We start from the raw sequence: 53,366 nt of genomic DNA on the forward strand, positions 1-53,366 counted from the left end.
AGTTAGTGCCGTGGCGGCGGGCTCTCCCGCCAGGCATCTCCCGTTGGTCATCTCTCGCCGGACATCTGCCGCCAGGCATCTCCCGTGGGACATCTCTCGCCAGACATCTCTCGCCGGGCGTCTCTCGCCAGACATCTCTCGCCGGGCGTCTCTCGCCAGAAATCTGCCGCCGGGCGTCTCACGCCGGACATCTCCTGCTCGGACGTCTCCGCGGGCCCTGCTGCCCAGCCCCGCCGTCCCCTCAACCCCACCCGCCGGCTGACACCCCCCACCCGTCCCGGGGGGCGAGCCCCGCTCCAGCCTATCGCCGCACGCCAGCGCGCCACCAGACAACAACGCTCCGCTGTGGACAACTCGGCGGCCTGTGGATAACCAGCCTCACGAACGGGTGCCGTTCGAACACGAAGGTGGGGAAGCGGAACACGGAGGAGGGAAAGCTCTTGCCTTCGCTGGACAACCGCTAGTGGCTCGCGCCGTCGCTTTGCCCGACGAGGCCGGGCAAAGCGACGCGCACGCGTTTCGTCAGAGGGAGACCTGGATCCGGTACTTCTCCTTCGGCGTGTGGATGTCCCACGCCTGGAGGTAGCCCCGCGCGTGCTGGTACGCGCCGGTCCCGCCGGTGATCGCCATCTGCATCGGGGAGGTGCCGTCGTTCCACAGGCCCTGCGCGGTGAGCTGGCCCTCGGGGAGACGGATCGTCAGCACGCAGTTCGAGACCGACCGCGCGCCCTCGATGTGCGTCACGACGCACGAGCCGCCGTCCATGCCGACCTCCTTCCCGTCCCTGATCATCTTGTCCGAGTACACGGTCATGTCGCCGAGGCTGCGGCCGGGCGCGCCGAGGTCGGGTTCGGCGAACTGGTCGTTGTCGACCTGGAGGTCCAGCGTCACCGTGCGCGACGCCCCCGGGGACGCCGGGGACGCCGGCGCGGCCGCTCCCTCGGCCGAGGGCTCCGCCGACGCGGTGCCGCCGAGGGCCGACACCCCGGCCACGCCGAGCACCCCGGTCAGCGCGAGGGCTCCGGTCAGCGCGAGGGCTCCGGCGACGACGAGTGTCCTGCTCATCTTCCTCACTCCCTTCGTGGGAAAACCGACGAAGGCGATCGTGGGAGTTCGATCGCGCTGGAGGTCAAGGGAACAGAATTCGGATCGTTCTCACACCTACACCCGAGTCTCGAAACGTGTGACGATGAGGAGTTTTCCCGCAGCGACCCTCCGTGCTGCTCCGACAGTGTTCTCCCAGCTCAGCGGCATGATGGAGCGACGGGGGCAGGGATCGCCACGAATGCTCGAAAACGGCTGTCCACTGCCCCGGAAACACCTTCCGGAAAGGTTCTCCCGCTCCGTGACGGCGTGTGCGGAGGCAGCGGGCGAACCGTTCTTCGCGTGGCCCCTCCGCGATTCACGGGAGGGTCAGGACCCGCTGGGCGCCAGAGCGTGGGCGAGCAGCGGGCGCAGGTGTTCGGCGTTGGCCGTGTAGTGCACGAAGGTGCCCTCGCGGCGGCCGGACACCAGGCCGGCCAGCCGGAGCTTCGCCAGGTGCTGGCTCACGGCGGTGGGCGAGGCGCCCACCAGCTCGGCCAGGCACGCGACCGACGACTCGCCCTGCAACAACGCCCACAGGATCTTGATCCGGGTCGGGTCGGCGAGCAGCCGGAACGCCTCCGCGGCCAGGGTGACCTGGTCCTCGGTCGGCATCTGGAAATCCGGAATGCCCGTGTGCACGAGGTGATCCTACCTTCTGCACACCTGTTCACCTGCGTATTTGTTTACCTGCATGACTGCGCAGGTAGTATCCCGGCCATGCGGGTGGCCAACGGGCGGTGGCGCGGGGCGTGGCGGTTGAGCGAGGTGCGGTGGGCGGTCGCGGCCACGGCGCTGTTCGTCCTGGCGGTCGGCGCGGACCTGGCGTCCCTGCCCGGTCCGCTGGTGGGGGCGCTCTGTCTCCTCTGCTACGCCGCCGGAGGCTGGGAGCCGGCCCTCGCGGGACTGCGGGCCCTGGCCGCGCGCACGCTCGACGTCGACCTGCTGATGGTCGTGGCGGCGGTCGCGGCCGCCGCCACCGGGCAGTGGCTGGACGGCGGCCTGCTGATCGTCATCTTCGCCACCTCGGGTGCGTTGGAGGCGGTGATGACCGCGCGCACCGAGGACAGCGTGCGCGCCCTGCTCGACTTCGCGCCGGAGACCGCCGTGCTGGTCACCGGGGAGGGGGAGCGCGTCGTGCCCGCCGGCGAGGTGCGCAGGGGGGACGAGGTGCTGGTCCGGCCGGGCGAGCGGGTGCCGGCCGACGGGGTGGTGGTCGGCGGCGAGAGCGAGGTGGACCAGTCCACGCTCACCGGTGAGCCGTTGCCCGTGCGGCGCGCGCCGGGCGACCGCGTGCTCGCCGGCACGGTCAACGGGACGGGCTCCCTGCGGGTCGCGGTCGACCGCGCGGCGGGGGAGACGGCGCTGGCGCGGGTCGCCGAGCAGGTGGAGCAGGCCGCGGCGACCAAGGCCCGGCGCCAGCTCGCCGTGGAACGCCTGGAGCAGCGCTACTCGCTGTTCGTCGTCGTGGCGACGTCCCTGCTGCTGGTGGTGCCGCTCGCCTTCGGGGCGGACTTCTCCGCGACCCTGTCCAGGGCGATGACCTTCATGATCGTGGCCTCGCCGTGCGCCGTCGTGCTGGCCACCATGCCGCCGTTGCTGGCGGCGATCGCCACGGCCGGCCGGCACGGCGTCCTGGTCAAGGACGCGAGGGTGGTGGAGGCTCTGTCCGAAGTGGACACCGTCGCGCTGGACAAGACCGGCACGCTGACGCGGGGCGCGCCCCGTCTGGTCGCGGTGCGCCCGCTGGGAGGCGCGGGCGAGGCGGAGGTGCTGCGCCTGGCGGCGTCGGTGGAGCGGGACAGCGAACACCCCATCGCCCGGTGCGTGGTCGCCGAGGCCGACCGGCGCGGCGTCGACCTCCTCCCGACGCGCGGGTTCCGCGCGGAGCCGGGCCGGGGTGTGCGGGCCACCACCGACCGCGGGGAGATCGTGGTCGGCGACCCGGTCCTGCTGGCCGGATCGGAGTCCACTGAGGACGGTTCCTCCGCCTCGGGGCTCGTCGCCGCCGCCCAGGCCGAGGGACACACCGCCGTCGTGGTCCTGCGGGACGGCCGGCCGCTCGGCGTGCTCGCGGTCGCCGACGAGCCGAGGGACGACGCCCCCGCCGCCGTCATCGCCCTCGCCGAGATCTCGGGCCATCCCCCGGTCCTGCTCACCGGGGACGCCCCGGCCCCGGCCTCGGCGGTGGCCGCGAGCGTGGGCATCGCCGACGTCCGCGCCGGCCTGCTGCCGGCGGACAAGACCGCCGCCGTGCGGGGCTGGCAGGCCGACGGCCGGCGGGTCCTGCTGGTGGGCGACGGGATCAACGACGCGCCCGCGCTCGCCGCGGCCGACGTCGGCGTCGCCATGGGCGGCGGCAGCGCCCTCAGCCTCACCGCCGCCGACGCGGTCGTCGTCGGCGACCGGCTGGGCGCGGTCGCCTCGCTCGTCCTGCTGGCGCGGCGCGCCCGCCGCGTGGCCGGGGCCAACCTCGCCCTCGCCGTGGCGGTGATCGTCGTCCTCGTGGCGTGGGACCTCTTCGGGGAACTGCCGTTGCCGCTCGGGGTCGCGGGACACGAGTTGTCCACGGTCCTGGTGTGCCTCAACGGACTGCGGCTGCTGTCCCGCGACTCCTGGCCGGCCACGCCCGCGCCCACGTCCGCGTCCGTTCCGCCCCGACCCGTGCCCGCCGTGTCGGACAGCCGCGCGTCGTAACGGGATTGGCGATCTTCCTGACCCCGCCTAGGGTCGAGGGGCATGAGGGATGAGGGACGGCACGACCCGGATCTCCTGCGGTACTACGGCGAGGGCAGGGAGGGCGAGCGCCTCCGGTCCGGCTCCGGGCTGCTGGAGTTGGTCCGCACCCAGGACCTCCTCCGCCGCTTCCTCCCTGAGCCGCCGGCCTCGGTGCTCGACGTCGGCGGCGCGACCGGCGTCCACGCGGAGTGGCTCGTCACGGACGGCTACCAGGTCGACCTCGTCGACGCCGTGCCCGCGCACGTCGAGCAGGCCGCGACGCTGCCGGGCGTGCGGGCGAGGGTCGGCGACGCCAGGGACCTCGACGCGGCGGACGCCGCCTACGACGCCGTGCTCCTGCTCGGCCCGCTCTACCACCTCGTTGAGCGCGAGGACCGGCTCCTGGCCTGGCGCGAGGCCGCCAGGGTGGTCCGGCCGGGAGGGCTCGTCGCGGCGGCGACCATCAGCCGGTTCGCGTCGCTGCACGACGGCCTCCGGACGGGGATGATCGTCGACGAGGAGTTCCGGGAGATGGTGGCCAGGGACCTGGCCGACGGGCAGCACCGCCCTCCGCCGGGCAAGCCGTGGACTTGGTTCACCACCACGTACCTCCACCTGCCGGGCGAGGCCGCCGACGAGGCCGTGGCCGCCGGCCTGGAGTCGCCCGAGGTGTTCGGGGTCGAGTGCTCGGCGGGCCTGCTGCCCGAGGCGGAGATCGAGACCTGGCTGTCCGACCCTGACCGCAGGGGCCGCCTGCTGTGGGGCCTGCGCCGGATCGAGCGGGAACCGTCGGTCCTCGGGGCCTCCGGCCACCTGCTCACCCTCGCCCGCCGGCCGGGGTGAGCGCGGGCCGCCGCGCGGGAGTGGACGGCAGGACGCCGGTCCTCGGGAGGCGCGTCCCGAGGACCGGCGCCCGGTTTCCGGGCGGGCGCGTCAGCCCGCGTAGGACTTGAAGATGTTGGTGAACTCGTAGTCGGACTGGCCGATGCCGCTACAGGTGGGGGAGACGCCACCGCCAGAACAGCGGCCGTTGTCCCTGCCCACGGACCAGAACCCGATGAAGCCGATGCGGTTGGACTGGGCGAAGGACAGCAGCTTGCGGGCGTGGGCCTGCGTCGTGACCATCCCGGTGTCGTTACGGCCGATCATCGGCGTGACCCCCAGCATCGCCTTCAGCTCGGCGTCGGACTTGCCCGGCCACACCCCCTTCATCTGGCGCAGCGTGGCGTTGGCCGCCGCGACCATCGCGTCGCCCCAGTCGCCGCTGTAGCCGAAGTTCATCAGCATCGGGTTGACCACGACGTTGACGCCGTGCCGCGCGGCGCTCTGGAGGATCTGCACGGAGAACGGGTCCACGCCGTAGTCCTGGCCCTGCACCCGCAGGGTGTAGCTGACCGAGGTCCCGCGCTCCCGCTGGACGGTGGCCAGCGCCTGGTTCACCGTGTCCGCCGGGATCGACGCCTCCACGTCGACGTCGAGGTGGTTGCTGCCGGTGGCGTCGAGCACCTTCCGGTAGGCGCCGGCGAGCGCGCTCGCGCTCCCGCAGACGTGCTCCAGGTACGGCCCGAGCGCGCCGCCGGTCGCGATGATCACGTCACCGCCCATCGACCGGAGTTCCCTGACCTGGTTGATGATCCGGGGCTCGTTCAGGTCGATCACCCCGCCCCACTTGGGGTCGCAGCCCGTGCTGCTGCCCAGCGCGAAGGCCAGGGTGAAGTACTTCTGCCCGGTGGCGCGGGCGACCTCGGGCAGGGTCGGCTTCGCCATCGTGATGTCGATGTAGGGCGCGACCTTCGGAACGACCGCGAGCGGCCGGGGCGCGGCGGGCTCCGCGCCCGCCGCCGGTCCCGACAGCAGTCCGGTCAGGCACAGGGACACCGCCGTCGTGACGAGCGCGGCGATCCTCGACCTCGTGATCCTCATGACGGCCTCCCTCACCGGTACTGGGCGACGATCTTCGTGAAGTCGTAGGGCTGCTGGGTGACGCCGCTACAGTCGTCCCGCGAGCCCGGGGTCTGGTTCGGGCACTGCCGGTCGCGGTTCACCGCCCAGAACGTGAAGCGCCCCAGGTTCTTCTGCCGGGCGTAGGCCAACATGTCCTGGAAGTCCGACTGGTAGCCGTACTCCCCGTTGTCCGTGCGGCCGTTCATCGACGAGATGCCCTGCATCCGGTACACCTCCGCGTCCGACCGGCCCGGGTACAGCGCCTTGAGCTGGCCGTGCTGCGCCTCCATCGAGCGGATGGTGGCGTCGCCGAGGTCGGTGGCCCCGAAGTTGAACGGCATCAGGGTCCACGCGTCGATCTCGACGCCCACGGACACGGCCTTCTTCACCAGGTCCGTGCCCCACCGGTTCATGCCGCTCTGGAGGGCGGGGATGGTGACGTAGATCTTGATGCCGGGGTTCTTCTGCCGGACGATCCGGAGCGCGTTCATGATCCGGTCCTGTGCGGCGGGGTTCTCGAACTCGGTGTTCTCGATGTCGAGGTCGATCGCCTTCAGCGAGTACTTGTCGATGACCTGCTGGTAGGCGTTGGCCAGCGACTGCGCGTCGGAGCAGGCCTCGCCGAGCTTGCTGCCGGCCCACCCGCCGATCGACGGCATGACGTCGCCGCCCGCCGCGCGCACCTGCCGGATCAGCGCCGCGTAGCGCGTGTCCGTGGAGACGGGCTGGTGGCCGTCCCACGCCGGGGTGCAGCCGCCGCCGGCGAGGATGAACGCCAGCGTGAACGTCTTGACGCCGGTGGCCTTCATGACGTCGTTGATGGGCTGCGGATTGCCCCAGCCGTAGTAGTAGTACGGCGCGGCGGCGTAGCTGCTCGGCCCAGGACCGGGACCGGGGTCCTGCGAGGTCGTGGTGGTGACCGTCGTCGTGGGCGTGCCCCCGCCACCACCGCAGGGTTGCCCGTTGAGCGTGCAGTTCAGTGGCGTGCCGGTTCCGGTGCCGTTGAAGCCGAAGCTCGTGCTGGCGCCGGGTTGGACGGTCCGGTTGTAGTCGCGGGGAGTGAACCGGTAGTGGTCGCCGTCGCGGGTCATCGCCGCGTCCCACGCGCTGGTGACGCCGCTGCCCGACGGCAGGTCGAACTCCAGGGTCCAGTTGTCCAAAGTGGACGAACCAGCCGTGATGGTGTACCGGCCGGTGTAGCCGCTGTCCCACGCCGACGTCGTGGCGAAGGTCGCGGTGGGGCCGTTCTCCGCGCCGGCGGGCGCGCCGGCCAGGAGCAGCCCCGTGACGGGGAGGAGTGCGGCGGCCGCGACGGCGGCCCACCGGTGTTTGCCGAACCTCATGGTGTCTCCACAGGTGTTCGCAGGGGGTGCGGAGAGTGGGGCGACACGGGCGGCGGTCAGGTGGCGTCGGGGCTCCGGGGCGTCGCGCTCCGGAACCGCCGCCGAGGGGGCGGGCGGACGGAGGCGATCGCGGGGTCCGGTGGCGTGGACACGGGTGGCCGCCTTTCGTGTGGAGGCCGGGCGCGGGGCGCGGCTGCTGCCGGCGCGCCCCGCGCCCGAAGCCTGTCGCCGCGGGGGCGACGTCGGGAGGCGGCGGGGGCCGGCGACCGGGTGTGTGGGTTGCCGGTCACCGGCTGCCGACGACGGTATGTGGCCTGGACCACCTCGTCAATGGGTCTAGACCTTTTCTGTCCGGCGGCGGACCGGAGGTGCCCACGCGGCGGCGGGGTCCCGGGGTGGTAGTGATGGGGCGTGAGCAACACACCGTGGCCAGCCGGCACGGCGACCGGCATCGGCTCGCTGCCCGGCACCGACCCCCTGGAGGCGGCCCGCGTCGTCGTCGGCGAGCTGCCCGCGCTGCCGCACCTTCCCGAGCTGCCCGCCAGGGGCGTCGGGGCCGACGTGATCGGCAGGACCGCGGGCGTGCTGGTGGACCTCGCCGTGGAGGTGATCCCCTCCGGGTACCGGGTCACCGCGAAGCCCGGCGTCGACCACCGCCGCGCCGTCGACCTGCTCCGCCGCGACCTCGACGCGTTCGACGAGGCCCTCCAGGCCGCCGGGGCGCGACCGACCGTGGTCAAGGCACAGCTCGCCGGGCCGTGGACGCTGACGGCCGGGATCGAGCTGGTGCGCGGCCACCGCGTGCTGACCGACCACGGCGCGCTGCGCGAGTTCTCCGAGTCGCTCGCGGAGGGGCTCGCCGCGCACGTCCGCGAGCTGGCCGCGCGCACCGGGGCCCAGGTCGTGGTGCAGTTCGACGAGCCGACGCTGCCCGCGGTGCTGGCCGGCTCCCTGCCCACACCCTCCGGCTACGGCACGGTCCGGGCGGTCGAGGAGTCCACGGCCGTGACGGTCCTGGAGCGCCTCGTGACCGCGGCGCGGGACGCGACGGGCCAGCCCGTGGTCGTGCACTGCTGCGCGCCCCGGCCACCGTTGCGCCTGCTCCGCCGGGCCGGCGCGGACGCCCTCGCCCTCGACGTCTCCCTGCTCTGGGGCGCGTCCGCCGAGACCTGGGACGAACTGGGCGAGGTGTGGGACGCCGGCGCGGTGCTGTTCCTCGGCCTGCTGCCCGGGGTGGCGCCCGAGCGCGCCCCGAGCCCGCGGGAGGCCGCGCGGCCGGCGCTGGAACTGGTCGACCGGCTCGGCTTCGCCCGGTCCTGGCTCGCCGAGCGGGCCGTCGTCACACCGAGCTGCGGGCTGGCCGGCGCGACGCCGGAGTGGGCGCGCCGCGCGCTGACCCTGGTCCGCGACCTCGGCCGGGCGTTCGTCGAGCCGCCGGAGTCCTGGTGACCGCGCGGTTCGAGCTGACGACCCGGGTGCCGGCGCGGATCGGGGAGGTCTTCGACGCGTCCCTCGACGTCGACGTCCACCTCGGCTCGATGCGGCGCTCCGGCGAGCGGGTCGTCGGCGGAGTCCGCAGTGGACGGATGGGGCTCGGCGACACGGTGACCTGGCGGGCGCGGCACTTCGGCGTGCCGTGGCGGATGACCTCGGTCATCAGCGCCCACGACCGGCCGCGCCGGTTCGTGGACGAGCAGGTGCGCGGCCCGTTCCGGCGGTGGTGGCACGAGCACGTCTTCGAGGTCGACCCGCGCGATCCGACGCACACGACGATGCGGGACGTGGTCGAGTTCGCCGCGCCGGCCGGGCCGCTCGGCCGCCTGGTGACGGCGGCCGGGCTCCGGCGCTACCTGAAGCGCCTGATCATCGCGCGGAACGCGTACATCGTCGAGGTGCTGGCCGGCGTGCGTTCCGAGTGATCAGGGAGGTGTCGGCCGGCTCGTGTTCCGCGTGATCAGGGAGGTGCCAGCCGGCTCGCGTTCCGCGTGATCAGAGGAGGTGCTGGCCGGCCGGCGTTCCGAGTGATCAGAGGTTGAGGGCCAGTCCCGCCCAGGAGACGGCGACGGCCATGCGCGCGCCTACAGGCCTGTAGTTGGGGGACCCCCCACTTCAAACGTCTCATGGGGGTCTGACAGAAACCGCTGGTCCGAGGTCCCCCGGAGGAAGGAGAAGCGGGCCGAACCCCACGAACGAGTGGTGTTGGGCCGCCTCGCGCCGACCGAGACGATCGCCTTTCCCGGACAGCCGTCAGCCGACACGCCTCCCCCGGGACGTTCGTGAACCGACACGCCCCCTGGACGTCCGTGAGCCGACACGCCTCCTCCGGGACGTTCGTGAGCCGATACGCCCGTCAGCCGGGCCACCCCTGTGCGGGGGCGGACCGGCTGACAGGCCATCAAACCCTCGTCGTGAGTCCACAGTGGACGGAAGTCGTGGACGTGGTCGGCTACGGCGTGGATGGCGGACACGCAATGGGATCTCGTGGCGGAGAACTCCGTCACCAGCGCGGGCGACCGGCCGCGACCGCTCCCCGGCGAGCCCGTCGCCCGGCCGTTCGCCCGCGACCTGGCCGAGGGCTCCGGCTGGTCACAGGACCAGGCTCAGGCCGGCCCAGGAGACGGCCACGACCAGGAGCGTCGAGAACAGGCCCAGCAGGAGGGCCTTCGGCCCGGTGCGGACCAGGGCGGCGATCCGCACCGCGCTGCCCAGCCCGAACAACGCGCCGGCCAGCAGGAGCGTGGTGACGAACTTCGTCGCGTCCAGCACCGGGGCGGGCAGCACGTCGACGCTGCGCACGACGACCATCGCCAGGAAGCCGAGCACGAACAGCGGCACCAGCGGCGGGCGCCTGCCCTCGGCCGAGGGGCGCCGACGCCGCTCCGCGACGCTGATCGCCGCCACCAGGGGCGCGAGCAACACCACGCGGCTCAGCTTCACCACGACGGCGGTGGCCACGGCCAGCGCGCCCGCCGGGGACGCCGCCGCCACGACCTGCGCGACCTCGTGCACGCTCGCCCCGGCCCAGCGGCCGAAGTCCTCGCCCTCCAGCCCGGCGGGGCCGGCCAGCAGCGGCAGCGCCGCGATCGCCAGGCTGCCGTAGAGGGTGACCAGGGCGACCGCCGTGGCCACGTCCTCCTCCTCGCGCTCGACCACGCCCTCCACCGCGGCCACGGCGGAGGCGCCGCAGATCGAGAACCCGGTCCCGACGAGCACCGACAGCCCGCGCGGCAGGCCGAGCGCCCGTCCGAGCAGCACCGTGCCGACGAAGGTGACCGCCACGGTCGCCAGCACCACGAGCAGCGTGCCGGCGCCCAGCCCCAGCACCTGCGGCACGGCGAGCTGGAGGCCGAGCAGGACCACGCCGGCCCGCAGCAGCCGCCGGGTGGCCCAGGTGAGCCCGGGGCGGGCGGCGGCGGGCAGGACCGGCAGGTTGCCGGCGAGCACCCCGAGCACGACCGCGATGGTCAGGGCGCTGACCGCGGGGACCACCTGGTTCACCAGCACGGCCACCGCCACGGCCACGGCGACGGCGAGCAGCCCCGGGAGCAGGGGCCGGAGCCAGGAGGCGGAACGGGAGGTCCGAGAGTCGGGTGAAGGGGGCGAGGCGGTCGACGTCACGCTGACCACGCTCCGTCACGAAACCCGGCCTCGGTAGCCCGATCTTGGTGTCATGCTCATAACCTGGAGGAATGAGCACCGTGCCGGATCTGGAGTCGCTCCGGTTGCTCGTGCTCGTCGGCGAGCTGGGCAGCCTCGGCAGGGCGGCCGGCGAGCTGGGGATCACCCAGCCCGCCGCGAGCAAGCGCCTGTCCGCCCTGGAACGGCAGCTCCGGCTCGTCCTGGTGGACCGGACGCGCCGGGGCTCGCGGCTCACCCCGGCCGGCCACGTCGTCTCCGACTGGGCGCGGCGGGTGCTCGACGAGGTCGACGGCCTGCTGACCGGGGCCGCCGCCCTGCGCGCGCACCGCGACGCGGAGCTGAGGGTCGCCGCGAGCATGACCGTCGCCGAGCACCTGGCCCCCGGCTGGATCGGGGAGCTGCGGCGCGCCGAGCCCGCGCTCTACGTCGGCCTCCAGGTGACCAACTCCACCTCCGTCGTGGAGCTGGTCCGCTCCGGCGAGGTCGACATGGGGTTCATCGAGTCGCCGTCCATCCCGACCGACCTCGCCTACCGGCGCGTGGCCGTCGACCGGCTCGCGGTCGTGGTCGCCCCCACCCACCCGTGGACGCGACGACGCCGGCCGGTCAGCCCGGAGGAGCTGGCCGCCACCCCGCTCGTCGTGCGGGAGTCCGGCTCCGGCACCAGGGAGACCCTCGAACGGGCGTTGGCGGCGGCGCGGTGCGGCCCCGCCCAACCGCTGCTCGAACTCGGCTCCACCACGGCCGTGCGCAGCGCGGTGATCGCCGGAGCCGGACCCGCGGTGCTCAGCGTGCTCGCCGTCGCCACCGACCTGTCCGAGGGGCGACTCGTCGAGGTCGGCGTCGAGGGCATCGACCTGCGGCGGGCGCTCTGCGCGGTGTGGCCGTCCGGGCGACGCCTGGTGGGCCCGGCCGCCGCGCTGCTCGCGATCGCCGGACGAGCCGGCCCCTGACGCCCCCGCCGCCGTGGCGACGGGGCGACGGGGCGACGGGACCGGGCGTTGGGCCGGCGGCTGGACCGCGGGTCGGACCGCGGGTCGGACCGCGGGTCGGACCGCGGGTCGGACCGGGGGGCGGACCGGGGGGCGGACCGGAAGGCGCGATCCGCACCTGCCGGCCGCCGCGATGACGGAGAATCGGCCACCATGTGGAACTTCCTGCGTCGCCGGCGGCCCGAGCCCGAGCCGGAGCCGGAGCCGGCGGTCGACCCCGCGGCGGCCGCCGCCCGCTTCTGGCAGCGCTGGGACGCGTTGCTGCCGATGATCAGCTCCGCCCTCGGCGACGGGGAGCCGCACCGGGTCGAGAACGAGCTGTGCGAGCTGGTCGCCGACCTCCACCCCGACCTGCACTTCGCCCTCGAACGCGGTCAGCGCTCCGTCTACGCGTTCGTGGTGAGCGGCCAGGGCGACCCCGCGCTGCGGCCGTTCACCGACGCCTGGATCGCCGCCGCCCCGCCACCCGACCCGACGTGGGAGTTCCACGACGCCGTCCCGCCGGTGCCGGACCCGGCCGAGGTCACGGTGAACATCGGCGCGCACCGGCTGCCGCTGGCCGAGGTGCGGGTGGCCGCGCTGGTCGACGAGCGCGCCGAGCTGGTCGACGTCGCCGTGCACCACCCCGGCCTGGCCGCGCTGGAGGACAGGGCGAGGGAGGCGATGACCTTCCTGCCCCTGGACGCCGCGCTCGGCGAGCGGCTGGCCGCCGACCGGCTGGGGCGGGTGGAGACGGCCACCGCCGAGCCGGCGAACGCCATCACCCTCGGTGAGCTGCGGACGCTCGTCCGTGAGCTGGACGAGCGGTGGAGGGCGGCTGCGGGGACCGGGAGCGGCGACGGGGCGGAGGAGGACGGGTCCGGGCACCCGTCCGCGCCGGCACCATGAGCCGCGACTGTCGGGGGTCCTGACTAGTCTCAGGGGCGTGACCAGCAACGACGACAGCGGCGAGCTGCCGGGCGCCCAGGGCGGCGACGTCGCGGGCGCCCCGGACGCCGAGGGTCTTGAGGACGTTCCCGCCGACATCAGGGAGCGGCACGCGGCGCTGGCCGAGGAGATCCGCGGCCACCAGTTCCGTTACTACGTGCTCGACGCGCCGACCATCTCCGACGGCGAGTTCGACGCGCTGCTGCGCGAGCTCCAACGGATGGAGGACGAGCACCGCGGCCTGGTCACGCCCGACTCGCCGACGCAGACCGTCGGCGGCGCGTTCTCCACCGAGTTCCGGCCGGTGGACCACCTGGAGCGGATGCTCAGCCTGGACAACGCCTTCGACCCCGACGAGCTGCGGGCGTGGGCGGACCGGGTGGAGAAGGAGGTCGGCTCGGCCGCGCACTACCTGTGCGAGCTGAAGATCGACGGGATCGCGATCAACCTGCTCTACGAGAACGGCCGCCTGGTCCGCGCGGCCACCAGGGGCGACGGCAGGACCGGCGAGGACGTCACGCTCAACATCCGCACCCTCGGCGACGTGCCGGAGCGGCTCACGGGCACCGACGAGTACCCCGTCCCCGACCTGGTCGAGGTCCGCGGCGAGGTGTTCTTCGTCGTCTCCGAGTTCGCGGAGCTGAACGCCAAGCTCGTCGCGGACGGCAAGTCCCCGTTCGCCAACCCGCGCAACGCCGCGGCCGGCTCGGTCCGGCAGAAGGACCCGAAGGTCACCGCGTCCCGGCCGCTGCGGCTGATCTGCCACGGGCTGGGCCGGCGCACCGGGTTCGAGCCGGCGAGGCAGTCCGAGTCCTACGCCGCGCTGCGCGCGTGGGGCCTCCCGGTCTCCGCGCACACCACGGTGCTGTCCACAGTGGACGAGGTGCTGGCGCACATCGCCCACTGGGGCGAGCACCGGCACGACGCCGAGCACGAGATCGACGGCGTGGTGGTCAAGGTCGACGAGGTCCCGCTCCAGCGCCGTCTCGGCTCGACCTCCCGCGCCCCCCGGTGGGCGATCGCCTACAAGTACCCGCCGGAGGAGGCCACCACCACGCTGCTGGACATCCGGGTCAACGTCGGGCGCACCGGGCGGGTCACCCCGTACGCGGTGATGGAGCCGGTGAAGGTCGCGGGGTCCACCGTCGCGATGGCCACGCTGCACAACGCCAACGAGGTGCGGCGCAAGGGCGTGCTGATCGGCGACCGCGTGGTGATCCGCAAGGCCGGCGACGTCATCCCCGAGGTGCTCGGCCCCGTGGTCGACGCCAGGGACGGCGACGAGCGCGAGTTCGCGATGCCCACCCACTGCCCGGAGTGCGGCGCCGAGCTGGGGCCGGAGAAGGAGGGCGACGTCGACATCCGCTGCCCCAACGCCTTCTCCTGCATGGGGCAGCGCAGGGAGCGCCTGTACTACATGGCGGGGCGCAGCGCGTTCGACATCGAGGTCCTCGGGTACGAGGCGGCCACCGCGCTGCTCACCTCCGGCGTCGTGTTCAACGAGGGCGACCTGTTCGACCTGGACGCGGAGCGGCTGCTGGAGGTCGAGCTGTTCCGCACGATCGCCGGCGAGCTGTCCGCGAACGGTCAGAAGCTGCTGGCGAACCTGGAGGAGGTCAAGGAACGTCCACTGTGGAGAGTCCTGGTGGGGCTGTCCATCCGGCACGTCGGGCCGACGGCGGCGCGCGCGCTGGCCAGGGAGTTCGGCTCGGTCGACCGGATCGCCGAGGCGAGCGAGGAGGAGCTGGCCGCCGTCGACGGCGTCGGGCCGAGGATCGCCGCCGCGGTCCGCGAGTGGTTCGCCGTCGACTGGCACCGGGAGATCGTCGAGAGGTGGCGCGCCGCGGGGGTGCGCATGGCCGAGGAGCGGGACGAGTCGGTCCCCCGCACCCTGGAGGGGCTGTCGATCGTCGTGACCGGCACCCTCGACGGGTTCTCCAGGGACGAGGCCAAGGAGGCGATCATGGCCAGGGGCGGCAAGGCGGTCGGCTCGGTGTCCAAGAAGACCGCCTTCGTCGTCGTGGGCGACGCCCCGGGGTCCAAGTACGACAAGGCCGTCCAGCTCAAGGTGCCGATCCTCGACGAGGCCGGGTTCCGGGTGCTGCTGGACAGCGGACCGGAGGCCGCCACCGAGGTCGCCCGCGCGGACTGAGCCGAACCGGGTAACTCGCCCGGCGTAATCCCGGGAGTAGCACGGGACTACGGGCCGTCCCCCGCGCCATGATCGGAAGACCCCGGCACCGGGTGCCGGGCGCCGGTCAGCACGGCTGCGACGACTGGGGGACGCCAGTGGACAAGGTCGAGGAGGCGAGCCCGGCCCTGGCGGCCGGAACCGTCGTGATCCGCCCGGCCGAGCCGGCCGAGCACGCGGAGGTCGGCGAGCTGACCGTGACGGCCTTCCGGGCCGACGGCCAGCTCGCCGACGACGACCGGGGGGAGCAGGAGCTGCGGGACGCCGCGGGCAGGGCCGGTCGCGGCGAGTTGCTGGTGGCCGTGGACCGCGACAGCGGTGCCCTGCTCGGCACCGTCACCGTGCTGGCGCCCGGGTCGGGCTGGTCCGCGATCGGCAGGGACGGGGAGTGGGAGTTCCGGGCCCTGGCGGTGCGCCCCACCGCCCAGGGCCGCGGCGTCGGCCGGCGGCTGGTGCGCGCGGTGCTCGACAGGGCCCGCGCCGACCACGCGCGCCGGGTGGTGCTGCTGACCAGGGACGTGATCAGCGCGGCGCGCCAGCTCTTCGAGGCGCTGGGCTTCACCCGGATGCCCGAGCGGGACTGGGAGCCGGTCCCCGGCGCCCGGCTGCTCGCGTACGGCTTCGAGCTGGTGCGGGAGCGGCCGGTGCGCCAGGCCAGGGTCCGGTCGGCGGAGCCGGCCGAGTACCACGAGATCGGGGAGCTGACCGTCACGGCCTACCGGGCGGACGGGCTGCTGGAGGGCGACGCGGGCTACGCCGGGGTGCTGCGGGACGCGGCGAGCCGCGCCGCCATGGCCGACCTGTTGGTCGCGGTCGACACCTCCGGCGTGCTGGGCACGGTCACGGTCTGTCGGCCCGGCTCGCCCTGGGTGGAGGTGGCGCGCGGCGCCGAGTGGGAGTTCCGCGCGTTGGCCGTGCACCCGAGGGCCAGGGGGCGCGGCGTCGGGCGCCTGCTCGTGCGCGCGGTGCTGGACCGCGCGGCCCGGCACGGCGTGCGTCGGGTGGTCCTCAGCTCGCAACACCGGATGCGGTCGGCGCAGCACCTGTTCGAGGCGCTGGGCTTCACCCGCATGCCGGACAGGGACCGGGAGTCGGTCGCGGGCATCCGCCTGCTCGGCTACGGCAGGGAGGTCGAGCCGCTGCCCATGCCGGCCCGCGCGGGGCGGCTCCGGATCCGGCGGGTCGTCGACGACGACCACGCCGCCGTGGGCGACCTCATGGCCAGGGTCTACGTGGGGGAGGGCTACGCAGGAGAGGCGGTCGTCCCGTTGCTCGCCGACACCGCGCGCCGGGCCCGGCAGGCCGAGCTGTTCGTGGCGGTGGAGGGCCACGGCGAGCGGGAGCGCCTGCTCGGCTCCATGACGTTGTGCCGGTCGGACAGCCCGTACGCGCAGCTCGCCCGGCCGGGCGAGCTGGAGCTCCGGCTGCTGGCGGTCGAGCCGACCGCCAGGGGCAGGGGCGTCGGCGAGGCGCTGGTCAGGGCGGGCCTGGACCGCGCGAGGGAGGTCGGAGGGCGGCGGCTCGTGCTCTCGGCGCAGCCGACCATGTACGCCGCGCAGCGGCTGTACACCCGGACGGGGTTCGTCCGTGACCGGGAACGGGACTGGCACACGTCCTTCGGACTGCACATGCTGGCTTACGTCCATCCCCTGCGGAGGTAGTCGTGTTGCAGCTCTGTCCGAACGGGGCGCGGCGGTTGGACGAGCACAACGCCGTCCCGGTGACGCCGGAACAGGTCGCGGCGGACGTGCGCGCGGTGGTTCCCCTCGGCGTCGGCTCCGTCCACCTGCACCCCAGGGTCGCCGGCGGCCCGGAGACCATGGAGCCGGAGGAGGTGGCGGCGGCGGTCGCCGCCGTGCGCGCCGTGGCGCCCGGCATCGAGGTGGGGGTCACCACGGCCGCGTGGGTCGAGCCGGACCCCACCCGACGGGTCGCGCACGTGCTGCGCTGGGCCGCCCTCGGCCAGGACCGGCCGGACGTCGCCTCGGTCAACGTGCACGAGGACGGCTGGCGGGAGGTCGTGCAGGCGCTCCGGATGGCCGGCATCGGGGTGGAGCTGGGCGTCTGGACGGCGGCGGACGCGGCGCAGGTGCGGGAGGCGGGGCTCGTCGACGGCGCGGTCCGCGTCCTGGTCGAGGTGGTCGACCCCGACCCGAACGACGCGCTGGCCGAGGCGCGGCGGATCATCGACGAGCTGGGCGACACCGAGGCGCCGCTGCTGCTGCACGGCGAGGACTCCGGCTGCTGGGCGGTCCTGGCCGAGGCCGGTCGGCGTCAGCTCGCCACCAGGATCGGCCTGGAGGACACCCTCCTGCTGCCCGACGGGCGGGTCGCCACGAGCAACGCCGAGCTGGTGGCCACGGCCCGTCGGCTCCTGGGCGGCAACCACACCACGCACGCGAACTGACGCCACGCGCGTGGTGGGGCGGCTCGGCGACGGGGTGGGGTGGGGCGGGCCGTTCGTCGCACCCGGAGAGCGAACGGCCCGGTCCCCCTGGTCACCTGATTCCCGCGGTCGCCCGTGCTCCTGGTCGCCCGTGCCTCTGGTCGCACGGTGTCCCAGGTAGCCGGTGTCCCAGGTTGCCGGTGCCCCAGGTCGCCGGTGTCCCTGGTCGCCGGTGTCCCTGGTCGCCGTACCCCCCGGTCAGCCGTCGAGGACGACGGAGACGATGCCGGCGAGATGGGCGAGCCGGGCGACCTCGGCGGCCCGGAACATCGGCCCGCCCGGCCGGCCCACGAGCAGGACGCGGTGCGGGTTGCCCAGCGGCGTGGCGGCCAGCTCGGTCCCCAGCTCCCGCCAGGTCGGCGGCACCCACTCCTCCTCGCCGTCCAGGACCGTGGCCCGCTCCAGGGGCAGCCACGGCAGGTCCACCGCCCTGGTCTCGGGGGCCGCGCCGCTGGCGGCCAGGCGCTCCACGCCGTCGCCGTCGCGGCCCACGACCAGGGCCCACCCCGAGCGGACGATCCTGGGCACGCCCTCGGTGAACACCTCCAGCCCCCTGCCGGGGTGCGCCGCCGCCACCTCCTCCACGAGCTCCAGCTCGCGGTGGGTGTCGAGCACCCCGGCGTAGGGGCGGACCGCGTCCACGACCACGCCGTCGATCGACTCGGCGGCGGTGATCAGGGCGTCCGGCAGCCGGCCGGACGGCAGTTCGACCACGAGGTCGTCCACGGCGACCCCGGACCCGCGCTCGACCACGTCCACGCTCAGGATGTCGGCGCCGACGCCGCCGAGCGCGGTGGCCACCGCGCCGAGCATGCCGGGCCGGTCCGGGACCTGGACCCGGATCAGGAAGGACACTGCCACGCCTCCCGAGGCCGTGCGCGGGACCTCGCCGCCCGCGGCTGTGTTGTTCGCGGTTGTTCGCGCTGTCTCGCGCTCCGTCGCGATGTGTCGCGTTCTGTCGCGTTGTGTCGCGCACCGAACCCGGGGCGGCCGCGCCGAGCCGGCCGGCGGCACCGCCGGCGGCCGATTCTCGCAGACGGGGGTAGGTGGAAGGGGCGAACGTCCGGATCCCGGGACCCGGGCGGGGCGCGCCGGCCCCGATCCCCGGGTCGGCCCGACAACCCGTTCGGGCCAGCTCACCCGCTCGCCCTAGACTCGGCTGGTCACGCACACCATCGACCAGGGGGTCTCCAGGAGTGCCCGCCATCTCCCGCGACGAGGTCGCCCACCTCGCCAGGCTCGCCAGGCTGGCCGTGACCGACGAGGAGCTCGACGTCTTCGCCGGTCAGCTCGACGTCATCCTCCAGTCCGTGGCCAGGGTGGGTGAGGTCGCCGCCGACGACATCCCGCCGACCTCGCACGCCGTGCCGCTGACCAACGTGTTCCGCGAGGACGTGGTGCGCCCCGGCCTGAGCCAGCAGCAGGCGTTGTCCGGCGCGCCGGAGGCGGAGGACGGCCGGTTCCGCGTTCCCCGCATCCTGGGGGAGGAGCAGTGATGGGCGACCTGACCAGGCTCACCGCGGCCGAGCTGGCCGCGAAGGTGCACAGCCGCGAGGTGAGCGCGGTCGAGGTGGCGCAGGCGCACCTGGACCGGATCGCCGCCGTCGACGGCCGCGTGCACGCGTTCCTGCACGTCGACGCCGAGGGCGCGCTCGCGGCCGCCCGCGCGGTCGACGAGGCGCTGGACTCCGGCGAGGCCCCGGCGTCCCCGCTGGCCGGCGTGCCGCTGGCCCTCAAGGACGTCTTCGCCACCAGGGACATGCCCACCACCTGCGGCTCGAAGATCCTGGACGGCTGGGTCCCGCCGTACGACGCCACGGTCACGCGCAGGCTGCGCGAGGCCGGCGTCGTCATCCTCGGCAAGACCAACATGGACGAGTTCGCCATGGGCTCGTCCACCGAGAACTCGGCCTACGGCCCCACCCGCAACCCGTGGGACCTCGACCGCATCCCCGGCGGCTCGGGCGGCGGCTCCTCCGCGGCGCTGGCCGCGTTCGAGGCGCCGCTGGCCATCGGCACCGACACCGGCGGCTCGATCCGCCAGCCCGGCGCGGTCACCGGCACCGTCGGCGCCAAGCCGACCTACGGCGGCGTGTCCCGCTACGGCCTGGTGGCCTTCTCCTCCTCGCTCGACCAGGGCGGCCCCTGCGGCAGGACGGTGCTGGACACCGCGCTGCTGCACGAGGTGATCGCCGGGCACGACCCGCTCGACTCCACCTCGATCGACGCGCCGGTGCCGCCGGTGGTCGCCGCCGCCAGGGAGGGCGCCGCCGGCGACCTCACCGGGGTGCGGGTCGGCGTGGTGCGGGAGTTCGCCGGCGAGGGCTACCAGCCCGGCGTGCTCGCCGCCTTCCACGCGGCCGTCGAGCAGCTCCGCGCGCTGGGCGCCGAGATCGTCGAGGTGTCCTGCCCGCACTTCACCTACGCGCTGCCGGCGTACTACCTGATCGCGCCGAGCGAGTGCTCGTCCAACCTGGCGCGCTTCGACGCCATGCGCTACGGCCTGCGGGTCGGCGACGACGGCTCCCGCAGCGCCGAGGACGTCATGGCGCTCACCAGGGAGGCCGGCTTCGGCCCCGAGGTGAAGCGGCGCATCATGATCGGCACCTACGCGCTGTCCTCGGGCTACTACGACGCCTACTACGGGCAGGCGCAGAAGGTGCGCACGCTGATCTCCCGCGACTTCGCGGCGGCGTTCGAGCGGGTCGACGTGCTGGTCTCGCCGACCACCCCGACCACGGCGTTCCGGATCGGCGAGCGGGTCGACGACCCGATGGCGATGTACCTGTCCGACCTGTGCACCATCCCGGCCAACCTCGCCGGCAACGCGGCCATGAGCGTGCCGTGCGGCCTGGCCGAGGAGGACGGGCTGCCGGTCGGACTCCAGATCATGGCCCCGGCGATGCGGGACCACCGGATGTACCGGGTCGCCGCCGCCTACGAGGTGGCGCGCGACGCGGGCGCCGGCCGGTTCGCCGACCGGGCGCCGGAGTTGGGGGCGTGATGGACGGGATGCGCAAGCTCCGGGGCGCGCTGATGGTCGCCGGCTCGGCCGCCGGCGCGGTCGGCGTGGTGCGCCAGCTCAGGGCGGCCAGGGAGAAGTCGGACCGGCTGATGCTGGTCAACGCGCTGGGCAACGCCATCGTCGTGATCACCGGTGCCGCGCTCGCCCTGCGCGGCCTGCGGAAGGGCAGGAGCAAGTGACCGCCACCGCCGAGTTGATGGACTACGCCGACGTCGTCGCGCGCTTCGACCCGGTCCTCGGGCTGGAGGTGCACGTCGAGCTGTCCACCGCCACCAAGATGTTCTGCGGCTGCGCCAACGTCTTCGGCGGCGAGCCGAACTCCCGGGTGTGCCCGACCTGCCTCGGCCTGCCCGGCGCGCTGCCGGTCGTCAACGGCAAGGCCGTGGAGTCGGCGATCCGGATCGGTCTGGCGCTGAACTGCCAGATCGCGGAGTGGTGCCGGTTCGCCAGGAAGAACTACTTCTACCCTGACATGCCGAAGAACTTCCAGACCTCGCAGTACGACGAGCCGATCGCGTACGACGGGTACCTGGACGTGGTGCTGGAGGACGGCGAGATCTTCCGCGTGGGCATCGAGCGGGCCCACATGGAGGAGGACACCGGCAAGTCGCTGCACGTCGGTGGCGCGACCGGCCGCATCCACGGCGCCGAGCACTCGCTGCTGGACTACAACCGCGCGGGCGTGCCGCTGATCGAGATCGTCACCAAGCCGATCGTCGGCGCGGGGGAGCGGGCGCCCGAGGTGGCCCGCGCCTACGTGACCGCGCTGCGCGACCTGCTCCGCGCGCTCGACGTCTCCGACGTGCGCATGGACCAGGGCTCGCTGCGCTGCGACGCCAACGTGTCGCTGATGCCCAAGGGCGCCGAGGAGTTCGGCACCCGCAGCGAGACCAAGAACGTCAACTCGCTGCGCTCGGTGGAGCGCGCCGTGCGGTACGAGATGTGCCGGCAGGGCGCGGTCCTAGCCGCCGGCGGCACCGTGGTGCAGGAGACGCGGCACTTCGACGAGGCGACCGGCAGCACGTCCTCCGGGCGGCGCAAGGAGACCGCCGAGGACTACCGCTACTTCCCCGAGCCCGACCTGGTGCCGATCGCGCCGGCGCGGGAGTGGGTGGAGCAACTCCGGACCACCCTGCCCGAGCTGCCGTGGGAGCGGCGCCGCCGGGCCCAGGAGGAGTGGGGCCTGTCCGACGCCGAGCTGCGCGACCTGGTCAACGCGGGCGCGTTGGAGCTGGTCGCCGAGACGGTCGAGGCCGGAGCCGCGCCGGGCGAGGCGCGCTCGTGGTGGGTGTCCTACCTCGCGCAGCAGGCCAACGTCCGCGGTGTGGAGCTGGGCGACCTGGAGATCACGCCGGCCCAGGTCGCCAGGGTGATCGCCCTGGTCGCGGAGGGAACGCTGACCAACAAGCTGGCGCGCCAGGTGGTCGACGGCGTGCTCGACGGCGAGGGCGAGCCGGACGAGGTCGTGGAGAAGCGGGGCCTGAAGGTCGTCTCCGACGACTCGGCGCTGCTCGCCGCGATCGACGAGGCGCTGGCCGCCAACGCCGACGTGGCGGAGAAGATCCGGAGCGGCAAGGTGGCCGCCGCCGGCGCGATCGTCGGCGCGGTCATGAAGGCCACCAAGGGCCAGGCCGACGCCAAGCGGGTCCGGGAGCTGGTGCTGGAGCGCTGCGGCCAGGGCTGAGCCGTCGTTTTCTCGTGGACCCGTGGGCGCCGTTCCGGCGGAGCCCACGGGTCCACGGCGTTTCTCAACGTTCTTGGCCCGATGTCCTGGTGCTTCCTGCTGCTCGCGGTCTGACGCCCGCGCACGGCGTTGTCCACAGAGGACTGTCTACGTCGGAGGCCCACTGTTTCCACTGTGGACGCTGGATGCGGGAAGTTGGTGACGGCGCGCGGTGGTGTGGCCGCCGTGCCGGGACGACAGATCGCATCGGCTGCGTGAGGCGGGCGCGGTCGGCGGTTGGTCGCGCTGAGCGTTGCCAGGCGATGTCGCGCGGTGTCGTGGCAGTGCTGGACGGTGTCCGACGGACGGTGCTGGAAAGCGTCAGGCAGCGCGGGACGGCATCACACAGTGCTGGACTGTGTGAGACGGTGTCAGTCTTTACCGTTGTCAGACGGTGTCAGTTCTTATCAGTCTTTACCGTTCGCCGAGCCGGCCTTGTTGAGCGGGATCGCGACGACCCGGTCGTCGCTGGAGACGGGCTGACCACCCGCCTTGTTCATCGTGCCGAAGAACGCGTACGTCCCGTCGGGCCCGACGTCGGCTGCGGAGAGCCGCCCGTACTGGTTCTGCGCGCTGAGCTGCGGCTGCCCCTTGAAGGTGCCGTCGGGGTTCAGGAGGAGGTTGGCGAGCGCGGCCCCGCGTTCCAGGGCGACGGCGATGATGGACGACCCGACCGCGCAACCGCCGACGCCGGGGCGGTCCGGCCAGTTCCACGCGGGGGTGTCGAGCTTGCCGGGGCGCACCTGGAACAACAGGTCCCGGTCCTGCGCCCGGTCGGTCACCCAGCTCGCCTTGCCCTCCCGGTCCGTGCACAGGCCGCCCGGCGCGTGCAGGCCGCTGGCCAGGACGGGGGAGCCGGCGTTCGGGTTGTCCTTGGCGGGCTTGCCGGCCGTGTCGATCCGGAGGACCTTGCCGGCCAGCGAGTTCGGGTCGTTGGCCGCGGCCGCGTTGCCGGCGTCGCCGGTGGCGACCAGCAGGTTCCCCTTCCGGTCGCTGGCCAGCGCGCCCCGGTTGCCCGACCCGCCCTTCGGGATTCCCGTCAGTACGGGCTTGGGGGTGTCGTTGCGGGCGAACCGCACGACGCGGTTGTCGGTGGCCGTGGTGACGTAGGCGTAGATCAGCTCGTCCTCGGCGTAGTTCGGGGACAGCGCCAGCCCGGTCAGCCCGCCGTCACCGGCCGTGTCGACCGGGATCCTGGCGATCTCCACCGGGTCGCGCCCCTTCTCCACCCGCACGACGCGGCCCGTGCGGTCGGCGGCCAGCGCCGTGGCCTCGCCGAGGGTGGCGACGGCCGTGACCGGCTCCAGGCACGTGCCGATCACGGCGGGGTCGAAGTCCCGGCAGCCCTGCGGGGGCGGCACCGACGAGGAGGTCCTGCCGCCCTGGCCGTTCCTCGGCCCGTTCTCCGGGTCGCCCTCGACCCGGGGCTTCGGCCCGGCCTCCGGCGTCAGGTGAGGCTTCTCCTGCCAGTTCTCGGCGGGACGGGCGTCGGGGAACCGCGCGCAGGACGTCACGAGCGCGAGCGCGCTCACGCCGGCGGCCAGTGCGACCCGCACCGCCGGCCGAGTGAACACACGCCTGCGACCCCCACCCATCACGTCCCCACGGTAGGCGGTGCGAGGTGAACCCCTGGTGAGGGTCCCCGCCCCGCCGCAGCCCCGGTCACCTCCCGGCCCGCCGTCGCCTCGCGCGCGACTCCAGCCCTGTAGTAGGGGGGAACCCCCTTTTTCAACGTCTCATGGGGGTCTGACAGAAAACGCCGTCGACGGGTCACCTGGCCGAGTGAAAGCGGGGAATGCCCTGGTCGGGTGAGTGAGAAGGGGAAACCGGCTCCCGGGCGGCGTCGATTCTGTCGGTGGGTGAGTGGGGCGGATGATCGCGGATCCGCGAGGGCCTGCGCGGGCATACGAGGGCATGCGAGGGCATGCCAGGGTGCGCGAACGCATCTGAGGAGACGTACCGGGAACGTACCGGGGGTGCTCCGACCTCGCGCCTTCCCGCCGGCTTCGGGTCTTGGTCGCTCCTCGCGCGCGCCTACAGCGCTGTAGTAGGGGGACCCCCCACTTCTAATGTCGCATGTGGGTCTGACAGAAATGGGCCGCATGCGCGTCGTCTGGGTGAGGGAGGGTGAGGAATTCCCTCGGTCGGTGGTGCGGTCGATTTGTCGATTCGTTGTCGTGGGGAAGTGGTCGGCCGTCGAGCCGGAAATGCGTTGAGGGCGGCGCTCCGCGGAGCGCCGCCCTCGACGTGGGTGACTTGTCGCCTCAGCCGGCGGCCAGCTCGTCGCGTGCCTCGGCGAAGGCGCGGACGGCGCGCTCGACGTCCTCGGTGGAGTGGGCCGCCGAGAGCTGGACCCGGATGCGGGCCAGGCCCTTGGGGACCACCGGGTAGGAGAACGCGATGACGTAGATGCCCTTGGCGAGCAGCAGGTCCGCCATGCGCGCGGCCTCGGCGGCGTCGCCGACCATCACCGGGGTGATGGGGTGGTCGCCGGGCAGGATGTCGAAGCCCAGCTCCGTCATCCGCCGGCGGAACAGCGCCGTGTTCTCCCGCAGCCGGGCGCGCTGCGTGTCCGAGGTGGACAGCAGGTCGAGCACCCTGAGGGACGCCGCGACGATCGACGGCGCCAGCGAGTTCGAGAACAGGTACGGGCGGGAGCGCTGCCGCAGCATCTCCACGATCTCCGCGCGGCCACTGACATAGCCGCCGCTGGCCCCGCCGAGCGCCTTGCCAAGGGTGCCGGTGAGGATGTCGACCCGGTCGCCCACGCCGAACAGCTCCGGGGTGCCCCGACCGCCGTCGCCGACGAAGCCCACGGCGTGCGAGTCGTCCACCATCACCAGGGCGTCGTGCCGCTCGGCGAGGTCGCAGATCTCGTCCAGCGGCGCCACGTAGCCGTCCATCGAGAACACGCCGTCGGTGACGATCAGGCGGTACCGCGCGTCGGCGGCCTCCTTGAGCTTGCGCTCCAGGTCGGCCATGTCCCGGTTGCGGTAGCGGTACCGAGCGGCCTTGGACAGGCGGATGCCGTCGATGATGCTCGCGTGGTTCAGCTCGTCGGAGATGACGGCGTCCGCGTCGGACAGCAGCGTCTCGAAGACGCCGCCGTTGGCGTCGAAGCACGAGCTGTAGAGGATCGTGTCCTCGGTGCCCAGGAACGAGCTGAGCTTCGCCTCCAACTGCTTGTGCGGCTCCTGCGTTCCGCAGATGAACCGCACGGAGGCCATGCCGAAGCCCCACTCGTCCAGCGACGCCTTGGCCGCGGCGACGACCTCGGGGTGGTCGGCCAGGCCGAGGTAGTTGTTGGCGCAGAAGTTCAGCACCTCGTCGCCGCTGACCCTGATCGCCGCGGCCTGCGGGCTGGAGATGATCCGCTCGCCCTTGTAGAGACCGGCGGCGCGGATCTCGTCGAGGGCGGTGCGCAGGTCGTCACGCATCGCGCTGAACACGTCGGTTGCCTCCTCAGGCTCCGGTCGGCTGGCTGGCGGGCAGGACGGGGCGCGTCCAGTCGATCACGACCTTGCCGCAGCGCCCGGAGCGGGCCGCCGCGAACGCCTCGGCGTGCTGCTCGAAGCCGAACCGGTCGGTGATCACCGGGCTGATGTCCAGCCCGCCCTGGAGCAGCACGGACATGGCGTACCAGGTCTCGTACATCTCCCGCCCGTAGATGCCCTTGATGGTCAGCATGTGCGTGACCACCCTGGACATGTCGATCGGGATGTCCTCGGTGGGCAGGCCGAGCACCGCGATCCGTCCGCCGTGCGTCATGTTCGCGATCATGTCGCGCAGCGGACCCGGTCGGCCGGACATCTCCAGGCCGACGTCGAAGCCCTCCTTCATGCCCAGCGTGCGCTGCGCGTCCTCGATGGTGGTCGAGCGCACGTCCAGCGCCAGGCTCACGCCCACCTTGCGGGCCAGCTCCAGCCGGTAGTCGCTGACGTCGGTGATGACCACGTGCCGGGCGCCGGCGTGCCTGGCCACGGCGGCGGCCATGATGCCGATCGGGCCGGCCCCGGTGATCAGCACGTCCTCGCCGAGCACCGGGAACGCCAGCGCGGTGTGCACCGCGTTGCCGAACGGGTCGAAGATCGCGGCCACGTCGAGGTCGACCGGCTGGCGGTGCACCCACACGTTGGACTCGGGCAGCGCGACCAGCTCGGCGAACGCGCCGTCGGTGTGCACGCCCAGCCCGACCGTCCGCACGCAGAGGTGGCGCCGGCCGGCCATGCAGTTGCGGCAGGAGCCGCACACCAGGTGGCCCTCGCCGCTGACCAGGTCGCCGGGCTTGGCCCTGGTGACGCCGGAGCCGACCGCGACGACCTCACCGACGAACTCGTGGCCGAGGACCAGCGGGGCGCGCACCGCGCCGGCCGCCCAGTCGTCCCAGCTCTCGATGTGCAGGTCCGTGCCGCAGATGCCGGTGCGCAGCACCCGGATGAGCACGTCGTTGTCGCCGGGTCGGGGGTCGGGAACCTCGGTCAGCTCCAGCCCCGGGCCGGCGGCGGTCTTCACCAGCGCCTTCACGCCCCTACTGTCGGCAGGGCGCGCGACGAAGTCCATCGACGTTTTCTCGAAAGGGTGTTTAGCTCACCTGAACAGGCGGCCCGCGCGGACGTGCGACGATGGAGGTGTGATCGACCCTCGCCGGCTGCGCGTGCTGCGCGCGCTGGCCGACCACGGCACCGTCACCGCCGCCGCCAGGTCCCTCTACCTGACGCCGTCGGCGGTGTCGCAGCAGTTGGCCGCGCTGGAGTCGGAGGTGGGGCAGCCGCTGCTGGACCGGCGTGGCCGCGCGGTGCGGCTGACCGCCGCCGGGGAGATCCTCGCCTCGCACGCCAGCGCGGTGCTCGCGCAGCTCGAACGGGCCGAGGCCGACCTCGCGGCGTGCGCCAGCGGTGCGGCGGGGCGCGTGGTGGTCGCCGCCTTCGCCACCGCGATCACCATGGTCGTGGCGCCGGCCATCGCGGACCTGAGGGCGCGGGCGCCGAAGGTGGAGGTGCTGGTCAGGGACGCCGAGGGGCACGCCAGCCTGCCGTTGCTGCTGGCCGGCGAGGTGGACATGGCGATCGCGATGGACTACCGGGGCGCACCCGGGGCCGACGACGAGCGCCTGGCGCGGGTCCCGCTCTACGCCGAGCCGTTCGACGCGGTGCTCCCCGCGACGCACCGCCTGGCCGAGGAGGACGGGGTCGCCGTCGGCGAGCTGGCCGCGGAGGAGTGGATCACGCCGTGGCCGGGCAACCCCTGCCACGACGTGGTGCAGCTCGCCTGCGAGAACGCCGGTTTCCAGCCCAGGGTGGCGCACTCCTCGGACGACTTCCGGGCGATCTGCGCGCTGGCGGGGGCGGGGGTGGGCGTGGCGCTGGTCCCCCGGTCCGCGCTGCGCGGCGTGGAGCTGCGGGACGCGGTGATCCGCCCGGTCACCGGTCGGCCGCCCACCCGGCGGGTATTCGCGGCGCTGCGGCGCGGCGGCGAGCGCCACCCCTTGCTGGGCATGACCCTCGACGCGCTGCGCACGGCCGCGGAGGCGTTGGACGAGCGCGCCGAGGGGCCAGGAGCCGAGGGGTCGGGAACCGGCCGGGGCGAACCCGTTTGATCCGCTAACGGACCGAGTACGGTGGCGCTGTGCCGTTCACCGTGCTCGTCCCCTCCGTCGACGCTGTTCCGATCTTCGGTGAGGTCGCGGGCCTGCGCCCGGTCCACTACGACCCGAACGCCCCGCTCCCGCCGGAGGCCGCCGAGGCCGAGGCCCTGGTCGTGCCGATCTGGCCCACGGAGCCGGCCCGCGCGCTCGTCCCCCAACTGCCCCGGCTGCGCCTGGTGCAGACGCTGACCGCCGGGGTCGACGGGTGGGTGGACATGCTGCCGGAGGGCGTCGCCATCGCCTCGGCGCGCGGCGCGCACGGGGGAAGCACCGCCGAGTGGGCGATGACCGCCCTGTTGACCGTCTACCGCCAGTTCCCCGCGTTCCTCGCCCTCCAGGCGGAGCGCCGGTGGGAGCACCGCCAGGTGGACACCCTCCAGGGCAAGCGGGTGCTCGTGGTGGGCGCGGGCGACATCGGGAACCAGCTCCGCCGGCGGCTGGAGGCGTTCGACGCGATCCCCACGATGGTGGGGCGGACGGCCAGGACCGGCGTGCACGGCGTCGACGCCCTGCCCGAGTTGCTGCCGGCGCAGGACGCGGTGGTCGTCGTCGTGCCGCTGACCGAGGAGACCCGGGGCATGGTGGACGCCGACTTCCTCGCCCGCATGCCCGACGGGGCCATCCTGGTCAACGCGGCCAGGGGGCCGGTGGTCGACACCGACGCCCTGCTGGCCGAGCTGCGGCGGGGCCGGCTGCGCGCGGTGCTCGACGTGACCGACCCGGAGCCGCTGCCCGCCGACCATCCACTGTGGACTGTCGAGGGCGTGCTCATCACCCCGCACGTCGGCGGGAACAGCCGGGGCCAGGAGACGCGGGCGTTCCGCGTCGCCGCCGCCCAGGTCGCCGCGTTCGCCGCCGGACGCCGCCCGGACAACCTCGTCACCGGCGCCTACTGACCACCGGCAGCGGCCGGCCGCGCCACCCGGCCCTGCCGGCGTCCCCGCGCCGGTTCCGCCCCCGCCGGTTCCGCCCCCGCCGGATCCGTCCGATGAGGACGCTCTCCGCCGTCCCGTTCGAGTCGCCGGTGTGGCCGGGAGCACCTAGCCTGCTGCCCGTGAGCACCCACGACGAGGAGCCAGCGCGCACCGCGCCGATCTTCGAGCCGGAGCCGCGCCCGCTGGGCTGGACCGCCGGCGCGGACCTCGGCCTGCTGGTCCTGCGGCTGGTGCTCGGCGGCACGTTCGTCGCGCACGGCGCGCAGAAGCTCTTCGGCGCCTTCGACGGCCCCGGCATCGCCGGCTTCGCCCAGTACCTGGACGCGCTCGGCTTCCGGCAGACCACCCTGATGGCCTGGGTGACCGGCCTGACCGAGTTCGTCGGCGGTGTCCTGGTGGTGTTGGGCCTGCTCACCCCGCTGGCCGCGGCCGGCCTGCTCGGCGTGATGATCAGCAGCGTGGCGGTGAAGTGGCCCAACGGGTTCTTCACCGGCACGGGTCAGGGGTTCGAACTCGACCTGGTGCTGGCCGCCGCGGCCGCCTGCCTGCTGCTGGCCGGCCCCGGGCGCGCGGCCGTGGACACGGGGCGGGTGTGGATGCGCCGCCCGCTGATCAGCGGCCTGCCGTTCCTGGTGCTCGCCGTCGGCGCCGCGGTCCTCGTCCTGCTGATGGTGCGCGACCGCTGATCCGGCGCCCACGACCGCCCACGACCGCCCGCGACGTCGTCCGGCGACCACCGAAGGGCCGACAGGTGACGGGTCACGGGTGACTCCGGTCAACGACGTGGCGTGACCGGTCGCCGTGACGACGCGTCCCGCCCACGCGACGCGAGGTGCGTGCGCGGGCGGGACGCGTGGAAACGGTGTGGATCACAGGTTCGGGTTGCGGACGGCGCCGGTCGCGGCCGAGGTGGCGAGCTTGGCGTAGGCGCGCAGGGCGAGCGAGACCTGGCGCTGGCGGTCCCTGGGCTGCCACGGCCGCTCGGCGGCCTCCATCTTCGCGCGCCGCTCCGCCAGCACCGCGTCGTCGACGAGCAGCGCCAGCCGCCGCTCGCGGACGTCGATGAGGATCTCGTCGCCGTCCTCGACCAGCCCGATCGCCCCGCCCGCCGCGGCCTCCGGCGAGACGTGCCCCACGGAGATCCCGGACGAGCCGCCGGAGAACCGGCCGTCGGTGATCAACGCGCACACCCTGCCCAGGCCGGCGCCCTTGAGGAACGCGGTGGGGTGCAGCATCTCCTGCATGCCGGGGCCGCCGGCCGGCCCCTCGTACCGCACCACCAGCACCTCGCCGGGCTGGATCTCGCGGTTGAGGATCACCGACACGGCCTGCTCCTGGCTCTCCACCACCCGGGCCGGGCCCCGGAAGTGCCACAGCTCCTCCGGGATGCCCGCGGTCTTGATGACCGCGCCGTCCTCGGCCAGGTTGCCGTACAGCACCGCCAGTCCGCCGTCGGCGGTGTAGGCGTGCGCGGCGTCCCTGATGCAGCCGCCGGCCGCGTCGGTGTCCAAAGAGGACCAACGGTTGGTGGAGGAGAACGCCTGGGTGGTGCGGACCCCGCCCGGCGCGGCGTGGAAGAGCTCCACCGCCTCGGGCGACGGCGACCCGCCCCGGACGTCCCACGTGGACAGCCACTCGGCCAGCGACGGGCTGTGCACGGCGTGCACGTCCCGGTGCAGCAGGCCGGCCCTGTCCAGCTCGCCGAGGATCGCCGGGATGCCGCCGGCCCGGTGCACGTCCTCCATGTGGTAGTCGGAGTTCGGGCTGACCTTGCTCAGGCACGGCACCCTGCGGCTGATCGCGTCGATGTCGGCGAGGGTGAAGTCGACCTCGCCCTCCCGCGCGGCGGCGAGGATGTGCAGCACCGTGTTCGTGGAGCCGCCCATCGCCATGTCCAGCGCCATCGCGTTCTCGAACGCCTTGCGGTCGGCGATCGAGCGGGGCAGCGCCGAGGCGTCGTCGTGCTCGTACCAGCGCCGGGCCAGCTCGACCACGAGCGAGCCGGCGCGCAGGAACAGGTCCCGCCGCGCGGCGTGCGTGGCCAGGGTCGAGCCGTTGCCGGGCAGCGCCAGCCCGAGCGCCTCGGTGAGGCAGTTCATCGAGTTGGCGGTGAACATGCCGGAGCAGGAGCCGCAGGTCGGGCAGGCCGAGCGCTCGACCTCGGCGAGTCCGGCGTCGTCGACCTGGTCGTTGGCCGAGGCGGAGATCGCGGTGATGAGGTCGGTCGGCGCGTGCGCCACGCCGTCCACCACGACCGCCTTGCCAGCCTCCATCGGGCCGCCGGAGACGAACACGGTCGGGATGTTCAGCCGCATCGCGGCGTTGAGCATGCCCGGCGTGATCTTGTCGCAGTTGGAGATGCACACCAGCGCGTCCGCCTGGTGCGCGTTGACCATGTACTCCACCGAGTCGGCGATGATCTCGCGCGAGGGCAGGGAGTAGAGCATGCCGCCGTGGCCCATGGCGATGCCGTCGTCCACCGCGATGGTGTGGAACTCGCGGGGCACGCCGCCGGCCTCCCGCACCGCGCCGGCCACCAGCTCCCCGAGGTCGCGGAGGTGCACGTGCCCCGGCACGAACTGGGTGTAGGAGTTGGCGATGGCCACGATCGGCTTGCCGAAGTCGCTGTCGGTCATGCCGGTGGCACGCCACAGCGCGCGGGCGCCGGCGGCGTTACGGCCGTGGGTGGTGGAGCGGGAGCGCAGCGCGGGCACGGCTCCTCCTGGAGCTGTCGCTGGTGTGCCGGCCGCGGGGTGGGGTGGACTCAGGCGTCCTCGCGGGAACGGGTTTCTCCGTCCGCGCCGGTCCCCGCGTCCGCGGCCGGGGCGTCGGCGGCCTTCGGGGTCGCCGAAGGGTCCTCACCAACGGTAGCCGACGCCGCCCCCGGACCGGGGAGCCGTCCGCTGATGGTGGCCAGCACCGGGATGTGCCGGGCGCGCACCGAGGGCAGGGGCACCTCGGTCTCGTCGCGCAGCACGGCGCTCACGACGGAGCGCTCGGACAGCCGCAGCGAGACGATGTCGTCCCACCGCAGACGCCGGGTGCGGAACATCTCACGCACCACGATCTCGTCGGGGCGCACGACGGTGCGCACGCGCCACCACCACACGAGCAGCGCGAGCGGGACGAGGTAGACGACCTGGAGGCCGGGAGCGCCCCAGGCGACCGGCGTCACGCAGACCGCGAGGAAGAGGATGACGAACACGCCGATCGGGCTCACGCGGAACACCGCGTGCGGGGCGGGCCCGGCGGCGGGCTCCCGGGGCTCCCGCGCGGGCGCGCCAGGGGTGGCCTGGCCGGTGTCGGCCCCTGGCCCCGGCGCGGGCTGGCCGGCGGTGGCGTCGACCGCGCCGTTCCGGTGGCTCCGGCCGTGCGGGCCGACCGGGCCGGTCTGGCCGGTCTGACCGGCGGCCGGCGCGGCGCCGGGCGCCCCGTCGGCCCGGGGCCCGGTGGGGTCCTGCTGCGGAGTGGCGGCTTCGCTCACGTCCCGAATGGTCCCACCCATCCCGTTCACCGGTGACGTCGACCCGGCGGGCCAGTGGGCGGCGGCACACCCTGTCACCTGCCAGGATGGCGTCGGCGGTCCCCCGGATGTGTCCATTTCCTGGGACGATCGTTCCGCAGTGTTGACGCTCCGCCGGACGTGGGGCTAACGTCGGGGCCGTGCTGCGACTGACCGACCTCCTTCTCGTAATTTCCAGGCGCGTCGACGCCTAGGGATTACACGCAGCGTCGACGCGCCTGACCCTCGTACGGCCCACCTTCGGGCTGGCGAGGGTTTTTTCGTGCCCGGATCCCTTCCCCGACCCACGAAGGCAGCCCCCATGACCAGCGCCACCCCGCGTCCGGCCCCGGCGCCCAAGCCGGCCTCACCCGGGCCAGCCCACCCCCGGCCGGTGCCGCCCCGACCGACCCCGCCCAGCGGCGCCCCGGTCCGCGTGACCGGCGCGCAGTCCCTCGTCCGCTCCCTTGAGGCCGTCGGCTGCGACGTCGTGTTCGGGATCCCCGGCGGCGCGATCATGCCGGCCTACGACGCGCTCCTCGACTCCAGGGGCCTGCGGCACGTGCTGGTCCGCCACGAGCAGGGCGCCGGCCACGCCGCCACCGGGTACGCGCAGGCCACCGGCAGGGTCGGCGTCTGCGTGGCGACCTCGGGCCCCGGGGCGACCAACCTGGTCACCCCGCTCGCCGACGCGTACATGGACTCGGTCCCGGTGGTCGCCATCACCGGCCAGGTCGCGCAGTCGCTGATCGGCACCGACGGCTTCCAGGAAGCCGACATCTGCGGCATCACCATGCCGATCACCAAGCACAACTTCCTGGTCACCGACCCCGCCGACATCCCGCGCACCATCGCGGAGGCGTTCCACCTGGCCAGCACCGGCCGGCCCGGCCCCGTCCTGGTCGACATCCCCAAGGACGTGCAGCAGGCCGTCACCTCGTTCGTCTGGCCGCCGGAGATGCGCCTGCCCGGCTACCGGCCGACCACCCGCCCGCACGGCAAGCAGGTGCGGGAGGCCGCCCGGCTCATCGCCACCGCGCGCCGTCCCGTCCTCTACGTCGGCGGCGGCGTCCTCAAGGCCGACGCGGCGGCGGAGCTGCGGGAGCTGGCCGAGCTGACCGGCATCCCCGTGGTGACCACGCTGATGGCCAGGGGCGCCTTCCCCGACTCGCACCGGCAGCACCTGGGCATGCCGGGCATGCACGGCACCGTCGCCGCGGTCGCCGCGATGCAGCGTGCCGACCTGCTGGTCGCGCTCGGCGCGCGCTTCGACGACCGGGTCACCGGCAAGCTCGACTCCTTCGCCCCCGAGGCGACGGTCGTGCACGCCGACATCGACCCCGCCGAGATCTCCAAGAACCGCAGGGCCGACGTGCCGATCGTGGGCGACTGCAAGGAGGTCGTCGCCGAGCTGACCGAGGCGGTCAGGGCCGAGCTGGAGCGGACGGGCGCGCCCGACCTCGCCGAGTGGTGGGCGCAGCTCGACCACTGGCGGCAGACCTTCCCGCTGGGCTACGACTGGCCGGCCGACGGCACGCTGTCGCCGCAGTACGTCATCGAGCGGATCGGCGCGCTGGTCGGGCCCGACGCGGTCTACGCGGCCGGCGTCGGCCAGCACCAGATGTGGGCCGCGCAGTTCGTCCGGTACGAGAACCCGCGCAGCTTCGTCAACTCCGGCGGCCTGGGCACGATGGGCTTCGCCGTGCCGGGCGCGATGGGCGCCAAGGTCGGCCGGCCCGACCTCCCGGTGTGGGCCATCGACGGCGACGGCTGTTTCCAGATGACCAACCAGGAACTGGCCACCTGCGCCATCGAGAACATCCCGATCAAGGTCGCCGTCATCAACAACGGCAACCTGGGCATGGTCCGCCAGTGGCAGACCCTGTTCTACGACCAGCGCTACTCGCAGACCGACCTGGGCACCCACAAGCACCGCATCCCGGACTTCGTCCTGCTGGCCGAGGCGCTCGGCTGCGTCGGGCTGCGCGCCGAGTCGCGGGACGAGGTCGACGAGGTGGTCAGGAAGGCCATGGAGATCAACGACCGCCCGGTGGTCATCGACTTCGTCGTCGGCAAGGACGCCCAGGTGTGGCCGATGGTCGCGGCCGGCACCGGCAACGACGAGATCATGGCCGCCAGGGGCATCCGCCCGCTCTTCGACGACGCCGAGTGAGCGCCGGATGAGCGGCGACGCGACGCCCGGCGCGCGGGCGAGCAGCGAGACGAGGACGACGGGGGTGGGCGCGTGATGCGCAGGATCGGTCTGCTGGGCGGGATGAGCTGGGAGTCCACCGCCGTCTACTACCGCCTGCTCAACGAGGGCGCCCGCGAGCGGCTGGGTGGCCTGCACTCCGCCGACCTGGTGCTGAGGTCGGTGGACTTCGCCGACATCGCCGAGCTCCAGCACGCCTCCGCCTGGGAGGCGCTGGGCGCGACGTTGGCGGCCGAGGCCGCGGCGCTGGTCGCGGCGGGCGCCGAGGTGCTCGGCATCGCCACCAACACCATGCACCTCGTGGCCCCGCAGATCGCCGCCGCGGCGGGGATCCCGTTGGTGCACATCGTGGACGTGGTGGGGGAGGCCGCGCGGGCCAGGGGCGTCGACCGGGTCGCGGTGCTCGGCACGGAGTTCACGATGACCTCCTCGCTCTACACCGAGGGCATGGCGCGACACGGCGTCGAGGTCGTCGTCCCTGACGCGGGGGACCGCCGCGTGGTGCACGACGTGATCTACGACGAGCTGTGCCGGGGCGTGGTGCTCGACTCCTCCCGCCGGCGGTACGAGGAGATCGTGGCCAGGCTCGCCGACAGGGGCGCCCGCGCCGTCGTGCTCGGGTGCACCGAGATCTCCCTCCTCCTTGGACAGTCCGAAGTGGAGGGTGTCCCCGTGCTCGACTCGACCGCGTTGCACGCCACCGCCCTTCTCGACGCGGCCCTTCTCGACGCCGCGCTCCTCGACACCGCCGTGCCCGACCCGGCACCGGCGGCGCGCGTCGCCGCGCCGAGGCTCACCCCCGTCCCCGACCCGCTCGCCGAGACCCGACAGGAGCGCAGCGCATGAGCAAGCACACGCTGAGCGTGCTGGTGGAGAACAAGCCCGGCGTGCTGGCCAGGGTGGCCGGGCTGTTCTCCCGCCGCGGCTTCAACATCGAGTCGCTCGCGGTGGGGCCCACCGAGCACCCCGAGGTCTCCCGGATGACGATCGTCGTCTCGGTCGACGAGCTGCCGCTGGAGCAGGTGACCAAGCAGCTCAACAAGCTGGTGAACGTGATAAAGATCGTCGAGTTGGAGCGCGACACCTCGGTCCGGCGGGAGCTGCTGCTGGTCAAGGTCAGGGCCGACGCCACGGTGCGCAGCCAGGTGCTGGAGACGGTCCAGCTCTTCAGGGCCAAGGTCGTCGACGTCTCCCCCGAGGCGGTCACGGTCGAGGCCACCGGCACCCAGGACAAGCTCGACGCGCTGCTCCGCATGCTGGAGCCCTACGGCATCCGGGAGATGGTGCAGTCCGGCATGGTGGCCATCGGCCGAGGCGCCAGGTCCATCACCGCCACCGCAGTCCGCTGAGGCCCTCGCGGCATCGGTCGTCCACAACAAGTCCAGCAGAGAGAAGAGAGAGCACAACCCCATGCCAGCCGAAATCTTCTACGACGACGACGCAGACCTGTCGATCATCCAGGGCCGCACGGTGGCCGTGATCGGCTACGGCAGCCAGGGCCACGCGCACGCGCTGAGCCTGCGGGACTCCGGCGTCGACGTCCGGATCGGCCTGCCGGAGGGCTCGAAGTCGCGGCCGAAGGCGGAGGAGGAGGGCCTGCGGGTGGTCACCCCCGCCGAGGCCGCCGCCGAGGCCGACGTGATCATGATCCTCGCGCCGGACCACAAGCAGCGCGACCTGTTCGCCCAGGACGTCGCGCCCAACCTGAAGGACGGCGACGCGCTGTTCTTCGGGCACGGCCTGGCCATCCGGTACGGCCTGATCCAGCCGCCGGCCGGCGTGGACGTGGCCATGGTCGCCCCCAAGGGCCCCGGCCACCTGGTGCGCCGCCAGTTCGTCGACGGCAAGGGCGTGCCCTGCCTGGTCGCGGTGGAGCAGGACGCCACCGGCAAGGCCACCGCGCTCGCCCTGTCCTACGCCAAGGCGATCGGCGGCACGCGGGCCGGCGTCATCCGCACCACCTTCAAGGAGGAGACCGAGACCGACCTGTTCGGCGAGCAGGCGGTGCTCTGCGGCGGGGCGTCCGCCCTGGTGCAGGCCGGGTTCGAGGTGCTGACCGAGGCGGGCTACGCGCCGGAGGTGGCCTACTTCGAGTGCCTGCACGAGCTGAAGCTGATCGTCGACCTCATGTACGAGGGCGGCATCGCCCGGATGTTCTACTCCGTCTCCGACACCGCGGAGTACGGCGGCTACACCCGGGGTCGGCGCGTCGTCGACGAGCGGGTGAAGGAGGAGATGCGCCGGATCCTGGGCGAGATCCAGGACGGCTCCTTCGCCAAGGAGCTGGTGGCCGAGATGGACTCCGGCCGGGTGAACTTCACCCGCCACCGCGAGGAGCTGGCGGCGCACGGCATCGAGGAGGTCGGCCGGAAGCTGCGCGGCCTGATGTCGTGGGTGGACCGGCCGATCACCGAGACCGCCTGACCGGCGGCGGGACGGCCCGAGGGGGCGGCGGTGGATCACCGCCGCCCCCTCCGCGTCGTGCGCCACGGGAGGGGCCCGGTGTGACGGAACCCGTGTGACGGAACCGGAGACGTCCCAGGTGGGACGGGGTGTTCCCCCGGTGGATAGACTCACGGCCTCACGCAGGGGCACAGCGCGGTGACCCGTGTGATCGCGGGTCGGCCGCGCCCGGTGTCGAGCGCGCGCCCCCGCACCCGAGCGCACGCATCGCCTGATCCAGGAGCGAACCCGTGACCAACGCCAGCCGCCCCGTCGTCCTGATCGCCGAGAAGCTCGCGCCGTCGGTGCTCTCGGTGTTCGGGGACGAGGTCGAGGTCCGTCATGTCGACGGCACCGACCGACCGGCCCTGCTCACCGCGGTCGCCGAGGCCGACGCCCTGCTCGTCCGCTCGGCCACCCGGGTGGACGCCGAGGTGCTCGACGCCGGCAAGCGGCTCAAGGTCGTCGCCAGGGCGGGGGTGGGACTGGACAACGTCGAGGTGCCCGCCGCCACCGAGCGCGGCGTGATGGTGGTCAACGCCCCCACCTCCAACATCGTCTCCGCCGCCGAGCACGCGCTCGCGTTGCTGCTCGCGGTCGCCCGCCGGGTGCCGGCCGCCGACGCCAGCCTGCGCGCCGGCGAGTGGAAGCGCAGCGCCTACACCGGTGTGGAGCTGAACGGCAAGACCGTCGGCGTCGTCGGCCTCGGCAAGATCGGCCAGCTCTTCGCGCAGCGGATCGCCGCCTTCGGCACCACGGTCATCGCCTACGACCCGTACGTGTCGGCCGCGCGCGCCGCGCAGCTCGGCATCGAGCTGGTGAGCCTCGACGAGCTGCTGGAGCGGGCGGACGCGATCTCCATCCACCTGCCCAAGACCCCGGAGACGCTCGGCCTCATCGGCGCGGAGCAGCTCGCCCGCTGCCGGAAGGGCGTGCTGATCGTCAACGCCGCCAGGGGCGGGCTGGTCGACGAGGCCGCGCTGGCCGAGGCGGTGCGGTCCGGCCACGTGGGCGGCGCCGGGATCGACGTGTTCACGAAGGAGCCGTGCACCGACAGCCCGCTGTTCGGCCTGCCGAACGTGGTCGTCACCCCGCACCTGGGCGCGTCGACGGCCGAGGCCCAGGACAGGGCCGGCACCGACGTGGCCCGGTCGGTGCTGCTGGCCCTGCGGGGCGAGTTCGTGCCGGACGCGGTGAACGTGCAGAGCGGCGGCGTGGTCAACGAGGAGGTCCGCCCGTACCTGCCGCTGACCCAGAAGCTTGGCGCCGTGTTGTCCGCGCTGACCACGAAGCCGCCGGCCGCGGTGACCGTGGAGGTGCGTGGCGAGCTGTCCGACGAGGACGTGACGGTGCTGCCGCTGGCCGCCCTGCGCGGGGTGTTCTCCGGCGTGGTGGAGAACCAGGTCACCTTCGTCAACGCGCCGAGGCTGGCCGAGGACCTGGGCGTGAAGGTCGAGCTGCGCAAGGAGTCGGAGAGCGCCGACCACCGCAGCCTGGTCCGGCTGCGGGCCGTGCTGGCCGACGGCGAGACGCTGAGCGTGTCCGGCACCCTCACCGGCCCGCGCCAGGTCGAGAAGCTGGTGGAGATCAACGGGCGGCACTTCGACCTGCGGGCCGAGGGGCACGTGCTGCTGCTGGTCTACCCGGAGCGCCCCGCCGTGATGGGCACCGTGGGCACCCTGCTCGGCGAGGCCGGGGTCAACGTGGAGGCGGCGCAGATCAGTCAGACGACCGACCGGGCCGAGGCGATCATGTTGCTGCGGGTGGACCGGCCGGTGGCCGCCGGCGTGCTGGAGCCGATCGGCGCCGCGATCGGCGCGCGCACCGTGCGCGACCTCGCCTTCGACTGAGTCCCGCTCCCGGGATTCCCGCGTCACCCCGTGCCCGAGCGGCGCGGGGTGACGCGCGTCCGGGGACCGGGCCAACCGTTCGGAGCACGCGCGGGCGGGACGACGTGCCCTAACTTGGTGATCATGGGGGTCGGGGCCGGGCCGGACGACACGTCGGGCGGGCTCCTCGCGGCCCGCTGGCTGGCCGCGGTGGCCGCGGTCGTGACGGTGCTCGGGTTGTACGTCCTGCCGTGGTGGCCGGGGGAGAGCTTCCTGGAGTTCCGCGCCGGGTACCTGCTCGGCGGCGCCGACGGGCTTCCTCCGTGGTGGAGTTCCTTTCCCGCCAGCTACTTCTGCTTCGGGTTCGTGCCGCACACGGTCGCCGTGCTCGTGCCGCCGCTCGTGGTGGCCAGGGCGGACCGGTGGCGGCTGTTGTCGGCGCCCGCCCTGGTCGGCGCCCTCTGGCAGGTGCTGGCGGTCCGCGGCGCGCCCCTGGTCAACACGACCGGGGCGCCGTACCTGGGCGCCGTGGCGGGGATGCTGCTGGTGATCGCGTGGTGGCTCGGGCGGGTGGCGGCGCGGCCCGACGGTTGGGGGTTCTGACGCCCCGGAGGCCCGTGATCCGTCGCGGTTCTCCCTGACCCCCGCGACTCCCCGGGATCATGGACGGCCGTCGACGCGGTTGCCCCGTCGCCAGATTGCCGTGCCTGACGCGTTCGCCGCGCTCTTCAGGATTGACACGATCAGACCAATTCGGACGATGACCCGTTCCGGTCGTGGCGCGGATCGGGGCCGGATCACGGCACACCGCGTATCCAATATCGCGGTCATGTCGGCGTGATCACTCCAATGGAGCAGTACACGGTGGGGTGAGCCGCGTTAGGTTCCCGCACGAGGCCGGACCAGGTGCCGCGGAGGGCTCGGCACCGCGCCGGCGCTGCCCGGGTGTGGTGCGGATCCGCCGGCCGAGGGGGAGCGCGTGCCGGTTCGCGCGAGCGGACCGGCGGGCATGGTCGGAGACGGCCTCAGGTGAGGGCAGCAGTGAGTCGAACCCGAGGACCGGGGCACGGCGTCCGCCGGGCCGCGGCGCGCTCGGCCGCGGCCCTGTTCGCCGCGGTGCTGGCGACCGGGGTGACCGGAGTCGGCGTGGCGAGCGGCCAGGACGGCCGGGGCGATCTCGCCCCGTCGGTGCCGGCCGCCGGCGGCCTGCCGGCCAAGGCGCTCCAGGACAAGATCGCGCCCCGGCTGGCGGCCGCGCAGGGCAGGGTGACCGCGTTCGTCGAGCTGGAGAAGAAGCCGGCCGTCGACGCGTTCACCGAGAAGCAGGGCTCCGACAAGGAGCAGGCCAAGCAGGCCGCCAGGGAGGCCAAGCAGGACACCCAGCGCGCCGCCGAGAAGGTCGTCACCGAGCTGAAGGCCAAGGACGCCGGCGCGACGGAGACCTACCGCACCAGCAACGCCGTCCCGGGCGTCGTGGTCACCGCCGACGCCGACAAGGTGCGGACGTTGGCCGACCTGCCCGAGGTGCGGGCGGTGCACGCGGTCGTACCCAAGGAGCCCGGCAACGCCAACGCGGTCCAGCTCACGCGGACCCTGGCCGCCTGGCAGCAGACCGGCCGCCTCGGCGACGGGATCAGGGTCGGCGTCATCGACACCGGCATCGACTACACCCACGCGACGTTCGGCGGGCCCGGCACCAAGGCCGCCTACGACGCGATCGACCGCACCAAGGCCGACCCCTCGTACTTCCCGACGCCCAAGGTGGTCGGCGGCGTCGACCTCGCCGGCGACGACTACGACGGCAGCGGCAAGAGCGGACCGGCGGCGATGGTGCCCAAGCCCGACCCGAACCCGATGGACTGCCACAGCCACGGCACGCACGTCGCGGGCACGGCGGCCGGGCTCGGCGTCAACGCCGACGGCAGCACCTTCCGGGGCGACTACGACAAGCTGGACGACAAGCAGCTCAACGAGATGCGCATCGGGCCGGGCACCGCGCCCAAGGCCCTGCTCTACGCCATCAAGGTGTTCGGCTGCACCGGGTCCACCAACCTCACCGGCCAGGCGCTGGACTGGGCGCTCGACCCCGACGGCGACGGCGACTTCAGCGACCGCCTCGACGTCGTGAACCTGTCGCTGGGCCAGGACTACGGCGCTCCCGACGACCCGGACAGCCTGTTCGTGCGCAAGCTGGTCAAGCACGGCGTGCTCCCGGTGATCTCGGCGGGCAACGGCGGCGACCTGTACGACGTGGGCGGCTCGCCGGGCAGCACGCCCGAGGCGCTGACCGTGGCGAGCACGCGCGACTCGTTCGTCCTGCGGGACGGCGCCGAGGTGGTCGGCCCCGCCGACGTCGCCGGCGTGAAGGCCGGGCAGTACAGCCAGAACTACGCCGACTACGCCGGGCTGGAGCGCACCAAGCCGGTGGTCGGCCTGACCGATGAGTCCAACAAGGACGGTTGCCGCCCGTTCTCCTCGGCGGACAAGGCGGCCGTGGTGGGCCGGTTCGTCTGGCTGGAGTGGGACGACAACGACGCCAGCCGCCGCTGCGGTTCCGGGGTCAGGGCGGACAACGCCCAGGCCGCCGGCGCGGTCGGCGCGATCTTCTCGTCCTCTGTGGACAACTTCAACGCCGGGATCGGCGGCAACAAGGGCATTCCGGTGTTCCAGTTCACCGGCACGGCCACCAAGGCCCTGCGCCCCGCGCTGGCCGCCGGCACGCTCCAGGTGCGCATGGCCGGCGACCTCCGCACGAGCGTGAAGACGCACGCGCCGGAGATCTCGGACACGCCGAGCACGTTCACCTCGCGCGGCGTGCACCACAAGGTCGTCAAGCCGGACGTGGCCGCGCCCGGCGACACGATCGCCTCGGCCCTCGTCGGCAGCGGCAACGGCACGCTGGTGATCAGTGGCACGTCGATGGCCGCGCCGCACACCTCCGGCATCGCCGCGCTGGTGCGCCAGGCCCACCCTGACTGGACGCCGGAGGAGGTCAAGGCGGCGGTGATGAACACCGCCGGCGCGGACGTCCGCACCGGACCCAACGGGACGGTGCTCGCGCCGAACCGCGTGGGCGCCGGCCGGATCGACGCCAAGTCGGCCCTGGACAACCAGGTGCTGGCCATGGTGGAGGACGACCCTGGCGCGGTCAGCGTCTCGTTCGGCACGGTCGAGGTCTCGGGCAGGACGGAGATCAGCAAGACCGTGAAGGTCGTGAACAAGGGCGTCAACTCGGTCGAGCTGACCCCGAGCTTCCAGGCCGCCACGCAGATCCCCGGCGTCCGCTACGAGGTCTCCACCAGCTCCATCCGGCTCAGCCCGCGCGGCGTGGCCAAGGTGAAGCTGACGCTGAAGATCGACGATCCCGGCGCGCTGCGCAGGACCGTCGACCCGACCGTCCAGACGACGCAGCTCAACGTCGCTCGGCAGTTCCTGGCCGACGCCTCGGGCCGGCTGGTGCTGACCCCGAAGAACGGTTCGTCCACGCCGCTGCGCGTCCCGGTCTACGCCGCCCCGAAGCCCGTGGCGAAGATCAGCGCCGGTGACAGGGTGAAGTTCCACCGCGGCGACGCGCAGGCGGTGCTGAACCTCAAGGGGCGGGGGATCGACCAGGGGCAGGACGCCTCGGCCTACCGCTCGCTGGTGAGCGTCCTGGAGTTGCAGGGGACCTCCCCGCGGCTTCCGAAGTGCGACAAGAAGGTCACCAGCGACTGCACGCCGAACGACACCGCCAAGGGCGGCGACCTGCGGTACGTGGGCGCCACCTCGACCGCTCCGCTGGCCAGGGCCCAGGGCAAGGCCGACCAGGCCCTCCTCGCCTTCGGCATCGCCACGTGGGGCAACTGGTACAACGTCGGGTCCAACACCGTGCCCTACATCGACATCGACGTGAACGGCGACGGCAAGCCCGAGTTCGAGACCTTCGTCTCGAAGCCGAGCGGCACCGACGTGCTGGTCGCCTCCACGGTGGACCTGAACAAGCCGCTGCCCAACGGCGGGTTCCAGTCGGTCGACCTGCAACCGGTCAACGGCCAGTTCGGCGACGTCGACACGAACGTCTTCGACAGCGACGTCATCGTGCTGCCGGTGTCGCTCAAGGCGCTCGGGATCGACCCGAACGCCGCGTCGGCCCGGCTGTCGTACACCGTCGGCGTCTCCGGCTTCTACACCGGCCCTGCCGACAAGGACGGCGTGATCGACAAGCTCGACAAGCCGATGTCGTTCGACCCGCTCAAGCCGGGCCTGTGGGCGCAGGGCGGCGGCGACGCCGCACTGTCCTACGTGGCCAGGCCGGGCACCGCGCTGGTCGTCAACCGGGACGCCGGCTCGCTGGCGATGGACAGGGCGGACAAGCTGCTCGTCCTGCACCACCACAACGCCTCGGGCGACAGGGCCCAGGTCGTGTCGGTCGACGGCGCCCGCGCCTGGTCCGACGTGGACCTGGGCCGGGGCGCCGGGGACGGGCGTCACTCGTCCTGACGTCGAGGGGTCCGACGGACACCGGTGCCCGGGTCGGCTGACCGCCGGCCCGGGCACCGTCCTTCTCCGACCAGGTGACAGCGGGTGCCGGGGGCGGGCGGCGGTTCACGGTGGACCCCGGGGGCGCTTTGCCTTGCGGCGCCGGGCAGAATGCGCACTCCGACGGTCCGCGCTGTCCCATCCGGTCCAGCGCGGACGATGACGGCGGACCCGACGCGGCATCACCCGAACGGGTGTCCCGCAGATCGGGATAGATCAGTGTGGAGGCGTGTCCGCGCTGCGGATAGCGACGCGGCGGCGGGTAGCCTTCGCGCAAGTGGATGGGTTCCGATGGGTGGGACCTACAACCCGGGAGGTGTGTCGATGCGGCTCGCGGTGATCCCAGGTGACGGGATTGGACCCGAGGTGATCGCCGAGGCGCTCAAGGTGCTCGGTGAGGTCGTGCCGGATGCGGAGATCACCCGCTACGACCTCGGCGCGGCGCGGTGGCACGCCACCGGAGAGTTGCTGCCGGAGTCGGTGCTGGGGGAGCTGCGCCAGCACGACGCCATCCTGCTCGGCGCCGTCGGCGATCCCTCGGTGCCCAGCGGGATCCTGGAGCGCGGGCTGCTGCTGCGCCTGCGCTTCGAGCTGGACCACCACGTGAACCTGCGGCCGGCGCGGCTGTACCCGGGCGTGCGCAGCCCGATCGCCGACCCGCCGGAGATCGACATGCTGGTGGTGCGCGAGGGCACGGAGGGCCTCTACGCGGGCAACGGCGGCCTGCTGCGCAAGGACACCCCGCACGAGATCGCGACCGAGGTCAGCATCAACACCTCGTTCGGCGTCGAGCGGGTGGTGCGGGACGCGTTCCAGCGGGCGCAGGGCCGTCCGCGCCGGCACCTGACGCTGGTGCACAAGACCAACGTCCTCACCCACGCGGGCTCGCTGTGGTCCAGGGTGGTCGAGGAGGTCTCGCTCCAGTACCCGGACGTGACCGTGTCCTACCAGCACGTGGACGCCACGACGATCCACATGGTGACCGACCCCGGCCGGTTCGACGTGATCGTCACGGACAACCTGTTCGGCGACATCATCACCGACCTCGCGGCGGCGGTGACCGGCGGCATCGGGCTGGCGGCCTCGGGCAACCTGGACGTCACCCGGCGCAACCCGAGCATGTTCGAGCCGGTGCACGGCAGCGCCCCGGACATCGCGGGCCAGGGCGTCGCGGACCCGACGGCCGCGGTGCTGTCGGTCGCGCTGCTGCTGGACCACCTCGGCGAGCAGGAGGCGGCGCGGCGGATCGAGGCGGCGGTGGCCTTCGACCTGGCCACCCGCGACCACTCGGCGCCGGGCGCGACCTACGCGATCGGCGACCGCCTGGCGGCGCTGGTCTCCTCCAACACGCACCACCGCGCCGAGGTCTGATCCTCGCCGAGATCGTTCCTCCGTCCGGGGCCCCGACCACCCGTGGTCGGGGCCCCGGCGTTCCTCGGGCTTTCCCCGGCCTTTCCCCGGCCTTTCCCGGTGTGAGCCGGGCGGGGCGTCAGACGGTGAGCGGCTGACGGAGCCGGCTCGTGCTGAGCACGTCGTGGAAGTGCTCGGCGGCGGCATGCCCGAACCGTTCGTCATTGATGTGCGCGGCGATCTCGCACAGCTCCACGTGCGAGCCCGCCACGCCCGCGCGCAGCGCCTCGACCAGCGCGCGGTCCGCCTCGGGGTCGTGGAAGGGCTGGCCGGGAGCGTCGTAGGCGGACAGCCCGCCCAGCGGGACCAGGACCCGGACGGGGCCGGTGGCGGCGACCAGCTTCGCCGCGATCCGCCGGCCCAGCTCGGCCTGTTCGGCCGCGGTCAGCCGGACGACCGTCACGGTCGGGTTGTGCTCGTGGATCGTGCGGTGGCGCAGCCGCTCCGGGACCGTCTCCCTGGCGCCGAAGTTGACCATGTCCAGCGCGCCGAGGCTCACCACCTGGGGCAGCCCGGCCCGCCCCGCCGCCTCCAGCCGGCGCGGCCCCGCCGACAGCACGCCGCCCATCAGGTCGTCGGCCAGCTCGGTCGTGGTCAGGTCGAGCACGCCGGCCAGGAGGTCGCCGCCGGCCAGCTCCTCCAACGCCCTGCCCCCGGTCCCGTTGGCGTGGAACACCAGCACCTCGTACCCGAGTTCCTCCAGGCGCCGCCTGGCCGCGGTCACGCCCGGGGTGGTGACGCCGAACATCGTGGTGGCCACGAGCGGGCGGCGCTCGCCGCCCGACGCGGCCCGCGCGGCCTCGGCGCCCTCCCTGGCGCGGTAGGCGATCGCCATGCTCGCGGCCGCGCTCGCCGCGTTGCCGAGGATGCGCTCGGAGAACCGGTTGATCCCGGCGATGTCGAGCACGCTGTGCATCAGGGTCATGTCCGTCGAGCCGACGAACGGGGCGCAGTCGCCGGCGGCCATCGTGGAGACGAGCAGCTTGGGGACGCCGACGGGCAGGGCCCGCATCGCCGTGCTGGCGATCACCGAGCCGCAGGAGCCGCCCAGGGACAGCGCGGCGTGCAGGCGTCCCTCCGCGTGCAGTCGGCGCAGCGTCTGGGCCGCGCCTTCGGCCATCGCTCTCACCGCGGCGTTCCGGTCGCCACGGGCGCGGAGCGCCGCCAGGTCGTGCCCGGCCGCCGCCGCGACCTCCGCGCGGTCGATGTCCGCGCGCACGAGGGGCGCGCCCATCACCCCGCTGTCGACGAGGACGGTCTCGCAGCCCGCCGCGCGGACCCGCTCCGCGAGCCAGGCGAACTCCGTCCCCTTGGTGTCCAACGTCCCGACAAGCACAACAGTGGTCATCTCAGTCCTCCGGTCCCACCCACCACATCGGCCACAGGCTGCCGAGGCCGGAGCACCCGGCCCAGCCTCCTCGCGGGTGGAACCGGGCGCGGGTCGACCACGCTCCGCGATCATCGGCGGTGGGAGGCGGGGCGCCTGATGATCACGCCGTGTTCCAGGGACTGGGATCACTCGTCCGTGAATTGGTACGAGGCGGAGGGCTGTGGCAGCATCGGGGACGTGGCTCGCTCCAGCGTGATCATCATTGGCTGGCGCGTCGGGTGAATGATCCGGGCACCGGTGCCCGTGACCCCCGACGCGCAGACCTCTCGCATCCGCGGGGGGTCTTTTTGTTTTCCCGCCCGACCTTCCCGTCCCTTCCCGTCCCCCTCCGCCACCCCAACCCCCTCTCCGAGGCCGCAGCCCTCCCAGACCGCCCCGACCGCTCCAGGGAGACCACCGTGAACCGCCCCACCGCCCCGACCGGCACCCCGCTCGGCGACTCGTTCCACGTCTACGACACGACGCTCAGGGACGGCGCGCAGCGCGAGGGCATCTCCTACTCCGTGACCGACAAGCTGGCCGTGGCCCGGTTGCTGGACTCCCTGGGCGTCGGGTTCATCGAGGGCGGCTGGCCGGGCGCGCTGCCCAAGGACACCGAGTTCTTCGCCCGCGCCGCCGAGGGCGAGCTGGAGCTGCGGCACGCGGCGCTGGTCGCCTTCGGCTCCACCCGCAGGCCCGGCGTCGCCGCGGCCGACGACCCGCAGGTGCGGGCGTTGCTCGACTCGCGGGCCCCGGTCGTGACGCTGGTGGCGAAGTCGGACCGCCGGCACGTCGAACGCGCCCTGCGCACCGACGTGGCCGAGGCAGCGGCGATGGTCTCCGACACCGTGCGGCTGCTCGTCTCCGAGGGTCGGCGTGTCTTCCTCGACGCCGAGCACTTCTTCGACGGCTACGCCTTCGACCCCGACTGCGCGCTGCGGGTGTTGCAGTCCGGTGTGGACGCCGGAGCCGACGTCGTGGTGCTGTGCGACACCAACGGGGGGCAGCTCCCGCTCCAGATCGCGGAGACCGTCGCCGAGGTCGTGGCCCGCACCGGCTTCCGCGTCGGCATCCACTGCCAGGACGACACGGCCTGCGCCGTGGCCAACACGGTCGCGGCGGTGCAGGCCGGCGCCACGCACGTCCAGTGCACGGCGAACGGCTACGGCGAGCGCACCGGCAACGCCGACCTGTTCGCCGTCGTCGGCAACCTCGTGACCAAGCTCGGCATGCCCGTGCTGCCGGCGGAGTCGCTGCCCGAACTCACCCGCGTCTCGCACGCCCTCGCCGAGATCGCGAACCTCGCGCCCGACACCCACCAGGCCTACGTCGGGTCGTCGGCCTTCGCCCACAAGGCGGGGCTGCACGCGAGCGCGATCAAGGTGGACCCGGAGCTGTACAACCACGTCGATCCGGCCACCGTCGGCAACGGGATGCGGGTTCTCGTCACCGAGATGGCCGGCCGGGCCAGCCTGGAGCTGAAGGGGCGTGAGCTCGGGCTGGACCTGGCCGGCCGACCCGACGCGGTCGGCAGGGCCGTGCGCAGGGTCAAGGAGCTGGAGGCGCGCGGCTGGTCCTTCGAGGCGGCCGACGCGTCGCTGGAGTTGTTGCTGCGCCGGGAGCTGGAGGAGTCCGAGACGGAGGCCCCGTTCTCGCTGGAGTCCTACCGCGTGGTGCTCGACCACCGCGCCGACGGCGAGGTGGTCTCCGAGGCGACGGTCCGGCTGCGGGTCGCGGGGGAGCGGATCATCGCCACCGCCGAGGGCAACGGCCCGGTGCACGCGTTGGACGCGGCGCTGCGCAAGGCGTTGGAGCCGGCGATGCCGTGGCTGTCCAGCGTGGAGCTGGCCGACTACAAGGTCAGGATCCTCGTCGAGCACCCGGGAACCGACGCGGTGACCAGGGTCCTGGTGCAGTCCAGCGACGGCGAGCGGGAGTGGACCACGGTCGGCGTCCACGGCAACATCGTCGAGGCGAGCTGGCTCGCCCTGTGCGACGCGCTGGTCTACAAGGCGCTGGCCGTGCGGGAGTTGGTGGGCTGAGCCGCCGGGGGAACGCCCCTGGTCGGGCCGGGCGGCGTGCGGCGCTGCCCGGCCGCCGCGGGGCGGCCGCGGGGCCGCTGTGGGGACGTCACCCGGCGGGGCGGACACTTCCGGCGGGCGTCGCGGCCGCTGGGTTACCGTTTTCGGCGTCCCCTCAGGCTCACCAGACCACAGGAGCGTCCGTGCGCATCGCCCGCATCGTCCACCCCGAAGGCATCGCGTTCGCGGCCATCCAAGGCGAGCCCGGCGCCGCGCTGGACGACCAGGTCGCGTCGGAGATCGCCGAGCACCCGTTCGGCACGGTGACCTTCACCGGGCGCGCCTGGAAGCTGGCCGACGTCCGGCTGCTGGCCCCGATCCTGCCGTCCAAGGTGGTCTGCGTCGGTAAGAACTACGCCGACCACGCCGAGGAGATGGGCGGCGTCGCCCCGGCCGACCCGGTCATCTTCCTCAAGCCGCCCACCGCCGTGGTCGGCCCGAACGCCGAGATCAAGCTGCCGGCCAACTCCACGAGGGTGGACTACGAGGGCGAGCTGGCCGTGGTGATCGGCCGGCCCTGCCGGGACGTGCCCGCGGAGCGCGCCGCCCAGATGGTGCTGGGCTACACGGTCGCCAACGACGTGACCGCCCGCGACCAGCAGCAGGCCGACGGCCAGTGGGCCAGGGCCAAGGGCTACGACACGTTCTGCCCGCTCGGGCCGTGGATCGACACCACCGTCGACCCCGCCGACCTGGCCATCCGCACCGAGCTGGACGGGCAGGTGCGGCAGGACGCCCGCACCTCGCGGCTGATCCACGACGTGCCCCGGCTCATCGAGTGGGTCTCCTCGGTGATGACGTTGCTGCCCGGCGACGTCATCCTCACCGGCACCCCGGCGGGCGTGGGCCCGGTGCGGCCCGGCCAGACCGTGTCGGTCACCGTCGAGGGCATCGGCACCCTGAGCAACCCGGTGGGCCTGCGGTCCTGAGACGCCGGACCGGTCCTGAGACGCCGGACCCGAACGGGGTCGGACCTCGGGTCCCGGCCGGAGGGACGACTGGACACCCGACCGGACGGACGACGCCCCCGGCACGCGCGCGTGCCGGGGGCGTTCGCGTGCCCCCGTCAGCCACCCACTCGACTGGGGGTGCGGCGGGCGAAGTCCGGGGCGTGTTCCGGCATGAGCCCGATGGCCACGAGGTAGGCGGGGACCGCCTGCAACCACGGGAAGCGTTGCAGCGCCCGGACGGCGCGGGGCGGCCGCGTCCGCCCGACGACACTGCTCCGGCCGGTCAACGCCCTGGTGAGCACGTTCCTGTGGATCAGCCGCTGGATGCCCTGCGTCACGGCCGTGGGCAGCCACCGGCGCAGTCGCACCCTCGCCAGGTCCCGCCGGCTGACCCGCCCCTGCCGCAGCGGCCCGACGAGGAACCGGGCGGCGGCGACCGCGTCCTGCACCGCCAGGTTGATCCCCACCCCTCCGATGGGCGACATGGCGTGCGCGGCGTCGCCGACGCACAGGAGCCCGTCGGTGTGCCACCGGGGCAGCCGGTCCAGCCGCACGTCGAGCAGCTTCACGTCGTCCCAGGACCGGACGTGGTCGATCCGGTCGGCCAGCCAGGGGATCAGGTCGACGACCCTCCTCCGGAACGCCTCGATCCCCTCGGCCCTGAGCACGGCGTCGCTGCCCTTCCTGATCAGGAACGCGCACTGGAAGTAGTCGCCGCGGTCGATGAGCGCCAGGAAGCACCCGCCGCCGAAGCGCCCGCCGACGCCGGTCAGCTCGCCCTCGTGCCGGGGCAGCCGGAACCACCACACGTCCATCGGCACGCCGAACTCCCTGGCCCGCAGGCCCGCCGCCGCCCGCAGCGCCGAGCGCCGCCCGTCGCAGGCGACCACGAGGTCGGTGCGCAGCTCGCCGCCGCCCCCGTCCGCGGTGCGGTAGCGGACGCCGGCCACCCGGCCGTGCTCCCACACCAGGCCGGTCGCCTCGGTGTTCATCCGCAGCGCGAAGTGGGGCTCGGCCGCGCCGGCCCTGGCCAGCAGGTCGAGGAAGTCCCACTGCGGGACGAACGCCATGTGCCTGTGGGGCCCTGGCAGCCGCCGCAGGTCGGCGAGCTGGACCGGGCCGCTGTCGAGGATCACGCCCGCCTGCTCGACCAGCCGGTGCGGCATCCGCGCGAACTCCGGGCCCAGCCCCAGCTCGTCGAGCAGGGTGAGGGTCGAGGCGTGCACCGTGTCGCCCCGGAAGTCGCGCAGGAAGTCGCCGTGCTTCTCCAGCACCACGACGTCGACCCCGCCCCTGGCCAGCAGCAGGGCCAGGACCATTCCGGCTGGCCCGCCGCCCACCACGCAGACCCTGGTGCGCTCCGTCGTCGACATCGCCACCACCCTCTTTTCAACGCCGGTTGAATAACCTCAGGATGCGCCTGCACCGCCACTCGGTCAAGCCCCGCGGGGACGGATACGCTGACCGGGCCATGAGCACGCCAGACGCCACCAGCAAGGTCCGGGTCCGCTTCTGCCCGTCGCCGACCGGGACGCCGCATGTCGGACTGATCCGCACCGCACTGTTCAACTGGGCCTACGCCCGCCACACCGGCGGCGACTTCGTCTTCCGCATCGAGGACACCGACGCCGCGCGCGACTCCGAGGAGTCCTACGCCGCGCTGCTCGACGCGCTGCGGTGGCTCGGCCTGGACTGGGACGAGGGCCCCGAGGTCGGCGGCCCGCACGCGCCGTACCGGCAGAGCCAGCGCCGGGAGATCTACGCCGACGTGGTCGCGAAGCTGGTCGAGGCCGGCGAGGTCTACGAGTCCTTCTCCACCCCGGAGGAGGTCGAGGCCCGGCACCGCGCCGCCGGCCGTGACCCCAAGCTGGGCTACGACAACTTCGACCGCACGCACACCGACGAGCAGAAGGCCGCCTTCCGCGCCGAGGGCCGCGAGCCCGTGCTGCGGCTGCGCATGCCCGACCACGACATCACGTTCACCGACCTCATCCGCGGCGAGATCACCTTCCGCGCCGGCAGCGTGCCGGACCCGGTGCTGGTCCGCGCCAACGGCGACCCGCTCTACACCCTGGTGAACCCGGTCGACGACGCGCTCATGCGCATCACGCACGTGCTGCGGGGCGAGGACCTGCTGCCGTCCACCCCGAGGCAGATCGCGCTCTACGAGGCGCTGCGGCGGGTCGGCGTCGCCGAGTTCACCCCCCACTTCGGACACATGCCCTACGTGATGGGCGAGGGCAACAAGAAGCTGTCCAAGCGGGACCCCCAGTCCAACCTGTTCCTCTACCGGGAGCGCGGGTTCCTGCCCGAGGGCCTGCTCAACTACCTGGCCCTGCTCGGCTGGTCGATCGCCGACGACCGCGACGTCTTCTCCCTGGCCGAGATGACCGAGGTCTTCGACATCGGCAGGGTGAGCGCGAACCCGGCCCGTTTCGACCTCAAGAAGGCCGAGGCCATCAACGCCGCCCACCTGAGGGCGCTGCCGGCGGAGGACTTCGTGGAGCGGGTCCTGCCCCACCTGCGCGCGGCCGGGGTGCTGCCGGCCGAGGTCGACGACGAGCAGCGCGCCGTGCTGACCGCGATCGCCCCCATGGTGCAGGAGCGCTGCGTCGTGCTGGGCGACGCGGCGGGAATGGTCGGCTTCCTGTTCGCCGACGAGGAGACGTTCGCCCCGGAGCCGGACGCGGCAGCCAAGATGCTCGGGGCCGACGCCGAGCCCGTCCTGCGGGCGTCGGTGGACGCGTTGGGCGGCCTGTCCGAGTGGACCGCCGCCGCCATCGAGGAGGCGCTCAAGGGCGCACTCGTGGACGGGCTGGGGCTCAAGCCCCGCAAGGCGTTCGGCCCGGTGCGCGTCGCCGTCACCGGACGGACCGTGTCCCCGCCGTTGTACGAGTCGATGGAACTGTTGGGCAGGGAGCGTTCGCTCGGCCGGCTCGGTCGCGCGCTGGCGTCGGTGAGCGCGCGCGCTTGACCGTGTCAGTGGCGCATTTATCACCTTGTCAGCCGAATCGAGCACAAGGGGTGCGCGCCTAGCCTCGCTTGGTGACATCCGCTTTAGCGACTGACGTCCCCGAAAGAACGACGACGACCCCGATCCGCGCCGTTTGCCTCGATATCGACGACACCCTCGTCGATTACGGGCAGGCGGCGCGGACGGCTTTGGTGGCGCTCGCCGGACGCGACGACGCGTGGCCGTTGTGGGAACGCGCCAACGCACGCCACTTCGCGCGCCTGCTCGCCGGCGAGATCGACTACGAGACCATGCGCAGGGACCGCGCCCGCGCCTTCTACCGCGATCTGGGCGAACGCCTCGACGACGGCGAGATCGCCGAACGCGAGGCCCGGCGCCAGGTCGTCATGGAACGCTCCTGGAGCGTCTACGCCGACGTCCTGCCCTGCCTCGACTGGCTGCGCGCCGCCGGCCTGCGCGTCGCCGCCGTGACCAACGCCTCCGGCGCCCACCAGCGCGCCAAGCTCGACGCGCTGGGGCTGTCCGACTTCTTCGACCACGTCGCCATCGCCGGCGAGATCCGCGCGGCCAAGCCGGACCCTGTGATCTTCCACACGACCTGCCTCGCCCTCGGGGTCGACCCGGGGGAGGCGGTGCACGTCGGCGACCGGCTCGACCTCGACGCCGTGGGCGCCAGGGACGCGGGGCTGCACGGAGTGTGGCTGAACCGCGACGGGAAGCGGACCCCGCCGCCGCCCGGCGTGTCCGTCATCACGAGCCTCGCGGAGCTGCCGGGGCTGTTGGTCTGTGACATGGCGTGGGAACAGGCGGTCGCCGTCCCCCCGGCGCGCCGGTGACCCGGCCCCCGACCCCGTCCGTCGCCCCCCACGTTTGCCCAGCTAGAGCGCGGGTGAGGGGGTCGATTAGGCATCGGCCCCCAACGTGGGCTAGTATTCCTTCACGTCGGGCGGACAGCGGACCGAAACCCGGGACGATGGCCGACGCCGATGGGGTATGGTGTAATTGGCAGCACGACGGATTCTGGCTCCGTTAGTCTAGGTTCGAGTCCTGGTACCCCAGCTAGGAGAGACCGAATCGATGTGGTACGGTTTCTCCACCACAAAAGAACAAGGCCCCGTCGTCTAGCGGCCTAGGACGCCGCCCTCTCAAGGCGGTAGCGCGGGTTCAAATCCCGTCGGGGCTACAGGGGTGGGAGGGGTGTGTTCCTTTCGGAACATGCCCCTTTCGCCGTTATTTTGGGGGGCCGAGCCCCCCATGCCCCCCACGAACTGCTGGTTGCTTTTTTCTTCTTGTCTTTCTTCTTCGCTTTCTTGGCTTGGCGGTGCTTTCGTGGGGTGGTGGAGTCGGGGGCTCCTGGCTTCGCCGGAGCTGTTCGAGCCACTCACCTTGAGCCCGCCACCCCCCAGCCCCTCACCCCGGCCTTTCACATCGCTGACGATCGCCGTACGCCGGTCGCCAAGCCGGTCGCC

42 protein-coding genes and 2 tRNA genes (1 of these 44 only partly in view) are annotated in these 53,366 nt (G+C 73.3%); 31 read left to right on the forward strand and 13 right to left on the reverse strand.

What is annotated here, in order from left to right; genetic code table 11:
• Positions 1-6 carry the end of a LysR family transcriptional regulator gene (locus LX15_RS18130; protein WP_253670800.1) on the forward strand. It extends 918 nt beyond the left edge of the window, so 6 of the gene's 924 nt are visible here — the last part of the coding sequence; its start codon lies beyond the left edge, outside the window; the stop codon is at positions 4-6.
• A 516-nt stretch (positions 7-522) separates the two neighbouring features.
• Here the strand turns inward: LX15_RS18130 and LX15_RS18135 are convergent.
• Complete coding sequence (locus LX15_RS18135; protein WP_253670801.1) at positions 523-1,065, reverse strand: allene oxide cyclase barrel-like domain-containing protein; 543 nt, start codon at positions 1,063-1,065, stop codon at positions 523-525.
• 348 nt (positions 1,066-1,413) lie between these two features.
• On the reverse strand, positions 1,414-1,725 hold the full coding sequence (locus LX15_RS18140; protein ID WP_253670802.1) for an ArsR/SmtB family transcription factor: 312 nt from the start codon (positions 1,723-1,725) through the stop codon (positions 1,414-1,416).
• Between the two features lie 78 nt (positions 1,726-1,803).
• Between LX15_RS18140 and LX15_RS18145 the strand changes: the two genes are divergently transcribed.
• Positions 1,804-3,780, forward strand: a complete 1,977-nt coding sequence (locus LX15_RS18145) for a heavy metal translocating P-type ATPase (RefSeq protein WP_253670803.1) — start codon at positions 1,804-1,806, stop codon at positions 3,778-3,780.
• A 42-nt stretch (positions 3,781-3,822) separates the two neighbouring features.
• Complete coding sequence (locus LX15_RS18150; RefSeq protein WP_253670804.1) at positions 3,823-4,644, forward strand: class I SAM-dependent methyltransferase; 822 nt, start codon at positions 3,823-3,825, stop codon at positions 4,642-4,644.
• 90 nt (positions 4,645-4,734) lie between these two features.
• On the opposite strand, the gene LX15_RS18155 is transcribed toward LX15_RS18150, so the two are convergent.
• Positions 4,735-5,724, reverse strand: a complete 990-nt coding sequence (locus LX15_RS18155) for a chitinase (protein ID WP_253670805.1) — start codon at positions 5,722-5,724, stop codon at positions 4,735-4,737.
• An 11-nt stretch (positions 5,725-5,735) separates the two neighbouring features.
• On the reverse strand, positions 5,736-7,088 hold the full coding sequence (locus LX15_RS18160) for a cellulose binding domain-containing protein (RefSeq protein ID WP_253670806.1): 1,353 nt from the start codon (positions 7,086-7,088) through the stop codon (positions 5,736-5,738).
• 411 nt (positions 7,089-7,499) lie between these two features.
• Here LX15_RS18160 and LX15_RS18165 point away from each other — a divergent pair, with 411 nt between their 5' ends.
• A complete protein-coding gene (locus LX15_RS18165; protein ID WP_253670807.1) occupies positions 7,500-8,537 on the forward strand; it encodes a methionine synthase in 1,038 nt (345 codons plus the stop codon).
• Complete coding sequence (locus LX15_RS18170; RefSeq protein WP_253670808.1) at positions 8,534-9,007, forward strand: SRPBCC family protein; 474 nt, start codon at positions 8,534-8,536, stop codon at positions 9,005-9,007. The genes LX15_RS18165 and LX15_RS18170 overlap by 4 nt, the downstream gene beginning before the upstream one ends.
• A 667-nt stretch (positions 9,008-9,674) precedes the next feature.
• Here LX15_RS18170 and LX15_RS18175 read toward each other — a convergent pair.
• Entirely contained in the window at positions 9,675-10,637 is a 963-nt protein-coding gene (locus tag LX15_RS18175; protein WP_372502749.1) for a YeiH family protein, read from the reverse strand.
• Between the two features lie 140 nt (positions 10,638-10,777).
• On the opposite strand from LX15_RS18175, the gene LX15_RS18180 reads away from it, so the two are divergent.
• From LX15_RS18180 to LX15_RS18210, 5 genes are all read left to right on the forward strand, one after another.
• Positions 10,778-11,680: a LysR family transcriptional regulator gene (locus LX15_RS18180; protein WP_253670809.1), complete on the forward strand. Its 903-nt coding sequence runs from the start codon at positions 10,778-10,780 to the stop codon at positions 11,678-11,680.
• Between the two features lie 192 nt (positions 11,681-11,872).
• On the forward strand, positions 11,873-12,607 hold the full coding sequence (locus LX15_RS18185) for a hypothetical protein (protein ID WP_253670810.1): 735 nt from the start codon (positions 11,873-11,875) through the stop codon (positions 12,605-12,607).
• 37 nt (positions 12,608-12,644) lie between these two features.
• Positions 12,645-14,798 (forward strand): NAD-dependent DNA ligase LigA, encoded by a 2,154-nt coding sequence (ligA, locus tag LX15_RS18190; protein WP_372502748.1) that lies wholly within the window; start codon positions 12,645-12,647, stop codon positions 14,796-14,798.
• Positions 14,799-14,866: 68 nt separating this feature from the next.
• A complete protein-coding gene (locus tag LX15_RS33160; RefSeq protein WP_308213484.1) occupies positions 14,867-16,498 on the forward strand; it encodes a GNAT family N-acetyltransferase in 1,632 nt (543 codons plus the stop codon).
• Positions 16,499-16,500: 2 nt separating this feature from the next.
• Positions 16,501-17,244: a 3-keto-5-aminohexanoate cleavage protein gene (locus tag LX15_RS18210; RefSeq protein WP_253670811.1), complete on the forward strand. Its 744-nt coding sequence runs from the start codon at positions 16,501-16,503 to the stop codon at positions 17,242-17,244.
• A gap of 237 nt (positions 17,245-17,481) precedes the next feature.
• On the opposite strand, the gene LX15_RS18215 is transcribed toward LX15_RS18210, so the two are convergent.
• On the reverse strand, positions 17,482-18,138 hold the full coding sequence (locus tag LX15_RS18215; RefSeq protein WP_253670812.1) for an ACT domain-containing protein: 657 nt from the start codon (positions 18,136-18,138) through the stop codon (positions 17,482-17,484).
• Positions 18,139-18,479: 341 nt separating this feature from the next.
• On the opposite strand from LX15_RS18215, the gene gatC reads away from it, so the two are divergent.
• Genes gatC through gatB form a run of 4 tightly spaced genes read left to right on the forward strand, consistent with a single transcriptional unit; the run spans position 18,480 to position 21,992 of the window.
• Positions 18,480-18,779 carry an Asp-tRNA(Asn)/Glu-tRNA(Gln) amidotransferase subunit GatC gene (gene gatC, locus LX15_RS18220; protein WP_253670813.1) on the forward strand — a complete coding sequence of 100 codons (300 nt, stop codon included), beginning with the start codon at positions 18,480-18,482 and terminating at the stop codon, positions 18,777-18,779.
• Positions 18,779-20,287 carry an Asp-tRNA(Asn)/Glu-tRNA(Gln) amidotransferase subunit GatA gene (gene gatA / locus LX15_RS18225; protein ID WP_253670814.1) on the forward strand — a complete coding sequence of 503 codons (1,509 nt, stop codon included), beginning with the start codon at positions 18,779-18,781 and terminating at the stop codon, positions 20,285-20,287. The genes gatC and gatA overlap by 1 nt, the downstream gene beginning before the upstream one ends.
• An 8-nt stretch (positions 20,288-20,295) precedes the next feature.
• Positions 20,296-20,487, forward strand: coding sequence for a hypothetical protein (locus tag LX15_RS18230; protein WP_253670815.1), 192 nt, complete (start codon positions 20,296-20,298; stop codon positions 20,485-20,487).
• Positions 20,484-21,992, forward strand: coding sequence for an Asp-tRNA(Asn)/Glu-tRNA(Gln) amidotransferase subunit GatB (gatB, locus tag LX15_RS18235; protein ID WP_253670816.1), 1,509 nt, complete (start codon positions 20,484-20,486; stop codon positions 21,990-21,992). The genes LX15_RS18230 and gatB overlap by 4 nt, the downstream gene beginning before the upstream one ends.
• A gap of 446 nt (positions 21,993-22,438) precedes the next feature.
• On the opposite strand, the gene LX15_RS18240 is transcribed toward gatB, so the two are convergent.
• From LX15_RS18240 to tdh, 3 genes are all read right to left on the reverse strand, one after another.
• On the reverse strand, positions 22,439-23,626 hold the full coding sequence (locus tag LX15_RS18240) for a PQQ-dependent sugar dehydrogenase (protein ID WP_372502750.1): 1,188 nt from the start codon (positions 23,624-23,626) through the stop codon (positions 22,439-22,441).
• A 669-nt stretch (positions 23,627-24,295) separates the two neighbouring features.
• Positions 24,296-25,480, reverse strand: coding sequence for a glycine C-acetyltransferase (locus tag LX15_RS18245; RefSeq protein WP_253670818.1), 1,185 nt, complete (start codon positions 25,478-25,480; stop codon positions 24,296-24,298).
• A gap of 13 nt (positions 25,481-25,493) precedes the next feature.
• Positions 25,494-26,555, reverse strand: a complete 1,062-nt coding sequence (gene tdh, locus LX15_RS18250; protein WP_253670819.1) for an L-threonine 3-dehydrogenase — start codon at positions 26,553-26,555, stop codon at positions 25,494-25,496.
• A gap of 106 nt (positions 26,556-26,661) precedes the next feature.
• On the opposite strand from tdh, the gene LX15_RS18255 reads away from it, so the two are divergent.
• The 3 genes from LX15_RS18255 (at position 26,662) to LX15_RS18265 (ending at position 29,296) form a co-directional block, all read left to right on the forward strand.
• Positions 26,662-27,627 carry a LysR family transcriptional regulator gene (locus LX15_RS18255; RefSeq protein WP_253670820.1) on the forward strand — a complete coding sequence of 322 codons (966 nt, stop codon included), beginning with the start codon at positions 26,662-26,664 and terminating at the stop codon, positions 27,625-27,627.
• A 29-nt stretch (positions 27,628-27,656) separates the two neighbouring features.
• Positions 27,657-28,571: a 2-hydroxyacid dehydrogenase gene (locus tag LX15_RS18260; RefSeq protein ID WP_253670821.1), complete on the forward strand. Its 915-nt coding sequence runs from the start codon at positions 27,657-27,659 to the stop codon at positions 28,569-28,571.
• Positions 28,572-28,729: 158 nt separating this feature from the next.
• Positions 28,730-29,296 (forward strand): DoxX family protein, encoded by a 567-nt coding sequence (locus LX15_RS18265; protein WP_253670822.1) that lies wholly within the window; start codon positions 28,730-28,732, stop codon positions 29,294-29,296.
• A 183-nt stretch (positions 29,297-29,479) separates the two neighbouring features.
• Here the strand turns inward: LX15_RS18265 and ilvD are convergent, their stop codons facing one another.
• Together ilvD and LX15_RS18275 are read right to left on the reverse strand one after the other, a co-directional pair.
• Complete coding sequence (gene ilvD / locus LX15_RS18270; protein ID WP_253670823.1) at positions 29,480-31,324, reverse strand: dihydroxy-acid dehydratase; 1,845 nt, start codon at positions 31,322-31,324, stop codon at positions 29,480-29,482.
• A gap of 50 nt (positions 31,325-31,374) precedes the next feature.
• The gene (locus LX15_RS18275; protein WP_253670824.1) at positions 31,375-32,094 is read right to left on the reverse strand and encodes a PH domain-containing protein; all 720 of its coding nucleotides are present in this window, start codon (positions 32,092-32,094) and stop codon (positions 31,375-31,377) included.
• Positions 32,095-32,434: 340 nt separating this feature from the next.
• On the opposite strand from LX15_RS18275, the gene LX15_RS18280 reads away from it, so the two are divergent.
• The 8 genes from LX15_RS18280 (at position 32,435) to LX15_RS18315 (ending at position 44,484) form a co-directional block, all read left to right on the forward strand.
• Positions 32,435-34,285, forward strand: a complete 1,851-nt coding sequence (locus LX15_RS18280) for an acetolactate synthase large subunit (protein ID WP_253670825.1) — start codon at positions 32,435-32,437, stop codon at positions 34,283-34,285.
• 75 nt (positions 34,286-34,360) lie between these two features.
• Positions 34,361-35,170, forward strand: coding sequence for an aspartate/glutamate racemase family protein (locus LX15_RS18285; RefSeq protein ID WP_253670826.1), 810 nt, complete (start codon positions 34,361-34,363; stop codon positions 35,168-35,170).
• On the forward strand, positions 35,167-35,673 hold the full coding sequence (gene ilvN / locus LX15_RS18290; RefSeq protein WP_253670827.1) for an acetolactate synthase small subunit: 507 nt from the start codon (positions 35,167-35,169) through the stop codon (positions 35,671-35,673). The genes LX15_RS18285 and ilvN overlap by 4 nt, the downstream gene beginning before the upstream one ends.
• A 61-nt stretch (positions 35,674-35,734) precedes the next feature.
• Entirely contained in the window at positions 35,735-36,748 is a 1,014-nt protein-coding gene (gene ilvC, locus LX15_RS18295) for a ketol-acid reductoisomerase (RefSeq protein WP_253670828.1), read from the forward strand.
• Between the two features lie 269 nt (positions 36,749-37,017).
• Complete coding sequence (gene serA / locus LX15_RS18300; protein ID WP_253670829.1) at positions 37,018-38,616, forward strand: phosphoglycerate dehydrogenase; 1,599 nt, start codon at positions 37,018-37,020, stop codon at positions 38,614-38,616.
• Between the two features lie 123 nt (positions 38,617-38,739).
• Positions 38,740-39,198 (forward strand): hypothetical protein, encoded by a 459-nt coding sequence (locus tag LX15_RS18305; protein WP_253670830.1) that lies wholly within the window; start codon positions 38,740-38,742, stop codon positions 39,196-39,198.
• Positions 39,199-39,636: 438 nt separating this feature from the next.
• The gene (locus LX15_RS18310; RefSeq protein WP_253670831.1) at positions 39,637-43,074 is read left to right on the forward strand and encodes a S8 family peptidase; all 3,438 of its coding nucleotides are present in this window, start codon (positions 39,637-39,639) and stop codon (positions 43,072-43,074) included.
• Positions 43,075-43,437: 363 nt separating this feature from the next.
• A complete protein-coding gene (locus tag LX15_RS18315; protein ID WP_253670832.1) occupies positions 43,438-44,484 on the forward strand; it encodes a 3-isopropylmalate dehydrogenase in 1,047 nt (348 codons plus the stop codon).
• A gap of 118 nt (positions 44,485-44,602) precedes the next feature.
• On the opposite strand, the gene LX15_RS18320 is transcribed toward LX15_RS18315, so the two are convergent.
• The gene (locus LX15_RS18320; protein WP_253670833.1) at positions 44,603-45,871 is read right to left on the reverse strand and encodes a Tm-1-like ATP-binding domain-containing protein; all 1,269 of its coding nucleotides are present in this window, start codon (positions 45,869-45,871) and stop codon (positions 44,603-44,605) included.
• Positions 45,872-46,311: 440 nt separating this feature from the next.
• On the opposite strand from LX15_RS18320, the gene cimA reads away from it, so the two are divergent.
• Positions 46,312-47,934 carry a citramalate synthase gene (gene cimA / locus LX15_RS18325; RefSeq protein WP_253670834.1) on the forward strand — a complete coding sequence of 541 codons (1,623 nt, stop codon included), beginning with the start codon at positions 46,312-46,314 and terminating at the stop codon, positions 47,932-47,934.
• Between the two features lie 182 nt (positions 47,935-48,116).
• The gene (locus LX15_RS18330) at positions 48,117-48,902 is read left to right on the forward strand and encodes a fumarylacetoacetate hydrolase family protein (protein ID WP_253670835.1); all 786 of its coding nucleotides are present in this window, start codon (positions 48,117-48,119) and stop codon (positions 48,900-48,902) included.
• Positions 48,903-49,039: 137 nt separating this feature from the next.
• Here the strand turns inward: LX15_RS18330 and LX15_RS18335 are convergent, their stop codons facing one another.
• Positions 49,040-50,296, reverse strand: coding sequence for an FAD-dependent oxidoreductase (locus tag LX15_RS18335; protein WP_253670836.1), 1,257 nt, complete (start codon positions 50,294-50,296; stop codon positions 49,040-49,042).
• Positions 50,297-50,394: 98 nt separating this feature from the next.
• On the opposite strand from LX15_RS18335, the gene gltX reads away from it, so the two are divergent.
• From gltX to LX15_RS18355, 4 genes are all read left to right on the forward strand, one after another.
• Complete coding sequence (gene gltX, locus LX15_RS18340) at positions 50,395-51,897, forward strand: glutamate--tRNA ligase (protein WP_253670837.1); 1,503 nt, start codon at positions 50,395-50,397, stop codon at positions 51,895-51,897.
• A 71-nt stretch (positions 51,898-51,968) separates the two neighbouring features.
• Positions 51,969-52,733 carry an HAD family hydrolase gene (locus tag LX15_RS18345; protein WP_253670838.1) on the forward strand — a complete coding sequence of 255 codons (765 nt, stop codon included), beginning with the start codon at positions 51,969-51,971 and terminating at the stop codon, positions 52,731-52,733.
• Between the two features lie 151 nt (positions 52,734-52,884).
• Positions 52,885-52,956: transfer RNA gene (locus LX15_RS18350), tRNA-Gln, on the forward strand.
• A 51-nt stretch (positions 52,957-53,007) separates the two neighbouring features.
• A tRNA-Glu gene (locus tag LX15_RS18355) sits at positions 53,008-53,080 on the forward strand.
• The last annotated feature ends 286 nt before the right edge of the window (positions 53,081-53,366 follow it).

It is taken from the genome of Streptoalloteichus tenebrarius (assembly GCF_024171885.1).
Classification (GTDB): domain Bacteria; phylum Actinomycetota; class Actinomycetes; order Mycobacteriales; family Pseudonocardiaceae; genus Streptoalloteichus; species Streptoalloteichus tenebrarius.

Bases quoted from the DNA above. Each gene is read 5' to 3' on its own strand.
- LX15_RS18135 (WP_253670801.1), bottom strand. From the start codon at position 1,065: ATGAGCAGGACACTCGTCGTCGCCGGAGCCCTCGCGCTGACCGGAGCC.
- LX15_RS18145 (WP_253670803.1), top strand. From the start codon at position 1,804: ATGCGGGTGGCCAACGGGCGGTGGCGCGGGGCGTGGCGGTTGAGCGAG.
- LX15_RS18150 (WP_253670804.1), top strand. From the start codon at position 3,823: ATGAGGGATGAGGGACGGCACGACCCGGATCTCCTGCGGTACTACGGC.
- LX15_RS18155 (WP_253670805.1), bottom strand. From the start codon at position 5,724: ATGAGGATCACGAGGTCGAGGATCGCCGCGCTCGTCACGACGGCGGTG.
- LX15_RS18160 (WP_253670806.1), bottom strand. From the start codon at position 7,088: ATGAGGTTCGGCAAACACCGGTGGGCCGCCGTCGCGGCCGCCGCACTC.
- LX15_RS18180 (WP_253670809.1), top strand. From the start codon at position 10,778: ATGAGCACCGTGCCGGATCTGGAGTCGCTCCGGTTGCTCGTGCTCGTC.
- LX15_RS18185 (WP_253670810.1), top strand. From the start codon at position 11,873: ATGTGGAACTTCCTGCGTCGCCGGCGGCCCGAGCCCGAGCCGGAGCCG.
- LX15_RS33160 (WP_308213484.1), top strand. From the start codon at position 14,867: ATGATCGGAAGACCCCGGCACCGGGTGCCGGGCGCCGGTCAGCACGGC.
- gatA (WP_253670814.1), top strand. From the start codon at position 18,779: ATGGGCGACCTGACCAGGCTCACCGCGGCCGAGCTGGCCGCGAAGGTG.
- LX15_RS18230 (WP_253670815.1), top strand. From the start codon at position 20,296: ATGCGCAAGCTCCGGGGCGCGCTGATGGTCGCCGGCTCGGCCGCCGGC.
- LX15_RS18240 (WP_372502750.1), bottom strand. From the start codon at position 23,626: ATGGGTGGGGGTCGCAGGCGTGTGTTCACTCGGCCGGCGGTGCGGGTC.
- LX15_RS18280 (WP_253670825.1), top strand. From the start codon at position 32,435: ATGACCAGCGCCACCCCGCGTCCGGCCCCGGCGCCCAAGCCGGCCTCA.
- LX15_RS18285 (WP_253670826.1), top strand. From the start codon at position 34,361: ATGCGCAGGATCGGTCTGCTGGGCGGGATGAGCTGGGAGTCCACCGCC.
- ilvN (WP_253670827.1), top strand. From the start codon at position 35,167: ATGAGCAAGCACACGCTGAGCGTGCTGGTGGAGAACAAGCCCGGCGTG.
- ilvC (WP_253670828.1), top strand. From the start codon at position 35,735: ATGCCAGCCGAAATCTTCTACGACGACGACGCAGACCTGTCGATCATC.
- LX15_RS18305 (WP_253670830.1), top strand. From the start codon at position 38,740: ATGGGGGTCGGGGCCGGGCCGGACGACACGTCGGGCGGGCTCCTCGCG.
- LX15_RS18315 (WP_253670832.1), top strand. From the start codon at position 43,438: ATGCGGCTCGCGGTGATCCCAGGTGACGGGATTGGACCCGAGGTGATC.
- LX15_RS18320 (WP_253670833.1), bottom strand. From the start codon at position 45,871: ATGACCACTGTTGTGCTTGTCGGGACGTTGGACACCAAGGGGACGGAG.
- LX15_RS18335 (WP_253670836.1), bottom strand. From the start codon at position 50,296: ATGTCGACGACGGAGCGCACCAGGGTCTGCGTGGTGGGCGGCGGGCCA.
- gltX (WP_253670837.1), top strand. From the start codon at position 50,395: ATGAGCACGCCAGACGCCACCAGCAAGGTCCGGGTCCGCTTCTGCCCG.